Source organism: Streptomyces sp. NPDC002680 (assembly GCF_042889145.1).
Lineage (GTDB): Bacteria > Actinomycetota > Actinomycetes > Streptomycetales > Streptomycetaceae > Streptomyces > Streptomyces adonidis.
This window is the reverse complement of record NZ_JBIAQP010000010.1, coordinates 331675-388963: the sequence shown is the minus strand read 5'-3', so window position 1 is coordinate 388963 and position 57289 is coordinate 331675. Positions and strand designations below refer to the sequence as shown.

52 protein-coding genes (2 of these 52 running past the window's edge) are annotated in these 57289 nt (G+C 69.0%); 24 read left to right on the top strand and 28 right to left on the bottom strand.

Translation table 11 applies throughout. The annotated features are described in order from the left end of the window. The 3 genes in view from ACFYXF_RS27390 to ACFYXF_RS27380 are tightly spaced (at most 12 nt apart) and all read right to left on the bottom strand, a layout consistent with a single transcriptional unit that may run on beyond the window. Window positions 1–58, bottom strand: partial view of a xanthine dehydrogenase family protein molybdopterin-binding subunit gene (locus ACFYXF_RS27390; RefSeq protein ID WP_389353242.1) — the beginning only. It extends 2135 nt beyond the left edge of the window; 58 of the gene's 2193 nt are visible here — the first part of the coding sequence; its start codon is at window positions 56–58; the stop codon falls past the left edge of the window. After that, a complete protein-coding gene (locus ACFYXF_RS27385; protein WP_389353241.1) occupies window positions 55–1035 on the bottom strand; it encodes an FAD binding domain-containing protein in 981 nt (326 codons plus the stop codon). The genes ACFYXF_RS27390 and ACFYXF_RS27385 overlap by 4 nt, the downstream gene beginning before the upstream one ends. A gap of 12 nt (window positions 1036–1047) precedes the next feature. Beyond that, on the bottom strand, window positions 1048–1698 hold the full coding sequence (locus ACFYXF_RS27380; protein WP_389353239.1) for a (2Fe-2S)-binding protein: 651 nt from the start codon (window positions 1696–1698) through the stop codon (window positions 1048–1050). Between the two features lie 372 nt (window positions 1699–2070). Here ACFYXF_RS27380 and ACFYXF_RS27375 point away from each other — a divergent pair, with 372 nt between their 5' ends. Further along, window positions 2071–3117 carry an NAD(P)-dependent alcohol dehydrogenase gene (locus tag ACFYXF_RS27375; RefSeq protein WP_389353237.1) on the top strand — a complete coding sequence of 349 codons (1047 nt, stop codon included), beginning with the start codon at window positions 2071–2073 and terminating at the stop codon, window positions 3115–3117. A gap of 94 nt (window positions 3118–3211) precedes the next feature. Further along, window positions 3212–4129, top strand: coding sequence for an alpha/beta hydrolase family protein (locus tag ACFYXF_RS27370; protein ID WP_389353236.1), 918 nt, complete (start codon window positions 3212–3214; stop codon window positions 4127–4129). Between the two features lie 53 nt (window positions 4130–4182). On the opposite strand, the gene ACFYXF_RS27365 is transcribed toward ACFYXF_RS27370, so the two are convergent. Then, on the bottom strand, window positions 4183–5097 hold the full coding sequence (locus ACFYXF_RS27365) for an aminotransferase class I/II-fold pyridoxal phosphate-dependent enzyme (RefSeq protein WP_389353234.1): 915 nt from the start codon (window positions 5095–5097) through the stop codon (window positions 4183–4185). Window positions 5098–5135: 38 nt separating this feature from the next. On the opposite strand from ACFYXF_RS27365, the gene ACFYXF_RS27360 reads away from it, so the two are divergent. Then, on the top strand, window positions 5136–5330 hold the full coding sequence (locus ACFYXF_RS27360; RefSeq protein WP_389353232.1) for a hypothetical protein: 195 nt from the start codon (window positions 5136–5138) through the stop codon (window positions 5328–5330). Here ACFYXF_RS27360 and ACFYXF_RS27355 read toward each other — a convergent pair. From ACFYXF_RS27355 to ACFYXF_RS27345, 3 genes are all read right to left on the bottom strand, one after another. After that, window positions 5304–6401 (bottom strand): Gfo/Idh/MocA family protein, encoded by a 1098-nt coding sequence (locus ACFYXF_RS27355; protein ID WP_389353230.1) that lies wholly within the window; start codon window positions 6399–6401, stop codon window positions 5304–5306. The genes ACFYXF_RS27360 and ACFYXF_RS27355 overlap by 27 nt on opposite strands. Beyond that, a complete protein-coding gene (locus ACFYXF_RS27350) occupies window positions 6386–7084 on the bottom strand; it encodes a ThuA domain-containing protein (protein WP_389353228.1) in 699 nt (232 codons plus the stop codon). The genes ACFYXF_RS27355 and ACFYXF_RS27350 overlap by 16 nt, the downstream gene beginning before the upstream one ends. 181 nt (window positions 7085–7265) lie before the next feature. Continuing rightward, window positions 7266–8489 carry an ROK family protein gene (locus tag ACFYXF_RS27345; RefSeq protein WP_389353226.1) on the bottom strand — a complete coding sequence of 408 codons (1224 nt, stop codon included), beginning with the start codon at window positions 8487–8489 and terminating at the stop codon, window positions 7266–7268. Between the two features lie 398 nt (window positions 8490–8887). Between ACFYXF_RS27345 and ACFYXF_RS27340 the strand changes: the two genes are divergently transcribed. The 7 genes from ACFYXF_RS27340 (at window position 8888) to ACFYXF_RS27310 (ending at window position 16643) form a co-directional block, all read left to right on the top strand. Then, window positions 8888–10027 carry a Gfo/Idh/MocA family protein gene (locus tag ACFYXF_RS27340; protein WP_389353224.1) on the top strand — a complete coding sequence of 380 codons (1140 nt, stop codon included), beginning with the start codon at window positions 8888–8890 and terminating at the stop codon, window positions 10025–10027. Further along, window positions 10024–10992 carry a sugar phosphate isomerase/epimerase family protein gene (locus ACFYXF_RS27335; protein ID WP_389353222.1) on the top strand — a complete coding sequence of 323 codons (969 nt, stop codon included), beginning with the start codon at window positions 10024–10026 and terminating at the stop codon, window positions 10990–10992. Before ACFYXF_RS27340 ends, ACFYXF_RS27335 begins: the two co-directional genes overlap by 4 nt. Further along, window positions 10989–12353 carry an ABC transporter substrate-binding protein gene (locus ACFYXF_RS27330; RefSeq protein WP_389353220.1) on the top strand — a complete coding sequence of 455 codons (1365 nt, stop codon included), beginning with the start codon at window positions 10989–10991 and terminating at the stop codon, window positions 12351–12353. Before ACFYXF_RS27335 ends, ACFYXF_RS27330 begins: the two co-directional genes overlap by 4 nt. A 77-nt stretch (window positions 12354–12430) precedes the next feature. Beyond that, the gene (locus ACFYXF_RS27325; protein ID WP_389353218.1) at window positions 12431–13402 is read left to right on the top strand and encodes a carbohydrate ABC transporter permease; all 972 of its coding nucleotides are present in this window, start codon (window positions 12431–12433) and stop codon (window positions 13400–13402) included. Further along, window positions 13399–14331, top strand: a complete 933-nt coding sequence (locus ACFYXF_RS27320) for a carbohydrate ABC transporter permease (protein ID WP_389353215.1) — start codon at window positions 13399–13401, stop codon at window positions 14329–14331. Before ACFYXF_RS27325 ends, ACFYXF_RS27320 begins: the two co-directional genes overlap by 4 nt. A gap of 107 nt (window positions 14332–14438) precedes the next feature. Further along, complete coding sequence (locus tag ACFYXF_RS27315) at window positions 14439–15596, top strand: Gfo/Idh/MocA family protein (RefSeq protein ID WP_389353213.1); 1158 nt, start codon at window positions 14439–14441, stop codon at window positions 15594–15596. Between the two features lie 39 nt (window positions 15597–15635). Continuing rightward, entirely contained in the window at window positions 15636–16643 is a 1008-nt protein-coding gene (locus ACFYXF_RS27310) for a sugar phosphate isomerase/epimerase family protein (protein ID WP_389353211.1), read from the top strand. Window positions 16644–17182: 539 nt separating this feature from the next. Here the strand turns inward: ACFYXF_RS27310 and ACFYXF_RS27305 are convergent. From ACFYXF_RS27305 to ACFYXF_RS27280, 6 genes are all read right to left on the bottom strand, one after another. Then, on the bottom strand, window positions 17183–18052 hold the full coding sequence (locus ACFYXF_RS27305) for a helix-turn-helix transcriptional regulator (RefSeq protein ID WP_389353209.1): 870 nt from the start codon (window positions 18050–18052) through the stop codon (window positions 17183–17185). Between the two features lie 104 nt (window positions 18053–18156). Then, window positions 18157–18495 (bottom strand): hypothetical protein, encoded by a 339-nt coding sequence (locus tag ACFYXF_RS27300; protein WP_389353206.1) that lies wholly within the window; start codon window positions 18493–18495, stop codon window positions 18157–18159. A gap of 59 nt (window positions 18496–18554) precedes the next feature. Further along, a complete protein-coding gene (locus ACFYXF_RS27295; RefSeq protein ID WP_389353204.1) occupies window positions 18555–19256 on the bottom strand; it encodes a type 1 glutamine amidotransferase domain-containing protein in 702 nt (233 codons plus the stop codon). A 33-nt stretch (window positions 19257–19289) separates the two neighbouring features. Beyond that, window positions 19290–19679, bottom strand: coding sequence for a nuclear transport factor 2 family protein (locus ACFYXF_RS27290; protein WP_389353202.1), 390 nt, complete (start codon window positions 19677–19679; stop codon window positions 19290–19292). Window positions 19680–19725: 46 nt separating this feature from the next. Then, entirely contained in the window at window positions 19726–20325 is a 600-nt protein-coding gene (locus ACFYXF_RS27285; RefSeq protein WP_389353200.1) for a flavodoxin family protein, read from the bottom strand. A 229-nt stretch (window positions 20326–20554) separates the two neighbouring features. Continuing rightward, window positions 20555–21430: a helix-turn-helix domain-containing protein gene (locus ACFYXF_RS27280; protein WP_389353198.1), complete on the bottom strand. Its 876-nt coding sequence runs from the start codon at window positions 21428–21430 to the stop codon at window positions 20555–20557. A gap of 293 nt (window positions 21431–21723) precedes the next feature. Here ACFYXF_RS27280 and ACFYXF_RS27275 point away from each other — a divergent pair, with 293 nt between their 5' ends. The 4 genes from ACFYXF_RS27275 (at window position 21724) to ACFYXF_RS27260 (ending at window position 25768) form a co-directional block, all read left to right on the top strand. After that, the gene (locus ACFYXF_RS27275; RefSeq protein WP_389353196.1) at window positions 21724–22740 is read left to right on the top strand and encodes a zinc-dependent alcohol dehydrogenase family protein; all 1017 of its coding nucleotides are present in this window, start codon (window positions 21724–21726) and stop codon (window positions 22738–22740) included. 91 nt (window positions 22741–22831) lie between these two features. Further along, window positions 22832–23203, top strand: coding sequence for a DUF2255 family protein (locus ACFYXF_RS27270; RefSeq protein WP_389353194.1), 372 nt, complete (start codon window positions 22832–22834; stop codon window positions 23201–23203). A gap of 18 nt (window positions 23204–23221) precedes the next feature. After that, on the top strand, window positions 23222–24808 hold the full coding sequence (locus tag ACFYXF_RS27265; RefSeq protein ID WP_389353192.1) for a Na+/H+ antiporter: 1587 nt from the start codon (window positions 23222–23224) through the stop codon (window positions 24806–24808). A 24-nt stretch (window positions 24809–24832) separates the two neighbouring features. Next, window positions 24833–25768: an NADP-dependent oxidoreductase gene (locus tag ACFYXF_RS27260; protein WP_389353190.1), complete on the top strand. Its 936-nt coding sequence runs from the start codon at window positions 24833–24835 to the stop codon at window positions 25766–25768. Window positions 25769–25998: 230 nt separating this feature from the next. Here ACFYXF_RS27260 and ACFYXF_RS27255 read toward each other — a convergent pair whose 3' ends face one another. The 4 genes from ACFYXF_RS27255 to ACFYXF_RS27240 form a co-directional block, all read right to left on the bottom strand. Further along, window positions 25999–27063 carry a LacI family DNA-binding transcriptional regulator gene (locus ACFYXF_RS27255; protein WP_389353187.1) on the bottom strand — a complete coding sequence of 355 codons (1065 nt, stop codon included), beginning with the start codon at window positions 27061–27063 and terminating at the stop codon, window positions 25999–26001. 184 nt (window positions 27064–27247) lie between these two features. Then, window positions 27248–29011, bottom strand: coding sequence for a cellulase family glycosylhydrolase (locus ACFYXF_RS27250; protein ID WP_389353186.1), 1764 nt, complete (start codon window positions 29009–29011; stop codon window positions 27248–27250). A gap of 50 nt (window positions 29012–29061) precedes the next feature. Further along, complete coding sequence (locus ACFYXF_RS27245) at window positions 29062–30576, bottom strand: glycoside hydrolase family 43 protein (protein WP_389353184.1); 1515 nt, start codon at window positions 30574–30576, stop codon at window positions 29062–29064. 54 nt (window positions 30577–30630) lie between these two features. Continuing rightward, the gene (locus ACFYXF_RS27240; protein ID WP_389353183.1) at window positions 30631–33480 is read right to left on the bottom strand and encodes a glycoside hydrolase family 3 C-terminal domain-containing protein; all 2850 of its coding nucleotides are present in this window, start codon (window positions 33478–33480) and stop codon (window positions 30631–30633) included. A gap of 369 nt (window positions 33481–33849) precedes the next feature. Here ACFYXF_RS27240 and ACFYXF_RS27235 point away from each other — a divergent pair, with 369 nt between their 5' ends. The 3 genes from ACFYXF_RS27235 to ACFYXF_RS27225 are packed head-to-tail and all read left to right on the top strand — an operon-like array spanning window position 33850 to window position 37537. Beyond that, complete coding sequence (locus tag ACFYXF_RS27235) at window positions 33850–35532, top strand: ABC transporter substrate-binding protein (RefSeq protein ID WP_389353181.1); 1683 nt, start codon at window positions 33850–33852, stop codon at window positions 35530–35532. Window positions 35533–35591: 59 nt separating this feature from the next. Continuing rightward, on the top strand, window positions 35592–36587 hold the full coding sequence (locus ACFYXF_RS27230; protein ID WP_389353180.1) for an ABC transporter permease: 996 nt from the start codon (window positions 35592–35594) through the stop codon (window positions 36585–36587). Continuing rightward, window positions 36584–37537, top strand: a complete 954-nt coding sequence (locus ACFYXF_RS27225) for a carbohydrate ABC transporter permease (protein ID WP_389353178.1) — start codon at window positions 36584–36586, stop codon at window positions 37535–37537. The genes ACFYXF_RS27230 and ACFYXF_RS27225 overlap by 4 nt, the downstream gene beginning before the upstream one ends. Before the next feature lie 239 nt (window positions 37538–37776). On the opposite strand, the gene ACFYXF_RS27220 is transcribed toward ACFYXF_RS27225, so the two are convergent. After that, complete coding sequence (locus ACFYXF_RS27220) at window positions 37777–39831, bottom strand: RICIN domain-containing protein (RefSeq protein ID WP_389353176.1); 2055 nt, start codon at window positions 39829–39831, stop codon at window positions 37777–37779. Between the two features lie 230 nt (window positions 39832–40061). After that, the gene (locus ACFYXF_RS27215; protein WP_389353173.1) at window positions 40062–41126 is read right to left on the bottom strand and encodes a LacI family DNA-binding transcriptional regulator; all 1065 of its coding nucleotides are present in this window, start codon (window positions 41124–41126) and stop codon (window positions 40062–40064) included. A gap of 376 nt (window positions 41127–41502) precedes the next feature. On the opposite strand from ACFYXF_RS27215, the gene ACFYXF_RS27210 reads away from it, so the two are divergent. From ACFYXF_RS27210 to ACFYXF_RS27190, 5 genes are all read left to right on the top strand, one after another. After that, window positions 41503–42813: an extracellular solute-binding protein gene (locus tag ACFYXF_RS27210; protein WP_389353172.1), complete on the top strand. Its 1311-nt coding sequence runs from the start codon at window positions 41503–41505 to the stop codon at window positions 42811–42813. A gap of 20 nt (window positions 42814–42833) precedes the next feature. Further along, complete coding sequence (locus tag ACFYXF_RS27205) at window positions 42834–43811, top strand: carbohydrate ABC transporter permease (RefSeq protein WP_389353170.1); 978 nt, start codon at window positions 42834–42836, stop codon at window positions 43809–43811. Then, window positions 43808–44689, top strand: a complete 882-nt coding sequence (locus tag ACFYXF_RS27200; RefSeq protein WP_389353168.1) for a carbohydrate ABC transporter permease — start codon at window positions 43808–43810, stop codon at window positions 44687–44689. The genes ACFYXF_RS27205 and ACFYXF_RS27200 overlap by 4 nt, the downstream gene beginning before the upstream one ends. 46 nt (window positions 44690–44735) lie before the next feature. After that, a complete protein-coding gene (locus tag ACFYXF_RS27195; RefSeq protein ID WP_389353166.1) occupies window positions 44736–46751 on the top strand; it encodes a beta-galactosidase in 2016 nt (671 codons plus the stop codon). A gap of 235 nt (window positions 46752–46986) precedes the next feature. Next, on the top strand, window positions 46987–47472 hold the full coding sequence (locus ACFYXF_RS27190) for a zinc-binding dehydrogenase (RefSeq protein ID WP_389353164.1): 486 nt from the start codon (window positions 46987–46989) through the stop codon (window positions 47470–47472). 116 nt (window positions 47473–47588) lie between these two features. Here ACFYXF_RS27190 and ACFYXF_RS27185 read toward each other — a convergent pair whose 3' ends face one another. Next, window positions 47589–48110 carry a winged helix-turn-helix transcriptional regulator gene (locus tag ACFYXF_RS27185; RefSeq protein WP_389353163.1) on the bottom strand — a complete coding sequence of 174 codons (522 nt, stop codon included), beginning with the start codon at window positions 48108–48110 and terminating at the stop codon, window positions 47589–47591. 148 nt (window positions 48111–48258) lie between these two features. On the opposite strand from ACFYXF_RS27185, the gene ACFYXF_RS27180 reads away from it, so the two are divergent. Then, window positions 48259–49305, top strand: coding sequence for an LLM class flavin-dependent oxidoreductase (locus tag ACFYXF_RS27180; protein ID WP_389353161.1), 1047 nt, complete (start codon window positions 48259–48261; stop codon window positions 49303–49305). 76 nt (window positions 49306–49381) lie between these two features. Here the strand turns inward: ACFYXF_RS27180 and ACFYXF_RS27175 are convergent, their stop codons facing one another. From ACFYXF_RS27175 to ACFYXF_RS27140, 8 genes are all read right to left on the bottom strand, one after another. After that, window positions 49382–49624, bottom strand: a complete 243-nt coding sequence (locus tag ACFYXF_RS27175) for an antibiotic biosynthesis monooxygenase family protein (RefSeq protein ID WP_389353159.1) — start codon at window positions 49622–49624, stop codon at window positions 49382–49384. 334 nt (window positions 49625–49958) lie between these two features. After that, window positions 49959–50252 carry a hypothetical protein gene (locus ACFYXF_RS27170; protein WP_389353158.1) on the bottom strand — a complete coding sequence of 98 codons (294 nt, stop codon included), beginning with the start codon at window positions 50250–50252 and terminating at the stop codon, window positions 49959–49961. A gap of 82 nt (window positions 50253–50334) precedes the next feature. Next, window positions 50335–50799, bottom strand: a complete 465-nt coding sequence (locus ACFYXF_RS27165) for a hypothetical protein (protein WP_389353156.1) — start codon at window positions 50797–50799, stop codon at window positions 50335–50337. A gap of 31 nt (window positions 50800–50830) precedes the next feature. Beyond that, the gene (locus ACFYXF_RS27160; protein WP_389353155.1) at window positions 50831–51250 is read right to left on the bottom strand and encodes a hypothetical protein; all 420 of its coding nucleotides are present in this window, start codon (window positions 51248–51250) and stop codon (window positions 50831–50833) included. Window positions 51251–51772: 522 nt separating this feature from the next. Next, window positions 51773–52975 carry an aldo/keto reductase gene (locus tag ACFYXF_RS27155; protein WP_389353153.1) on the bottom strand — a complete coding sequence of 401 codons (1203 nt, stop codon included), beginning with the start codon at window positions 52973–52975 and terminating at the stop codon, window positions 51773–51775. A 237-nt stretch (window positions 52976–53212) separates the two neighbouring features. Then, on the bottom strand, window positions 53213–54811 hold the full coding sequence (locus ACFYXF_RS27150; RefSeq protein ID WP_389353152.1) for a Na+/H+ antiporter: 1599 nt from the start codon (window positions 54809–54811) through the stop codon (window positions 53213–53215). Between the two features lie 91 nt (window positions 54812–54902). Then, window positions 54903–55328: a DUF2255 family protein gene (locus ACFYXF_RS27145; protein ID WP_389353150.1), complete on the bottom strand. Its 426-nt coding sequence runs from the start codon at window positions 55326–55328 to the stop codon at window positions 54903–54905. Next, complete coding sequence (locus ACFYXF_RS27140; protein ID WP_389353148.1) at window positions 55325–56758, bottom strand: MFS transporter; 1434 nt, start codon at window positions 56756–56758, stop codon at window positions 55325–55327. Before ACFYXF_RS27140 ends, ACFYXF_RS27145 begins: the two co-directional genes overlap by 4 nt. A gap of 211 nt (window positions 56759–56969) precedes the next feature. Between ACFYXF_RS27140 and ACFYXF_RS27135 the strand changes: the two genes are divergently transcribed. Beyond that, a protein-coding gene (locus ACFYXF_RS27135; protein ID WP_389353147.1) for a helix-turn-helix transcriptional regulator crosses the window boundary here: on the top strand, window positions 56970–57289 show its 5' portion. The gene runs 571 nt beyond the window's last position; the window shows 320 of its 891 coding nt (coding positions 1–320); it begins with the start codon at window positions 56970–56972; its stop codon lies beyond the right edge, outside the window.

Genomic DNA, 57289 nt, shown 5'->3' with positions numbered 1-57289 from the left:
GCCGACCGTCCACGCGGGACAGCGGCGCGCCCACGGCTGCCTGTGGCTGGGGGCTCACTTGGTTCCTCCTACGATGCGCAGCTGGCGTTCTACGGTCCGCTTCAGCAGCTCGACCTTGAAGCCGTTCTGCTGGAGGGGGCGGGCGCCGGCCGCCGCCTTCGCGGCGGCGGACGTCCACAGGGACTCCGAGGGACGCTCACCGACGAGGTGCTGCTCGACGACGGGCAGCTTCCACGGCACGGTCCCCACGCCACCCGCGGCTACCTTGGCCTCCTGGATGACCCCGCCGCGTATGTGCAGCGCGACGGCCGCCGAGGTCAGGGCGAACTCGTAGGACTGCCGGTCGCGCACCTTCAGGTAGCCGGACTTGAGCGGGCGCGGAAGCGCCGGGATCTCCACGGCCGTGATCAACTCGCCTTGTCTGAGGGCCTGTTCACGGTTCGGGGTCGTGCCGGGCCGGAGCAGGAAGTCGGCGAACGGCAGGACGCGCGCGCCGTCCGGCCCGAGGAGATGCACCGTTGCCTCCAGAGCGGCGAAGGCCACGGCGACGTCGGAGGGGTGGGTGGCCACGCAGGCGTCGGACGTGCCGAGGATCGCGTGCATCCGGTTGAAGCCCTCCCGGGCCGCACAACCGGAGCCGGGCTCACGCTTGTTGCAGGCGGCGGTCACATCCCGGAAGTAGGTGCACCGGGTGCGCTGCATGATGTTGCCGCCGATGGTGGCCATGTTGCGCAGCTGGGCGGACGCGCTCAGTTCCAGGGCCTGGGAGACGACGGGATACAGGGTGCGCACCTTGGCATGCGCGGCGGCCTCGCTCATGCTCACCAGCGCTCCGATGCGCAGGCCCCCGCGCCCGGTGACGGTGACCTCGTGCAGGGGCAGGCCGGAGATGTCGACCAGGGTGTCAGGGCGTTCGACGGTCTCGCGCATCAGGTCGACGAGCGTGGTGCCCCCGGCGATGTAACGCCCGCCCGTACGACCGGCGTTGAGGGCTTCCCGGGTGGTGGAGACACGGGTGTAGGAGAAGGGATGCACGTGGGCCGCTCCTTACTTCCGGGCGGCGGTCTGCTCGACCGCGCGCACGATCTTGACGTAGCAGCCGCAGCGGCAGATGTTGCCGCTCATCCACTCCTGGATCTCCTCCGCCGAACCGGTGTGGCCCTCCTGGATGCAGCCGACGCCGGAGAGGATCTGCCCCGGCGTGCAGTAGCCGCACTGGAAGGCGTCCTCATCGATGAACGCCTGCTGGAGCGGGTGGAGTCGGTCTCCCCTGGCCAGGCCCTCGATGGTGGTGACCTCTGCCCCTTCCAGCCGAACCGCCAGCGTCAGGCAGGAGTTGACCCGCTGTCCGTCGACCAGCACCGTGCACGCGCCACAAGCCCCCGCGTTACAGCCCTTCTTGGACCCGGTCAGGTCGAGGTGCTCACGCAGCAGATCCAGCAAGGACGTCCGGTTGTCCACCGTCACGGTCCGGCGCATGCCGTTGACCGTCAACGACACCTGGCTGGAGGGAGACGCCCCGGCGGCAGCCGCCTCCGCGGAACCGGCAAGGTACGACCCCCCGATCACACCGCCCGCAACGACCGCACCACCTACCGCGGTACTCGTGGCGATGAACGTGCGCCGGCTCGGCGCCGAGGATGACTCGCTGGACCCGGTGGGGGGTGGAGCAGCAGATTCAGAGAGATCAGTGGTCATGGATTTGCCTTCGCGTCACGGGCGGATCGGCCGAACAGAACGGCACGGAAGGAGGCGGGATCGTCGTCGCCGCAGACCTGGGCGACCGCGCTCTCAGTGCTGCGGCCGTCCTCGTGAGGAGTCTGGCACCACAAGTAGTGCGTGTGACGGGGAGAGTTTTGTCCCCCCTTGGTTTTCTCACCGTCCAACTACAGGTAACTGAGCCTGTGTTGCCGGCGCCGTACGCACCCGGGCCTGCCCTCGCCAGAGGTAGGAACAGCGAAGGTAGGCACATTCCCTCCCTGGATGATTGCCCTGCGGAGCCGCATGCTCGTCACCGCACCCGGTCGGAAGGCAGCCGGGCGCGTGAGCACCGCTAGGAGATCCCCCCTCATGACGACCACTGTCGCCGCGTACGCCGCCCCCTCCGCCAAGGCCCCGCTGGAGCGCACCACCATCGAGCGCCGCGAGGTCGGCGAGCACGACGTCCTGATCGACATCAGGTTCGCCGGTATCTGCCACTCCGACATCCACCAGGTCCAGGAGGGCTGGGGTACCGCCATCTTCCCGATGGTCCCCGGTCACGAGATCGCCGGCGTGGTCTCCGAGGTCGGTCAGGGCGTCACCAGGTACGCCGTCGGCGACCGGGTGGGCGTCGGCTGCTTCGTCGACTCCTGCCGGGAGTGCGACCACTGCAAGGCCGGTCTGGAGCAGTACTGCACCGGCACCGGCATGGTCCAGACGTACAACTACATCGGCAAGGACGGCGAGCCGACGTACGGCGGCTACTCCGAGAAGATCGTCGTCGACGAGAACTACGTCGTCCGCGTCCCCGACGGACTGGCGCTGGACGTGGCCGCACCGCTGCTCTGCGCGGGCATCACCCTGTACTCCCCGCTCAAGCACTGGGGCGCCGGTCCCGGCAAGAAGGTCGCGATCCTCGGCATGGGCGGCCTCGGCCACATGGGCGTCAAGATCGCGCACGCGCTCGGCGCCGAGGTCACCGTCCTCTCCCAGTCGCTGCGCAAGCAGGAGGACGGCCTCAAGCTGGGCGCCGACCACTACTACGCCACCAGCGACCCGAAGACCTTCGAGGAACTGGCCGGCACCTTCGACCTGATCGTCTCGACGGTCTCGGCCCCACTGGACTTCAGCGGGTACGTGAACCTGCTGAAGATCGACGGAGCCCTCGTGAACGTCGGCGCCCCCGAGGAGCCGATCTCCGTCAACGTCTTCCCCCTGATCATGGGCCGGCGCTCGATCGCCGGCTCCGCCATCGGCAGCATCGCCGAGACCCAGGAGATGCTGGACTTCTGCGCCGCGCACGGCCTCGGTTCCGAGATCGAGCTGATCCGCGCGGACCAGATCAACGAGGCGTACGAGCGGGTGCTGCGCAGCGATGTGCGATATCGGTTCGTGATCGACACGGCGACGATCTGACGCGGCAGCCGCGGCCGGACACGGGGATCACCCACGAGATGAACTCGCAAACCTCCCATACCGCCCTTAGCATCCCCATCGAGAGGAGCACATCATGACCGAAGTCGATATGGCGGAGCTGGCGTTCAACGGATTCGTCGGGCAGTGGACGGAGGGGACCACGGACGGCCGTCGCGCGCCCCTGTACCGCCGGCCCTCCGAGGTGGGCCTGGCCTACGAGGACGTGACGTTCCCGTCGATGGACGGCGTACCTCTCGAAGGCTGGTTCATCCCGGCCGACTCCGACCGGCTGATCATCCACAACCACTTCTCCCCCGGGAACCGCTACGGCTACCCCGGACATCTGCCGGGCTGGGACCGCTTCGGCGGCTTCGAGGTCAACTTCCTGCCCGCGTACAAGGGGCTGCACGACGCGGGCTACAACGTGCTCACCTACGACCTGCGCAACCACGGCATGAGCGGGTACGGCAACGGCGGGATCTGCACGATCGGCCTCACCGAGTACCGCGATGTCATCGGCTCCCTCCGCTATGTCGCCGCGCGTCCGGACACGGCGGGCATGAAGAAGGCGCTGCTGTCGGTGTGCCTGGGCGGCAACTCCACGGCCGTGGCGTGGGCGAAGCATCCGGAGGAGTTCGCCGAGATCCAGGCGATGGTCCTGCATCAGCCGTTGGAGGGCCGGTCCATCGGCGAGCAGTTCTCCAAGGCCATCGGCTTCGAGGGCGGCTACGACCGGCTCGACCAGGCCGTCCTGGAACGCACCGGCTTCCACCTGGCCGAACAGTCGCCCGCGAAGTACGCCTCCGCCATCACCGTGCCCACCCTGGTCGGGCAGGTGCACGACGACGTGATGACCACCCCGGAAGCCGTGCAGGCGGTCCACGACGCCATCCCGGTCGAGGACAAGAAGATGCACTGGATCCACGGCACCACCCGCCGCTTCGACGGCTACAACTACTTCAGCGAACACCCCGAGGTCGCCGTCGCCTGGTTCGACGAGCACGTCCGCTGACGAAGGAACCTCTTCCAGGACTCCGGCGCCGCACCTGACCACGTACCGAGTGCTCAGGTGTGGCGCCGGTACTGCTTCCACGCGGTGGCAAGTCGGCCGACGCCCTCGGTGAGCTGGTCCTCGGGCAGGTGGTAGGAGACACGGATCCTGTCGGTGACGTAGCCGGGCGCCGACAGGAGGGGTCCGGGCAGGACCGCCGCGCCGGCGCGCAGGGCGTACTGCTTGGCGTCGGCGCCGGGGAGGCGTACCCACAGGGACAGGCCTCCGGTGGGTTCTTGCCACTCCCATTCTGGCAGGTGTCGTTCGAGCTCGCGGGAGAGGACTCTGAGGCAGGCGAATGCTGTCGCTCTGCGTTCCTGGTCTATCTCCGGTGCCTTGTGCAGGAGTTTGGCGGCGATGCACTGGCTGAGCTGGGGGGTGCCGAGGTCGGCGACGCCCTTGGCGCGGCCGTGGGGGCCGACGGCGGAGGGGGGCGCGATGATCCAGCCGACTCTCAGACCGGTCCAGGCCCGTTTACTCATGGAGTCGGCGACGGCCATCTCCGCGGTCTGGCTGAAGGAGGCCAGTGGGGGCGGCAGTTCGTCGATGAAGCCGACTCCGGCATGGCTGCGGTCCTCGATGACAGTGGTGCCCGTCTCCTCGGCGAAGCGGGCGATGTGGCGGCGTTCGAACACCGACGTCACCTCGCCGGTGACGTTGTTGTGGGTGGGGATGACGTAGATCAGTGCGGGCTGGCGTTCGGCGGCGAGATGGAGGAGTCCGTCGATGCCCTCGGGGCCGGCGGGGGCGGCTTCGATGCGGGCGCCGACGGCGCGGAAGGCGTCCAGCGCTCCGAGCGAGGTGGCGGGCTCGGTGATGACCAGGGCTCCGGGCCGCAGATGATGGGCGGCCAGGAGGGAGACAGCCTGCTGGACGCCGGTGGTGACGATCACCCGGTCGGTGTCGACGGGGACGCCTTCGCGGTGCATCTGAGTTTCGACCGCCCTCTCGAAGGTGCTCAGGGGCCATGGAGGGGCCACAAGGACAGAAACAGATCGACAAGCACCACACAGGGCCGACACCGATCAACGCGTCCGACCTGATCCGCGCCGGGCAGCAGCGGGGTGTGCGCGGCCAGGCGGGGCAGCAACCGGCGGGCCACAACGTGCAGTTGCTTCGGCGTGACCGGCTTGCCTCACGCCCGCCGCGCGAGATCCTGTAGCGGCACCGGCTCCGGCCGTTCGACGGAGCTGGTGACCGGCAGGCTCCTGCCGGCGTGTGCCGACTCCAGCAGCTGCTCCATCACGTCCAGCACATGGTGGGCCAGCAGCCCGCTCGCGCGCGGCGGCCGCTGCGGCGTGGCTGTGGCCAGGTCGGCCAGGCCGCAGCCCCGGCCCGTGTCGCGGTACCCGGCGGAGACCGGCAACACCTCCCAGCCGGTGCCGCCGAGCCGACGTATCGCGACGTCGCCGTCGAAGTTGTTCGGGTCGGGCACGACCAGGCTGCCGCGTTCGCCGTGCACCTCGATCCGGGACGCCTTCGAGTCCACCGCGTCGAAGCTCATGACGATGGTGGACAGCACCCCGCCACGATGTTCCAGCACACCGGTGACGTGGGTGTCGACGTCGACAGGTATCACCTCGCCGCGCCTGGGGCCGGAGCCGATGACCCGTTCGCTGCGGGTGCGGGTGGCCGCTCCGGTGACCCGGACGACGGGTCCGAGCATGGTGACCAGGGCCGTGAGGTAGTACGGGCCCATGTCCAGCAGCGGGCCGCCACCGGGCTGGTAGTAGAAGTCCGGGTTCGGGTGCCATGCCTCGTGCCCGGGCGTCACCATGGTGGCGGTGGCGGCGATGGGGGTGCCGATCTCGCCGTCGTCCACGGCCTTGCGTGCGGTCTGTATGCCGGTGCCGAGCACGGTGTCGGGGGCGCAGCCGAGCGCGAGTCCGGCGCGGTCTGCCGCGGCGAGCATGGTGGCCGCGTCCGCGGCGGTGCCGGCCAGCGGCTTCTCCCCGTAGACCGGCTTGCCCGCGGCGATGGCCCGCAGCGCCACCTCCGCGTGCGCCTGCGGCACGGTCAGGTTGAGGACCAGGTCCACATCCGACGCCGCGAGCAGGTCGTCGACGTCCGCCGTCCGTGCCGTCGGCACGCGCTCCAGCACCGCGGCCGCGCGCTGCGGTTCCAGGTCGGCCACGGCCACCAGTTCCAGGCTCTCCAGCACTGTCAGCCGGTCTAGGTAGGCGCTGCTGATCGCGCCGGCACCCACGAGCCCGATCTTCAGCGGCTGGCCCACAGCATCCCCCGCTCGATGATCGTTTTCACACTGCTGTGCTGCAGTACGTCAAGGCTGTGCCCCGGCGTGGCGACGAAGATCCGTCCGCGGCCCCATTCCCGTGTCCAGACGGCCGGGTGGACGACCTCGCGGTGCCACGGATCGAAGTCGCGGCGCTTCTGGGTGGTGGTGGCCAGCACATTGATGTACGAGTCGGCCAGCACCCAGTACTGCTCGGTGACCAGGTCGAAGTCGTCGATGCCTGCGGTGATCGGATGCTTCTTCCCGGCCTCGTTGATCTCGACCGTGTACGGCACGAATTCGTCGGTCGGGCCGTTGTTGTGCGGGAAGGGGTGCTTGCCGGGATGGCAGCCGAACTGGCCCCCGACCAGGTGCAGGTAGTCGTTGGTGTTACGGAAGGAGTCGACGATGCCGCCGTGCCAGCCGGCGAACCCGGTGCCGGCCTCCACCGCTGCGCGCAGTCCGAGGAACTCGTCGGCCTCGATTGTGCTCATGGTGACGCTCTGCAGGACGAGATCGACCCCTGCCATGTACGCGCCGTCGGCATAGACCGCCGTCGACTCCTCGACCCGCACGTCGTACCCGTTGGCCTTCAAGTGGGGGATGAACAGCTCGGTCGCCTCGACCGGCCGATGGCCTTCCCACCCGCCCCGTACTACCAGAGCGGTCTTGTTCGTTGACACGGATGTCCTTTCGTCACTTGCTGAATCCGACGGTCACACCGCTGACGAGCTGTCGGCACGCGACGACGTACACCACCTGCAACGGCAAGCTCGCCAGCACGACCGACGCCAGCACCGCCGGGGGATCTGCGGCAGGGCCGTGTCCGGGTGCGCGGCGTGAACGTACTTCACCGGGACCGGATCAGAGCCAGGCGGCGAGCCCTGCCGGGGAGAGGGCGTGTTCCACCGCGAGGTGGCCGCCGCCCAGCAGGCCGAGGTCGGCGTTGAGGGTCGTGGTCTCGATGCGGATGCGGTGGGTGGCCTGGGCCAGGGCTCGTTCGTAGACGACGCTGCGGACGCCGGCCAGCAGATCTTCCTCGAGGGCGGCGAAGGATCCGCCGATCACGATGAGTTCAGGGTTGTGGAAGCAGACCACGATGGCCAGCACCTCACCGAGTCGTTCGCCGGCCTCGCGCACCGCGCGCAGGGCTCGGGGTTCGCCCTGCTGGGCGAGGCGGATGACGTCGTGTTTGGTCCGTACGGGAAGGCCTTCGGCGGCGAGCCGGGTGGCGATGGCGTTGCCGTTGACGATCGCACGCAGGCAACCGGGGTTGCCGCAGCTGGTGCAGAGCTGGTCTCCGTAATCGGTGCCGCGCAGTCGTACATGGGCGATCTCGCCCGCGATGCCGTTGGCGCCGCGGTGGACCCTGCCGTTGCTGATGATGCCGCAGCCGAGTGCGGAGCCGAACTTGACGAAGAGCATGTCGTCCACCGCATCGGCCCGGGACCGATACTCGCCGAGTGCCATGAGGTTGGCATCGTTGTCGACCAGCACGGGGGCGTCGCACATGGGGGAGAAGACGTCTTGGGGCCGGAAGCTTTCCCAGCCGGGCAGCTTGACGGGCCGGATCGGGACGGCTCTGTCGGTGTCGACCGGGCCCGGTACGCCGATGCAGATCGCCCGGACGTCGGACCACCGGCGGTCGACTCCGGTGAGCAGTTCTTCAAGAGTGGCCAGGATGCCGGCCATGGCGGCTTCGTGCCCTGCCTCGGGCGTGATGTCGACGTAGCCGCTGTCGAGAAGGTGTACGCCCAGGTCGAGGACGCCGACGCGGCAGTGTGCGGCGCCGATGTCGATGGCGGCGACGACTCCGGCGGCCGGGTTGACGCCGAGTTCCACGGCGGGACGGCCGCCGGTGGAGTCGCCGAGGTGTGTGCTCAGGAGTCCGCGCCGGGTCAGCGCGTCCAGTCGTTTGCCGACCGTGGTTCTGGACAGTCCGGTCAGCCGTGCCAGGTCGGTCTTCGACGAGGCGCGGCCGGTGGCGATATGGGTGACCAGTTCGCTGTGCTCGCGCAGCCCGGCATGCGCGGACTCGGCCCCGTTAGCCGCACCAGTTCTGCCGGATCTGGCGAAAGCTTCTGACACTGGCGCTGTCTCCCTTGTCGAAGGTGCGGTCTGAAATGACCTGATGCACAGTAAGCAGCTCGTTGAATCAAGGGCAACTCCCCGTCGGGCCCGTTGGTCAAGCGGTGACGACGGAGTTCCGGGAAGGTTTCGTCGCATCTTGCATAAGTTCTGTCTTGTCTACCTGGCGAGGCCGGGGCAATAGTTGCGGTGCGGCGCCACCCGGCCGAAAACGACCGTCGCCCGGTCTCCCGGATCACCGGCATATCGCCCACCACCTGCGGGTTCCCGTGTCTTCGGCGCTTCGCGCCCATCCCGGGATCACGGAACACAGATCCCATTCGGACACCCGTACATCCGAGATTTCCGAGATTTCCAGATGTCCGAGAGACATCGAGTCGTCTGAGGCAGGAGTCACGATGCATGACCCCGTCCGCGTCGGTGTGATCGGCTGCGGCAACATCTTCAGCCGGTACGCCACCGGTATGTCCCGGTTCCCCGGACTGGAGCTGGTCGCGGTCGCCGACACCGATCCCGTCCGGGCCCAGGCGGCGGCAGCCGAATCGGGCGCTGTCGCCTGCACCGTCGACGGGCTGCTCGGCCGGACGGACGTCGACGTGGTCGTCAACATCACTCCACCCGCCGCGCATGCCGTCGTCAGCGAGCAGGTCCTGGCCGCGGGCAAGCACCTCTATGTGGAGAAGCCTCTGGCCGCCACCTCGGCCGCGGCCCGCGCGGCGCTGGCCGAGGCCGACCGTCGGGGGCTGTTGTTCGGGGCCGCGCCGGACACGTTCCTCGGCTCCGCCGGGCAGACCGCACGGGCCGCGATCGACGGCGGTGTGATCGGCGAGCCCGTCGGTGCCACGGCCTTCGTGACGCATTCGCAGGCGGAGACCTGGCACCCGGACCCCACGTTCCTGTTCCGGCCCGGCGGCGGTCCCGCCCTGGACATGGGCCCCTACTACCTCAGCGCGTTGGTCAACTGCCTCGGTCCGGTGTCCGCGGTGTACGGCACCAGCCGGATCGGCGCTCCGCAGCGCACCGTGACCGCCCCGGGCCGCCTGGTCGACCGGATCGAAGTGAGCGTGCCGACGCACACGGCCGCCACGGTCACCTTCGCGAGCGGCGTGCTGGCCACCGTGATGCTGAGTTTCGACGTGTGGGACCACCACCTGCCCTTCATCGAGATCTACGGCACCGAGGGCACCCTCTCCCTGCCCAACCCCAACAACTACGACGGCCCCGTCCTGCTGCGTCGCCACGGGGACCCGCAGTGGTCCGAACTGCCCCCGGCCGTACCACCGTTGGCCCGGGCAGGCAGCGACGATCAGCTGATGCGCGGCATCGGCGTCGCCGATCTGGCCGCCGCTCTGCGCGAGGCGCGCCCGCACCACGCCACCGCCGGCCTGGCCTTCCACGTCCTGGACGCGCTGGAGGCCATCGCCGTGTCCGCCGACACCGGTGCCCCCGTACAGCTGACCACCACCTGTGAACGCCCCGAGCCGGTCGACGGCACCTACGGGGCCGAGGCCCTGAACACCCTGGAGGTACACCCGTGAGCGACCCGCAGTCCACCCCCCGCTTCGGCGCCGACCTCATCACCTTCTACGACCCGGCGTTCTGGCAGGTCGCGAGCGACCGGGAACTCGCCGCCACCGCCGCCGAGCGCCCGGAATGGTTCTGGACCCGGCTGCTGGACTCGGCCGTGGAAGCCGGACTGTCCACCCTGGAGCTGACCTTCCCGCCCGGCGACTGGCGCACCGCCCTGGCCGCGTTCGGCTCGGCGGACGGTTTCCGCAAGGAACTGGACGTACGCGGGCTGAGCGTGCTGTCCGGGTTCTTCGTCGACATCTCCTCGCAGCCCAGCCTGGAGTCCACCGACTGGGCGGCCCTCACCGAGCAGGCTCTGGAGTACGCGGAGTTCCTCGCGTCGATGGGCTGCTCCACCATGGTCGCGGGCCTGCCCATGCGCACCACCCGCGACGCGGTACCACCCCTGTTCGTCGACCTCGGCTACGCCACGAGGCTCGGCGGCCACCTCAACGAGATCGCCGCTGCCACCCTGCGCGGCAGCGGTGTGCGACTGGCCCTGCACACCGAGGCGCACTCGGTGTTCTGGACCCCCCGGGACATCGACCTGTTCATGATGGCGACCGACCCGCTCTACGTCGCCTTCTGCCCCGACACCGGCCACATCAGGATGTCCGGCAGCGAACCCGCGGGCGTCGCGGAGCGGCACCGCGAACGGATCGTGATCGCCCACTGGAAGGACGCTTCCGGCACCGCCCCCTTCGACATCCCCATCGACGAGCACCTCCACCACGACCACCAGACCTACTTCCGCCGCGTCGGCGCGGGCGCCGTGGACTGGGCCGCCTGGGCCGCGCTGATGGCCCGGACCGGTCTGCGCGACGACGTGCTGCTGGAGGTCGACGCCGTCCCCGATCCGGTCGCCGAACTCACCGCCGCCCGCACCTTCATCCAGCACGACCTCCTTCCCCTCCTGCACGGGAGCACCTCATGAGAAGCACCTCCGCCCGCGCCCTGCCAGCCGTCCTCATCACCTCCTGCCTGCTCGCCACCGCCGCCTGCGCGGACAACACCTCCACCGGGGCCGCCTCCAACGGCACGGGACAGTCGGCGGCTCTGGCGGCCGCGGCCCGCAAGGAAGCCCTTGCCGCGGCCGGCGGCAAGAAGATCGGCGGCAAGGTCACCATGCTCGGCATCAACGGCGGCGCCGAGGGGCAGCTGATCAAGAACGCCCTCAAACCCTTCACCGATGCCACCGGCATCCAGGTCGACTACACCGGCAACGAGGACCTGGCCACGGTCGTGCAGACCCGCGTCCAGGCCGGCAACGCGCCGGACGTCGTGGACGCCGCCGACCTCGGCTCCGTACTCAAATACGCCAAGCAGGGCAAACTGGTCGACCTTGGCAGTCTCATCGGCACCAGCGCTCTGAAGTCGAACTACCCGCAGAGCTTGCTGGACGCCACCACCGTCAACGGCAAGACCTACGGCATCTTCACCGAGATCGACAACTTCATGGTCTGGTACAACCCCAAGACCTACAAGGGCCCCAAGAACCCCTCCAGTTGGGCCCAGTTGGAGGCGTTCACCAAGCAGCAGGCGGCGGCGGGCAAGACCCCCTGGTGCATGGCGCAGAACGCGGGTGCGGGCAGCGGCTGGCCCGGCGCCCAGTGGATCGAGAACTGGTTCCTCAAGCACTACGGCGCCGCCAAGCTCACGGACTGGGCCGAGGGACGGCTGCCGTGGACCTCTCCCGAGGTCACCGCGGCCTGGAAGGCCTTCGGCGCGGTCGCCACCGACGACAAGATGGTCGCCGGCGGCCCCACCTCGGTCCTGTCCGCGTCGGTCGTCAACAACGGCACCGGCCTGGTCTCCTCGCCCCCGACCTGCTCGGTGATGCTGTGGGGCGTGTACGCGGGCGGCGTCACCCTCGGCCAGAAGCCTTCCCTGAAGCCCGGTACCGACCTGGACTTCTTCCCGGTGCCCGCCGGGTCCCCGGCCCACGCCGACGACGAACTGTTCAGCGGACATGTCGCCTACGCCTTCAACAGCAACCCCAGAACGCGTGCGCTGATGAAGTACTGGGCCTCCGCCCCGGCCCAGACGATGCTGGTCGCCAGCGGCCAGTGGACCGAGGCCAACACCAGGATCCCCGCCTCCGCCTACACCAATCCGCTGCTGAAGAAGGCGTCCCAGCAGATGCTGACCGGCAAGAACCTGGTCGCGGGACCCAGCATGTACAGCGACCCGGCCATCGTCGCCGCCTTCGACAAGGGCGTGGTCAGCTACATCCAGAAGCCGGGCTCCCTGAACGGCATCCTCGCCGGAATCCAGCGCACCGCCTCGACCGGCTGAGCCTGCCTCCCTTTCTCCCTGTCCACCCGCGCCCGCACGGCCTGTAACGACCGCTTCGCACAAAGAAGGTGACCGCCATGGGCCTGCTTCCCCGGTTGCTGCAGATCGCCATCGCGGTGATCGCCGTACCCGCGATCATCGCAGTCCTGATCATCAGCGCCGAACGCGCACTCGGCCGCCACCCGCACCGGGCGGTACGTGTTCGCCCATGGGTATGGCTGCTGCCCGCCTGCCTGCTCACCGGCGGCATCCTGGTCTACCCGATGGCCGACACCGTCCTGCTCAGCTTCCACCGCGCCGACGGGACCGGCTGGGCCGGACTGGGCAACTACGCATGGTCCCTCGGCAGCGCCCTGCTGCCGACCCTGCGCAACAACGCCCTGTGGCTCGTCCTGGTCCCCGCCGTCACCCTCACCCTCGGCCTGGCCGTCGCCGTCCTCGGCGACAAGGTCCGCTACGAGCGGATCGTTCGGACCCTGCTGCTGGTGCCAGCCGGGATCTCCTTCGCCGCGGCCGGGGTGATCTGGCGATTGATGTACGAGTACCAGCCTCCCGGCGCCCGGCAGACAGGCACCGTCGACGGCCTGTTCTCCTCCGCGGGCCTCGATCCGGTCGCATGGATCGCCGACCCGTCGGTGGCCACCTACGCGCTGATCTTCGTCGGCTGCTGGATGACCCTGGGCACCACCGCGCTCATCCTCTCCGCGGGCGTGAAGAACATCCCCGGCGAGCTGATCGAGGCCGCTCGGCTGGACGGCGCCGGCGAATGGCGGATCTTCCGCTCCATCACCCTTCCGACGCTGTGGCCCAGCATTCTGGTCGCCCTCACCACCCAGGTCATCTTCTCGCTGAAGGTCTTCGACATCGTCTACGTCATGACCAACGGCCAGTTCGACACCGATGTCGCGGCGAACCGCATCTACTCCGAACTGTTCGTCGCCCAGAACCTCGGCCACGCGAGCGCCCTCGCAGTGATCCTGCTGATCATCTCCTCACCCGTCATCGTCCTCAACATCCGCCAGTTCCGGCAGGAGGCGACCGCCCGATGAGCGTCACCACCCCGCCCGCGCCCCGCGCCACCGAAGCACACCGGCCGACGGACACGGCGCGCCCCGTGCCCCGGCTCCCACTCCGACTCCGGCTCAGGCGCACCCTGTCGCGCTCCCCGATGCATCTGGTCCTGACCGTCATCGGCGTCATCTGGGCCGTACCCGTCGTCGGACTCCTGGTCACCTCCTTCCGCACCACCGGCGCCGTCGCCACCAGCGGCTGGTGGACCGAGTTCGCCCACCCCGCCTTCACTCCCGAGAACTACGGCAACGCCGCCACCTTCATCGACCTCGGCGCCGCCGCGGGCAACAGCCTCGCCATCGCCGTCCCGGCCACCGTCGGCACCGTCACCGTCTCCGCCGTGGCCGCCTACGCCCTGGCCCGGATGTCCTTCCGAGGACGGCTGCCACTCCTGCTGCTGGTCATCGCCCTCCAGGTCACCCCGCCCCAGCTCACCCTCGTCCCCGTGCTGCGGCTGTTCAACGCGATCGGCCTGACGGGCAGCACCCCGGCCGTCTGGCTCTACCAGATCGGCTTCACCATCCCCTTCGGCGTGTTCCTGCTCTACGGCTTCTTCGCCTCCGTACCCGCCGAACTCCTGGAAGCCGCGGCCCTCGACGGCGCGGGGGAGTTCACCATCTTCCGCAGCGTCGTGCTGCCCACCGCCACGCCGGTGCTGTCCGCCCTGGCCATGCTCCAGTTCATCTGGTCCTGGAACGACCTGCTCACCCCGTTGCTCTTCCTCGGCGGCGGCAGCGCGAACGCCCCCTTCACCGTGCAGATCGCCGGACTCCTGCAAGCCACCGGCCAAGGGCAGGAAACCATGGCCGCTGCCGCGCTGGTGTCCGTACTCCTCCCGTTGGCCGTCCTGCTGCTGCTCCAGCGGTACTTCATCCGCGGCATCCTCGGCGGTGCGGTGAAGGGATGACCCGCCACCCGGGCATCGTCGGCAGTCGTTCCACGCGACCGGCCGGCCGAACCTGTGACCGGGATCGGCGGCACGTCGGACACGCCTGAGCAGATTGGAATCCTCCCGTGCAACACCTCGGCGTCGCACTCATCGGCCATTCGTTCATGGGAGCCGTGCACTCCCAGGCCTGGCGCGCGGTCGGCCATGCCTACGACCTTCCGGCGCGACCGGCCAGGACAGTACTCGTCGGACGCCGCGCGCAGGCTGCCGCGCACGCGGCCGAGCGGCTCGGCTGGCAGGACTCCACCGACGACTGGAAGTCGGTGCTGCGACGCGACGACGTGCACATCGTCGACATCTGCACCCCCGGCGACAGCCACGCCGAGATAGCGGTGGCCGCGCTTGAGGCAGGCAAGCACGTACTGTGCGAGAAACCCCAGGCCAACACGGTCGCCGAGGCCGAGACCATGGCGGCAGCCGCACGCCGGGCCCGCGAACAGGGGATCCGGGCGATGGTCGGTTTCACCTACCGACGCGTCCCCGCCCTCGCTCTGGCACGGCAACTCATCGCGGAGGGCCGCCTCGGCGACATCCGGCACGTGCGCGCCGCCTACCTCCAGGACTGGCTGTACGACCCCCGCGCACCGTTCACCTGGCGGCTGCAGCGTGAACGGGCCGGAGCGGGCGCCCTCGGTGACATCGGCTCGCACATCGTCGACCTCAGCCAGTATCTGCTCGGCGACACCATCGACGCAGTCTCCGCGCAGACCGCCACCTTCGTCGGCGTTCGCCCGCTCGCCGACAGCCCCGAGCGGACCGGCCAGGTCACCGTCGACGACGCGGCCGTGTTCACCGCGCGCTTCACCGGCGGAGCGCTGGCCACCTACGAGGCCACTCGGTACGCCACCGGCCGCAAGAACGCCCTCCGTATCGAGGTCAACGGGTCGTGCGGCAGCCTGGCCTTCGACTTCGAGTCGATGAACGAACTCTCCTTCTACGACGCCGCCCAGGACGCCGAGAACACCGCGGGCTTCCGCCGCATCCTCGTGACCGAGCCCGGACACCCGTATCTGGAGGGGTGGTGGCCGCCGGGACACGGGCTGGGCTACGAGCACGCATTCGTGCACCAGGCACGCGATCTGGTGACGGCGATTGCCGAAGGGACCGATCCCGCTCCGGGGTTCGAGGAAGGCCTGCGGGTCCAGAGGGTGATCGCCGCTGTGGAAGCGAGCGCAGCGGACGGCAGTCGCTACACGCGCATAGACCGCCACGGGTCGGTTTGAACCCCGCAACGAAGCCCGCAACGAACGAAGGAACCGCTGATGTCCCGTCCCGTTACCCTCTTCACCGGCCAGTGGGCCGACCTGCCCTTCGAGGAGGTGTGTGAACTTGCTGCCGGATGGGGGTACGACGGCCTGGAGATTGCCTGCTCCGGCGACCACCTCGACGTCGCCAGGGCTCTTGCCGACTCCGACTACCTGCCCGCCAAGCGGGCTCTGCTCGACAAGCACGGCCTGAAGGTTTTCGCGATCTCCAACCACCTGGTCGGCCAGGCGGTGTGCGACCACCCCATCGACGAACGCCACCGCGCCATCCTGCCCGCCCGGATCTGGGCCGACGGCGATCCCGAAGGCGTACGGCAGCGGGCTGCGGCCGAACTCAAGGACACCGCCCGGGTCGCCGCCGCGCTCGGTACACACGTCGTCACCGGCTTCACGGGGTCGTCGATCTGGCACACCGTAGCCATGTTCCCGCCGGTGCCTGCTTCGGTGATCGAGCGTGGCTACGAGGACTTCGCGGAACGCTGGAACCCCATCCTCGATGTCTTCGACGCCCAGGGTGTGCGCTTCGCCCACGAAGTGCACCCCGGCGAGATCGCCTACGACTACTGGACCACCCAGCGCGCTCTGGAAGCCGTCGATCACCGCCCCACCTTCGGCATCAACTTCGACCCCAGCCACTTCGTCTGGCAGGACCTGGATTACCTCGGCTTTGCCTGGGACTTCCGAGACCGCATCTACCACGTCGATTTCAAGGATGCGAAGAAGAACCTCAACGGCCGTAACGGGCGCCTGGGATCTCATCTGGCTTGGGCCGACCCCCGGCGGGGCTGGGACTTCGTCTCACTGGGACACGGCGACATCGACTTCGAAGCGTGCGTACGCGTCCTGAACTCCATCGGCTACACCGGTCCCCTCTCGGTCGAGTGGGAGGACGCCGGCATGGACCGCCTCATCGGCGCCCCGGACGCCCTCGCCCGGGTGCGCGCCCTCACGGCCATCGAGCCGCCCGCCGCCTCCTTCGACGCAGCCTTCATCACAGGCCGCTGAGCAGGGCGTGGATCAAATTACGGGCACGGTTCGCCCAAGCGCGGGTGTGTCCAACTCATTGACCCCCAGGGGCCATTGAGGGGCCACAAGGACAGGAACACAAGCGTTGATCGGCAAGGGCGAGTCCCACTCGCTCCACTGTGCAGGCTTCTGACCTGCGGAAGCGTCTCATCAGGGGTGCGGATTCAGAACTTTGGGCCACCGGACTGAATCCGCTGCTGGTTGGCTCGCCATCAGGGCAAGTCGCTGTAGGGCTTCGATCATGGTCGCTCGGACGGCCCGCGGATGGGTCGGCGCAGCGGGGCGGCGCGTGCGTACGCGGTGATCGAAGAGTCGGTCATGCCTTCTGTTCTCCTACACGTCCGCGGGCAGCGACCTGAGCCGTAGGGCTCCTCGGTGCGCGTCCGGGATTCGAGCCATCGCTCCTCATCCTGTGGCGGAGGCGCCGCCGGGTTAAGGACCACTTGCCGACGAATTGGTTCCCGTGTGGAGGGAGGAGGGCGTGCGGTGGACAATCCCGACGTGCCCGGACCGTGCGGTCAGGCGGAACTGCCGCTGGTCGAGTGGCTGGGGTCCGCTGCCCAGGACGCCAGCATGCGCAGGCTGTCGTGGGTGGGCGTGCCGGATTCGGCGGTCCAGACGATGATCTGCAGGTCGGGGTCGGCAGCCCAGGTCACGGCGTTCCAGTCGAGATGCAGATCGCCCACGACGGGGTGGCGCAGGTGCTTGGTCCCGGTGTCGCGGACGGCGACGTTGTGGGCTGCCCACCACTGGTTGAATTCACTGTCCCGGACCGAGAGTTCGCCGACCAGAGCGGCCAGTTGCGCGTCCCCGGGGTTGTTCGCGTTGTGCATCCGCATCTGGGCGATGGCCAGCCGGGTGACACCCTCCCAGTCCGCGTACAGCTCGCGCATCGCGGGATCGGTGATGAGCAGCCTGATGTAGTAGCGCTGCTTCTCGGGGATCTTGCCGAAGTCGGTGATCAGGGCCGCGCCCATGGCGTTCCAGGCGACGATCTCGGTGCGCGGACCGATCACGAAGGCGGGAGTGTGCGCCATGTCGTCGAGCATGCGCTGCAACTGCGGCTGCGCCTTTATGCGCGGCTGCCTGCGGGGAGGGCGGAAGTCGTCCTTGACCGCGAGCTCGTACAGGTAGGCACGCTGATCGTCGTCCAGGTGCAGCACCCGGGCCAGGGAGTCCAGCACGGACGGCGAGGGCTGGATACGGCCCTGTTCGAGGCGGGCGTAGTAGTCGGTGCTGATGGCCGCCAGTACGGCGATCTCCTCACGGCGCAGGCCCGCGACACGACGCGAGCCGCCGTCGGGCAGACCGACGGCGGCCGGGTCGAGCTCGGCGCGGCGCGCTTTGAGGAATTCCCCAAGATCGTGACGGTGAGGATCGCGGTTCATGCCATCACCCTGACATCGGAGACGAGTGTTGTCAGGGGGAGAGATTTGTCCCTGGAAGCCTCACCGTCAAGAGGACGCGCGACCTGCGGTCGTCGCCCAAGGGTTCAGCGGACGCGGCTCCACTTTCCGTGGAGCTGGACGAACTCGCTGCCGATGACGGAGCTGGCCATGCAGGTGCCCTCCGTGTAGTCCTCGATGTGGGTGACGTGGTCACCGGCGTCGGGCTCGGTCCAGCGCACGACGTACAGGCCGTCGCGGAGCTGGGTGGTGGTGTACTCCATCGTCTGCTTCCGGCCCTTGATGGCACCTCCCGTCACCTCGAAGCTGACCTGGGTCGCCGAATCGAAGGTGATCTCCACCGTGAAGTGGCCGAGCGGGGTGTCCGGGCCGAGGTCCGCCAGCCAGGTCTGGCCCACGCTGGGGAGAGTCGCGTTGCTGTCCATCCGTACTACCTCTTTCTTCGAACGTTGAGCGGTGTGGTGCGGGGTGGTGCGGAGTGTGGTCAGCCGAGGGCCTTGACCACTTCCCGGGCGAGCGGGACGGCCGATGCGGGGTTCTGGCCGGTGATGAGGGTGCGGTCCACTTCGAGGTGGGGGGCGAAGTTGTCCTCACCCTTGTGGTAGTCCGCGCCCACGTCCGCGACGAGACGGTCCTGGAGCAGCCACTTCGCCCGGTCGGCGAGACCGTTCTGGATCTCCTCGGAGTTGGACAGGCCGGTCAGGCGGTAGCCGGCGAACGGGGACTTTCCGTCGGCGTCCACCGTGGACAGCAGTGCGGCCGGGCCGTGGCAGACCAGGGTCACGAGCTTGCCGGAGGCGAGCCAGTCGCTCAGCAGCCTGCCGGCCGCGGGGTCGTCGGACAGGTCCTCCATCGGGCCCCAGCCGCCGGGGACGAACACCGCGTCGTAGTCGTCGATGTTCACGTCCTCGATGCGGATCGGGTTCGCCAGTTCGGTGGCCTCGCGCAGGGCGGTCTTCATCTGCTCGGCGCCCTCAGGTCCGCCGTTGAAGTCCGGCGTCAGGCTGAGCGCGTCGGCGGTGGGCGGTACGCCGCCCGGGGTGGCCGCGGCGATCTCGTAGCCGGCCTCCTTGAAGACGCCGTACGGACCGATGGCCTCCTCGGCCCAGAAGCCGGACGGCTGCTCGAACCCGTCGGCCAGGGTCCAGTGGTCGGCGGCGGTGATGAGGAAGAGGATCTTCGCCATGGGGGGGGTGCTCCCTGGGATGAGTGCGGGCGGTCAGTTGTTCGCGGCCTGCTGGACGACGTGGCTGTCGGCGGCCTGGATCAGGTGGGTGAGCTTGCCGTCGCCGACCGTCCACAGGTGGATGAAACGCGCCTCCGACTCCAGTCCGGACTTGGACACGGCGTGGTAGTGACCGCGTACGAAGACGTGCTCACCGGCGTCGTAGAACTCCTCGGCCACCGCACCGAAGGACGTGAAGCGGGGCGCGAGCCGGCCGAAGAAGTCACCACCGACGCTGGCCCAGGTCTTGTAGACGCCGCCGTAGGGGAAACCGGGCGTGATGTCCCAGACGATGTCGGGGTCGATGACCTCGGCGACCACGTCCGGGGCCATGCCGGAGTCGTAGAGCCGACGGACGAGGGCGAGGTTCGGGGAGTCGGACATGATGCTGCTCCTTTTGCGGGTCGGGCTGCGGAAGAGTTCTCGGGGTTCAGGCGGCGAGGGCGGCGCGGCCGGCGCGGAAGAACGCGGTCTGCCGGGCGACTCGGGCGCCGAGGCCCTCGGCGGTGGCGATGTCCGACTTGTGGACCGCCTCCGGGCCAGCATCGACCGGGGTCTGCGCGCCCGCACCGACGAAGTAGCCCAAACGGTTGACGTCGTCCTCGCTGCCCTCGGTGGAGGCCCAGCCCGGCTGAACGCCGAGGCTGACCCAGTGCATGCCGTGCTGGGCGGCCATGGTGAAGAAGTAGCCCAGGGTCGAGGACTTGTCGCCGTTCTTGGCACCGGAGTTGGTGAAACCGGCGGCGATCTTGTCGGCCCAGGTCTGGGTGTACCAGCGCTTGCTGCTGGCCTCGGCGAAGGTGTGGAAGGCGGCGGAGGCGGTGCCCATGTAGGTGGGGGCACCGAAGATGATCGCGTCGGCGGCGTCCAGCTGCGCCCACTGCTCGTCGGTGATCGTGTCCACGGGGATGGAGATCACCTCGGCACCGGCTGCCGCGGCACCGCGCGCCACTGCCTCGGCGATGACAGCGGTGTGGCCGTAGCCGGAGTGGAACGCGACGGCGACCGTGGGGCGAGAGGTGGAGGACATGAGGGTATTGCTCCTCGAAAAGGATTGCGTGAATCGTTCTCCGGAAGCATGGCACGGAATTCGACGGCGAAGGTAGGAAGGATTTGTCCCTGGTCGGGATTCGTTCCTGGTAGCGATTCCCCGATCACGAGGAGGAAAGCGCAGAGGGTGTGCCGGAAATCGCAGCAGCCCATTTACGCCGGGCTCTGCCGCCATTTCCCTGTACTGGCAGGAAAGGAGACCGCGCCCGTCAGCTGGCGGTGTCGGACACGGAGTCGTCCTGCCTGGTCGCCGTCCAGGAGGAGAGAAAGCGCAGCCCCTCGTAGGCGCGCGAGTCGGGTTCGGCGCTCCAGACGATCAGCTGCTGATCGGGATCGGCCACGCAGGTGAGGGCGTCCCAGGCAAGGGCGAGCTCACCGGCGACCGGGTGGTTGAACACCTTGGTGCCTCCGGCGCGGGGGGCCAGATGGCGGCCTCCCCACCACTGACGGAACTGGTCGTCCTGGACCGACAGCTCACCGACGAGGGCGGTCAGTCTCCGGTCGTCGCAGCAGGCCGCGGCCTGCTGCCGCAACACGGCCACAACGTTGCGGGCGGAGTCCTCCCAGTCGGCGTACAGCGTTCTCATGGCCGGGTCGGTGAAGAGCCGGCGGACGTAGTTGCGGTGCGGCTTGGGGATTTTCGCGAAATCGGTACCGAACAAGGCGGCGGCCATCGGGTTCCACGCCAGGATGTCCAGGTGCCGGCCCAGGATCATGCCGGGGGCCACACTCAGCTCGTTCAGCACGGTACGCAACCGGGGGTGCGCCCTCTGCGGAGCGCGCCGCCGCGCGCCACCGGCCTCCCGTCCGGCCAGCTCGAACAGCTGGTCCCGCTGCTCGTCGCTCAGGTGCAGGACGCGAACGAGCTCGGACAGCAGGGACGCGGAGGGGGCCGTACGGCCCTGCTCCAGGCGGGTGTAGTAGTTGGTGCTGATGGCGGCCAGTACGGCCACCTCGTCCCGGCGCAGACCGGCCACGCGCCGGTGCCTGTCGGTTTCGGGCAGGCCGACCGTACGGGGGCTGAGCTCGGCCCGGCGGGCCTTCAGGAATTGGCCCAGCTCCTTACGGTGCGCACTGCTGGTCATACTGCCCAGTGTGCGCTGCCCGCCACTCGGCTGGGTAGGAAGGTTTTATCCCTGGTTACTTCTGCCCCGAGGTGGAATTCTCCTGTGCACAGGTCTTGCGGGCGGTGGCAGAGTCAGAGACCGGGAATTGCATTTCTCAGGCCGTCGACGCTAGCAGCAGCACAGCTACGCACGAAGAGAATCACGATGGAACTCCTGAAGCGTCCGCCGACCGGCAAGGACCACCCGCCGGCGCGAAGACCCCACCCGCGCCCGAGCCACCCCCACACAAGAAACGCATCAGGAGAAAAGACATGCGCGCAACGCTGATCCACGCCCCCGGCGACATCCGGGTGGAGGACGTCCCCGAGCCCAGGATCGTCAAGCCGACGGACGCGATCATCCGCACCGTCGCCACCTGTGTGTGCGGCTCGGACCTGTGGCCGTACCGCGGCCTGGAGCCCGTCGGCGACCCGCACCCGATGGGCCACGAGTACGTCGGCGTCGTCGAGGAGACCGGCAGCGAGGTCACGCACGTCAAGCCCGGCCAGTTCGTCGTCGGCTCCTTCGCCACCTCCGACAACACCTGCGCCAACTGCGCGAAGGGCTGGCAGTCCTCCTGCCTGAACCGCGAGTTCATGAGCACCTGCCAGGCCGAGTACGTGCGCATCCCCAACGCCCACGGCACCCTGGTCGCCACGGACGAGCACCCCTCCGCCGATCTCGTACCCGGCCTGCTCGCCGTCTCCGACGTGATGGGCACCGGCTGGTGGGCCGCCCTGGCCGCCGAGGTCAAGCCGGGCTCGACGGCCGTCGTGGTCGGTGACGGAGCCGTCGGCCTGTGCGGGGTCATCGCCGCGAAGGAACTCGGCGCGGAGCGGATCATCGCCATGTCCCGGCACGACTCCCGGCAGAAGCTCGCCCTGGAGTTCGGCGCCACCGACATCGTCAGCGAGCGCGGCGACGAAGGCATCGCCCGCATCAAGGAGCTGACCGGCGGCATCGGCGCCGACTCCGTCCTGGAGTGCGTCGGCACCGCCGAGTCCATGAGCCAGGCCCTGCACTCCGCGCGACCGGGCGGCAACGTCGGCTTCGTCGGCGTCCCCCACGAGGTCGCCGTCGACGGCCAGGAACTGTTCTTCTCCCAGGTCGGCCTGCGCGGCGGCCCCGCCCCCGTACGCCGCTACCTGCCCGACCTGATCGACCGCGTCCTGACCGGCCGCATCAACCCCGGCAAGGTCTTCGACCTCGCCCTGCCCCTGGACCAGGTCGCCGAGGGCTACAAGGCGATGGACGAGCGCCGCGCCATCAAGACCCTGCTGACGCCCTGACCCCGTTCACCTCGTGGGCGTGAGCCGCGCCGACCGCGCTCACGCCCACGAGGGCACACCCCCGCCGCACGGTCGTAGAGGAGGCACACCCATGACGACCTGGACGAACGACGAGCTGACCCGGATCGAGCACGCCGAGGAACTGCGGATGGCCCCCTCGCGCAGCGACGGAACGCCGCGCACGCCCGTGCCGATCTGGGTCGTCCGCGACGGCGACGACCTCTACGTCCGCTCCTTCCGCGGCAGCGCCGGCGCCTGGTACCGCGCGGCCCGGGCCGGCCACGAGGGCCACATCCGCTCCGGCGGCGTCGACAAGGACGTCACCCTCGTCGAGGTCACCGACCCCGACGTCAACGACCGCGTCGACTCCGCCTACCGCACCAAGTACGGCCGCTACGGCGCGAGTTACGTGAATCCCATGGTGGCGTCGCGGGACACGACCCTGAAGCTCGTACCCCGCTGAATCCCAGGAGGGAACCCCTTGCTCGGCCTCGAACTCGTCGTGGTCCTGGGCGTGGCCGTGCTGGTCGGCAACGCCGTGGGACAGCGCCTCGGCATCGCCCCGCCCGTCGTCCTGCTCGTGACGGGCGTGCTCCTGGGATTCGTCCCGGCCGTACGGAACGCGCAACTGCCCCCGGAAGTCGTGCTGTTGCTCTTCCTCCCGGTGCTGCTGTACTGGGAGAGCCTGACCACCTCCCTCCGGGAGATCCGCACCAACCTCCGCGGCATCCTGCAACTGAGCACCGTACTCGTCATCCTCACCGCGTGGGCCGTCGCGGCTGCCGGGCACGCCCTCGGCCTGCCGTGGGGACCGGCGTGGGTGCTCGGCGCGGCCATGGCGCCGACCGACGCGACGGCGGTCGGTGTCCTCGCCCGCGCCCTGCCGCGCCGCCAGGTCACCATCCTGCGCGCGGAGAGCCTGGTCAACGACGGCACGGCCCTGGTCATCTACGGTCTCGCCGTCGGCATCACGGTCGGCGAGGAACACCTGAGCATCCCGCACGTCGGCGGCTTGTTCCTGCTCGCCTACGGCGGCGGGGCCGCGGTCGGGGTGGCGGTCGCATGGGTGAACATGAACCTGCGGCGCCGCCTGACCGATCCCCTGCTGGGCAACCTGGTCATGATCCTGGCGCCCTTCACCGCCTACCTGCTCGCCGAACTCATCGAGGCCTCCGGCGTCCTCGCTGTGGTCGTCAGCGGCCTGATCATGTCCCAGGTCGCCCCGCGCATCATCCAGGCCGAACACCGCACGCAGGCACTGGCGTTCTGGCCGCTGGCCACCTTCATCATCAACGGGGCGCTGTTCGTCCTGGTCGGGGTGGAACTGCAGTACGCCGTCCGCGACCTGGGCCGTGCCGATCTCCGGGACGCGCTGATCGCGGTCGGTGTCATCTGCGTGGTGCTCGTCGCCGTACGCTTCGCGTTCCTGTACGCCTCCACCTACCTGGTCCGCGCGATCGACCGCCGTCCCCAGCAGCGCACGCTCCGCGTCGGTCACCGGACCCGGGTGGTCAGCGGGCTGGCCGGGTTCCGGGGCGCGGTCTCGCTCGCGATGGTGCTCTCGGTCCCGCAGACCCTCGACTCGGGCGAGGCGTTCCCCGACCGCAGCTTCATCGTCTTCGTCACCTCCGGAGTCATCCTCGTGACGCTGGTCGTGCAGGGACTCCTGCTGCCGGTGGCGGTGCGCTGGGCAAAGCTGCCGCCCGACACCTCGGTCGACGAAGAACACGACCTCGCGGAGACCGCCGCCATCGAGGAGGCGATCAAGGCAATGCCGCAGCTCGCCACCGGTCTGCGGTCCGAGCCGAAGATCGTCGAGTGGCTGCGCCAGGAGTACGAGGCCCACCTTGCGTCCGTCCGGGCCAGGAGCGCGGGCGCCCACGACGACCCCGCGGTGCTCCAGCACCAGGACTACCTCGCGCTGCGCCTGGCCCTCATCGCCAACAAACGCGCCACCGTCGTCCGGCTGCGCGACGAGCGCCGGATCGACGACACCGTACTGCGCCGCCTGCAGGCCGCCCTCGACAGCGAGGAGATCCGCCTGTCGGGAGGCGCGGCGGTCGAATGAGTGACCTCTGAGGAAGGACGTTCCATGAAGGCGATAGGACTGACCGCGTTCGGCGGGCCCGAAGTACTGCGGGTCCTGGACCTCCCGGTCCCCGAGGCGGGACCGGGCGAGATCCGCATCCGGGTGCACGCGGCGACGGTCAACCCCGTCGACACACTGGTGCGCCGCGGAATCGCCTTCGTCTCCGACGCCGAGCCGCCCTACGTTCCCGGGATGGACGCGGCCGGCGTGGTCGAGCAGATCGGCGAGGGAACCGACACCGGTCTCGCCGTCGGCGACCGCGTCATGGCCGTCGTGGTCGTCTCCGGGACGCACGGCGCGTACGCCGAACACGTGGTCGTTCCCGCCGAGTCGGTGGTCCGCGCACCGGCGGGCACCACCGACGTCGAGGCCGCCACGCTGCCGATGAACGGGCTCACCGCCCGGATGGCGCTGGACCTGCTGGAACTTCCCGCAGGCGCCACTGTGGCGGTCACCGGAGCGGCAGGCGCGGTCGGCGGCTACGCCGTCCAGCTGGCAAAGGCCGACGGGTTCCGGGTGATCGCCGACGCGGCACCGAAGGACGAACTGCTGGTGAAGGAACTCGGGGCGGACGTCGTACTGCCACGCGGCGCCGAGTACCCGGACCTGGTACGCGTGGAGATACCCGAGGGTGTCGACGGACTCGTCGACACCGCGGGCATCGCCGCTCAGGCCGTCCGCGCCGTGCGCGACGGCGGCCGGGTGGCCTCGTCGGTCGGCGGCACCCAGGTGCCCGCCGAACGCGGCATCGAGACCAGGTTCACGTTCGTGCCACAGTACGCACGCGAACACGCCAAGCTCGACCGCCTGCGCGAACTGGCGGAGGCGGACCGGCTCACCCCGCGGGTCGCGCGGACGCTGCCGGCCGAACAGGCCGTCGAAGCACACCGGTTGCTGGAGGCGGGCGGCCTCCGGGGACGGGTGATACTCACCTTCTGAGCGGACCACAGCGCTTAAGGTGCTGCTCGCCTGCCACCGACGTCATCCGCAGGACCTCGCGACGGGCCGGGCCGTGGTGACCGCTGTCACCGGCACGTGGATCTCGACGTACCGGACGATCAGGCGGGGCACGTGGACGGCAGGGCGGCTGGTTCGTAGGGGCATGCACTCGTGAACGCCGGAGGGGTGTCGTCCTGAAGGCGTGTGGCCCGTGGGCCACATCAGCGGCCTCAGACCTTCCTCGGCTTCTCCGGGGGTTTCGCCGTGCTGCCGCGCACGGTGAGCGTGGTGGCGATCTCCACGCCGATCTGCGCCGGCCTCTCGCCGCGGCCGAGAGAGAGCGCGAGTTCGGTGGCTGCCGCCGCCATCTCCGTCAGCGGCTGGTGAACGGTCGTCAGCGGTGGGTCCACCCACGCCACGACAGGGAGGTCGTCGAAACCCACGACGCTGAGGTCGTCGGGAATGGTGAGTCCCAGTTCGCGGGCGGCCTGGTAGACACCCAGTGCCTGCAGGTCGTTCGAGGCGAAGACGGCTGTGGGCCGCTCGCTCCGCACCAGCAGTTCACGCGCGGCTTCGCTGCCGCCTTCCCTGGTGAGCGGTGCGTTGATCACGAGGCCGGGATCGGTGGGCAGGCCTGCCGCCTCCAGGGCGGAGGTGTAACCGGCCTGCCGCGCACGGAAGCAGGAGACATCCCGGGGTCCGCCGATCATCGCTACGCGGCGGTGCCCGAGGTCGATCAGGTGCCGGGTCGCCGACTGCCCACCGCGCCAGTTGGTGGCGCCGACGAAGGGCACGTCGTCGGGGGGCTCCTCCGTCGGGTCGAAGACGACGAAGGGGATGCCCTTGACGCTGAGTTGCTCGCGCTCCTCGTCGGACAGTTGGGCGACGGACAGCACGCAGTGCGGTCGGCGGCCCACCATGTCTTCCACGGTCCGTGTGGGTGCGTCATGGAGCCCGAACTCCGAGACCATCACTCCCACCCGGTTCTTGCTGGCCACTCGCTCGACGCCACGGATGATCTCGACCGCCCACAGGCTCTTCAGCTCGCGGAACACCAGCTCCATGGTGGTGTTCCGGCTGCCCGGCGGCTTCTTGTAGCCGTAGCGGTTGATCAGTTCCTCGACGCGGGTGCGGGTGCCGCTGGAGACGCCCGACCTGCCGTTGAGCACCTTCGAAACGGTGGGGATCGAGACTCCTGCCGTCTCCGCGATGTACGCGATGGTGACCGGTCCCCGAGGTTCGTCGGGAACGTCTCCCACGTGCTCCGCCGACGCATCCGCCCCGTTGTCCGCCACGCTCGCCTTCCCTCGCTGCCGCAGCTCTTTGTGTTTTCGTCGTTCCCCGGTTCATTGTGGCACTTCAGGCCGGTGAGCGACCGCCGCGCGTGTTTCTCCCACTTGTTCCGCGGCGCTTCGTGTTTCGTGACTGGCCCGGTCACGGGTAATGGCACCGCGACCGGGCCGACGTGGATCCTCAGGGTCAGGTGCTCGACCCCGTCACCGTGGTGCCGGAGCGGGTGACCTGGTACGTCACGGTGGTGCCGCTCCAGAAGTGGAAGGTGAGGGTGACCGGCGCGCCGTCGGTGAGACTGCCCAGGAAGGCTGGGGTGAGGCCGATCGCCCGGCCAGGGTAGTCCGGGGAGAACGTCGTGTTGAACTGCTGGTAGGAGGTCCAGGTGGCGGTGCCGGCGTTGGACCCGTCCGCGTACCTCGCCTCCATGGTGGCCAGTTCGTCACCCCGGAAGTCCGTGGGGACGACCAGGCCGCTGCTCGTGCCGGACGCGTTCGAGAGCACGGGTGCGTCGTACGTGCGGATGTGGACGGGCCAGGGCAGACCGCAGGAGAAGCGGAACTGGATGGTCGAGTTCGCCCCGTAGCCGCGGTCCCCGGCGAGGCGGGTGAGAGCGGCGGCGGTGAGGGTGACCCGGTCTCCGGAGACGGTGTAGTCACGGCCCTGGGTGAGCTTCCGGTTGCCCTGCCACACCCCGCGGAAGGAGGCTCCGTTCGGGTTCAGAGTGAGCGTCTGCGCGCCGATGGTGCCCGACTTGGGCAGGTACACGGTGTCGCTGGAGGCGGTCCCGGAACGCGTGGTCCAGGCGGACCTGATCCGGTTGATCAGCTCCAGGTCACGCCACTGCAGGGTCTCCCTGTTGAGGTAGTTGAAGGCGTCCCACAGTGCGGTGGTTACCCCGTTGACCCGGGCCTCGTGACCGAGTTGTTCGAAGTACTTGAACGCCTCGCCGCGCTCGACCGTGGCCGGGTGGTTGAAGTCCGGGTAGTTGAGGAGGCCGAACTCCCCCAGGTACACCGGGATGCCCTTGGCGACGAAGATGTCGTGCATGTGCTTGAAGGCCTGCGTCATGTCCTGCTGCGAGACGGTCTCGTAGCGGGTGTAGCCGGCGATGTTGACGCTGAAGGGCCAGAACCCGTAGTAGTGCACGGTCGCGACGAGGTTGTCGTCCTGCAGCGAGGCCATCTCGGCCGAGAGGTTCTCCAGCAGCGACTGGCTGGGCGTGCAGTACACGGTGGGCAGGAGCAGCAGCCTGTCGGTGTTGCCGCCGCCGGAGGCGCGGACGATGTGGTGGAACGAGGTGTTGAGTTCGTTCAGCAGCTGTTGGTCCTGGGCGTCGGTGGCGTTGTTGAACTGCGGTTCGTTGACGCTCTCGAAGAGCAGGAGGCGCGGCTCGTCCCTGAAGGCGTCGGCGATCTGGGTCCAGGTGGCGTTGAACCGGGCCAGCACTCCGTCGTGGTCGGAGGGCATGTCGGCGATCCACGTCCACGAGTCGTGGTGGAGGTTGAGGTCCACGTAGAGGCCGTCCGCGATGGCCCAGTCGACGACCTGCTTGACTCGGTTCATGAAGGCGGGCTCGATGGTGTACGGCGCCGTCGACGACTGGTGACTGCCCCAGGTGACGGGGAGCCGGACACTGCGGAAGCCCTGGGCCTTCACGGTGTCGAGCAGGGCCTTGGTGATCGGCGGGTTGCCCCAGGAGGTCTCGTCCGGGATGGCGTCCAGCGTGTTGCCGAGGTTCCAGCTGGGCTCCATGGCCTTGACAACGGCCATGCGGTCGGAGGGCACCGCGGACGCCTGGGGCGCTTGTGAGGCGGCGAAGGCGGCGCCGCCCCAGGCGAGGTGGGTCGCGGCTATGAGCCCGAGCAACAGGCCGACGAACCGGCGGAGCGGTCTGGGGCTTCGGTGGCCGTTCTCATGCCCACGCCTCGTGAGGCGTTGTGTCCGGTGCATGGTGAGATCCCTTCTGTGCGGGTGGGTTTCGCAGAGCTGAGGACTCCTCGTCAGCAGGAGCCGGGGACGTAGTCGAACCAGTCGAAGTGCACGGCCCCGTCGACGGCGTACAGGCCGACGACCCGGCCGGTGAAGCCTCCGGCGACCTCGGTCGAGAGGTAGCGGCCGTCCAGCGAGGCCACGTCCGTCGTCGTCCCGTCGGGCGCCTCGACGCCGAAGACCAAGGAGTCGGGACCAGTGCGGGAGTCGTGGGGCCCAGGGGCCTTTCCGGTGCGCACGGTGAGCACGAAGGGACCTGCGGGCAGCGGTAGTTCCGCTGACATGGAGCGCAGCGACCCGACGCGGGCGATCACCCGGACCGTGCGCTCGGACGTGGCTTCGATGGCGTAGTGGTGCCGGTCGTCCAGGCGGACGGCCAGGCCGCCGGTGCCTTCGGAGCAGTCGGCGGAGGTCCGCGCCTCGAAGCCGAGGTGCTGCTGGCGCCGCCCGAGGAAGATGACACCGGGCTCGTCCAGGGAGGTCCCGCGGGCGCGCAGGGTGAGATGGCTGGGGCGCTCCTTGGTGGAGTAGTGCTCGGCCGGGCGGTCGTGCAGCGAGATCCAGGAGGGCCGCAGCTCGTTCGAGTCGAAGTCGTCGCGCTCGGCCGGTGCCGTGGTCGGTACCAACGGCCAGGGCATCTGCGGGAGTTCGGGGTCGACCTCACCGACGACGGGCCAGCCGTCGATCCAGGAGACGGAGGCAAGGAAGGTCTCCCGGCCCAGGATGTGCCACCCGGGGGTGCCGCCCTGGGGACGGACGCCCAGCAGCACCATCCACCAGGAGCCATCAGCGGCCTGGACGAGGTCGGCGTGGCCGGTGTTCTGGATCGGCCGGTTGGTGCTGCGGTGGGTCAGGATCGGGTTGGCCGGGCAGGGCTCGAAGGGGCCGTTGGGAGAGGTGCCGCGGGCGATGGAGACGCCGTGGCCGCGCTCGGTGCCGCCCTCGGCGATCATCAGGTACCAGTGGTCGCCGATCCGGTACAGGTGCGGGGCCTCCGGGGCGGCGGCACCCGGGGTCCCGGACCACACCGGCTGCGGCTCACCGAAGGTCTCGCCCGTGCTCGGGTCGATACGGACCTGGGCGACCCCGGAGATGGTGCACCAGCAGTTGCCTTCCTCGTCCCAGGCCAGGTCGGGGTCGATGCCGGGGACTCCGGGCAGGCGGACCGGGTCGGTCCAGGGGCCGGCGGGATCGGTCGCGCTGACCACCAGATTGCCCTCACCGGGGGCGACATTGGTGACGATCAGCCAGAACCGTCCGTCGTGATGGCGCAGGGTGGGTGCGTAGAGACCGCCGGAGGAGGGGGTTTCCCTGGGCAGGCGAAGCTGGCCGGGCCGGTCCAGGGCATTGCCTATCTGGGTCCAGTGCACCAGGTCCCGACTGTGGAAGAGGGGAATGCCGGGGAAGTACTCGAAGCTCGAACAGGCGAGGTAGTAGTCCTCGCCGACACGGCAGACGCTGGGGTCGGGGTGGAAACCCGGGATCACCGGGTTGGTGGCGGATGTCGTCGCCTTCTCGTCGTACACCTCGTCAGGTCCCTTCGGTTCTTGGTCTGTGGTTCGGTGGATCCGGACGGCGGTTCAGGGTGCGAAGGTCAGCGTGCGCAGCCGCTGTTCGCCGGTGAGGACGATCCGCAGGTCGTGAACGCCCTCCAGTTGCTCGGCCAGCGGGGCGGTGACGGTGGTCCAGGCGTAGCGGTCACCCGTGACGGGCACATCGAGGGACGCCAGCCTGCGGTCTCCCGTGTGGAGTTCGAGCACGGCGGCGGCGCCCTCCCCGGTCCGGGACACCTCGACCGCGAGCCGGCCCGCGCCGCTCAGGTCCACCTGGCGGAAGAGCAGCGTCGCGGTCTCATCGGCCGGGGTCACCGCGTCGCCGTCCTCCCGGGTGGCGTCGACCAGGGCGAGGTCCTCGTAGTCGTCGAAGTCGACCGCGCACAGGGGGCTTTCGAGCGCGCGGCGTGACCGTGGGGCGGGGCCGGTGACGGTCAGCTGCGTGGTCAGGGCGGGAGCCGCCGCCGAGTGGGCGAGCACCAGTTCGTAGCGGCCGGGGTCCACGGTGAAGGCACCGGTGACCACGTCCCAGTGGGACAGCGTCTCGGCGACCGGCAGCCGGAACTCCAGCTCCGCTGTCTGGCCCGGTGCCAGGCGCGCCTTGCGGAAGCCGACGAGTTTCAGCCGGGGAGCGTGGTAGCGGGCGTCCAGGGCTCGGGCGTAGAGCTGCACGGTCTCCGTGCCCGCGCGCGGCCCGGCGTTGCACAGCGAGACCCGGACCCGGATCTCGCCGTCCTGACCCAACCCTTTCTGGTCCAGGGCGAGTTGGGTGTAGTCGAAGCGGGTGTAGGAGAGGCCGTGGCCGAAGGCGTAGAGCGGGGCGGCCTGGTGGTACTGGTACGTCCAGCCGGCCTTGATGATGTCGTAGTCCAGGCGGCCGGGCAGCTCGTCGTCGCCCCGGTACCAGGTCTGCGGGAGGCGGCCGGCCGGGTCGGCCTCGCCGTACAGCACGCGGGCCAGGGCCCGGCCGGTCTCCTGGCCGGCGTGCGAGATCCACAGCACCGCGGGCACATGCTCGTCGGCCCAGTCCAGCGCGTAGGGGTAACTGGACATGACGACCAGCACGGTGTCGTCATGGACCGCGACGACCTCGCGCAGCAGCCGGTCCTGCTGGGGCGGCAGTCGCAGACCGGCCCGGTCCGTGGTCTCCTTGCCGTTGATGTGCGGGTCGTTACCGACCACCACGACGACCGTGTCGGCGCTCCGCGCGGCCGCGACGGCCTCGGCGACACCGTCGCGCACCACGGTCCGGGTGAACCGGACGGCCTGCTCCGGGGTCTCGGCGGTCATGGTGAGGAGACCGGTGTCCGGATCCGCCTGGGCGTAACGGCTGTTGCAGATGTTGAAGAGCAACTCCGCTCCGTCCCCGGCGGGTTCGATGCGGAAGGTTTCGTGGACCTCCCATTCACCGGGCTGGTCCCGGTCGGCGGCGACCTGCTGGTCGTCGTCGCGCAGCGAGGCGTAACGGCCGGTGGCGGCGGAGCGCAGGGTGAGCACTCCGAGGTCCCAGTCGAAGAGGTCCCACTGGGCGGCGGGGTCGGCGTCCTGGGCATCCGTCACAACCAGCCGTCCCTCCGGGCCCACGGCGGTGAGGGCGCGGCCGTCGGCGGTGCGCAGCACGATCCGGTCGATACCCTCGATGCCCTCGACGCCCAGGCCGTCGGCGACGGTGACCCGGTACGGGTGGCTGCCGCTGTACCAGTCCTCGAACAGGGTGCGGGCGAGCGGCCCGACCACGGCCACGCGTCGGTCGGTGGCGAGCGGCAGCACGCCGGTGTTCTTGAGCAGAACGATCGACTCGGTGGCCGCGCGCAGCGCGAGCGCCTGGTGTTTTGGGGAGTTGACGACATCCCAGCCGATACCCGCGTACGGGTCCTGCTCGGGGTCGAACTCGCCGAGCCGGAAACGTATCGACAACTGACGGCTCACGGCGCGGTCCACGTCTGCCATCGACAGCAGGCCGCGCTCCAGGGCGGCGCTGATCCGGCCGAAGGTGGTGGCGCTGTCCTCGAAGTGGTCGGTGAAGCTGTCGATGCCGGCCTTCAGCGCGGCGGCGTGCGACTCGGCGTGGTCGTCGAAGTAGTGCTCCGGGTCGACCAGGTTCGAGGGGGCATCGGCGTCGCTGACGACGAAGAGTTCGTGGCCGGTGGGCTTCGCCCACTCCCGCAGCTGCTGCTCAAGGAGCGGACTGACGTGGCAGGGACGGCCGTTGACCAGGTTGTAGGCCGCCATCACGCCGGTGGCCGCGCCGGTGGCAACGGCCGGCCGGAAGGCGGCGAGGTCGTACTCGTGCAGGACCCGGGGGCGCAGGCCGGAGGAGGTGGTGCAGCGGTCGTCCTCGTTGTTGTAGGCGAGGAAGTGCTTGAGGACCGGTGCGGTGCGCAGGTGGTCCGGGTCGTCGCCGGACATACCGCGGCAGAAGGCGGCGCCGAGCCGCGAGGTGACCAGGGCGTCCTCGGAGTAGCCCTCCTCGTTGCGGCCCCAGCGCGGGTCGCGCAGCAGGTTCACCACGGGGGCCCAGCCCTGGAGGCTGTTGCGACCGGTGCCGATGACCGGGGGACGGTGGTGGTGGAAGGCGCGCTGCTCGACGGAGACCGCCTCGGCGACCTCGCGGACCAGGTCCTCGTCCCAGGTCGCGCCCAGCCCGACGGCCTGCGGGAACGTGGTGGCCTCGCCGAGCCAGGCGACGCCGTGCAGGGTCTCGGTGCCGGTGCGGAACTCGGCGACACCCAGGCGGGGAACGGCGGGCGCGTACTGGTGCAGCATCGCGACGCGTTCCTCCGGCGTGAGCCGGTGGAGCAGGTCTTCGACGCGTTCGGCCAGCGGGAGCCCCGGGTCGCGGAAGGGCAGCGTGGCGGAGACGGCAGCGGTACTCACAGGTGAGGTCCCTTGCGGAGTGCGACGACGGGGGTGGACGGCACCGTACGGCCGGGTCGCAGGGCCTCGATGCCGCGTGTTGAAGCGCTTCGACGCTGGCATGGGCTTGACGAGACGTCAAGAGAAAGTTTCCAAGAAACTTCTGTTTCTAAATGAGCGTTTCGGTTTCCTGCACGACCCTTGCCCGGCGCCCCAGGACGCGCTTAATCTCTCGGCGATGTCGAAGCGCTTCGACAGGCGGGCAACGATCCATGCCGCGTTTCAACGTCCTCGAAGCCGCTCACGCCTCCCGCACCGAGGTCGGGCGGCCACCGCGCAGCCCTCGCACGACGTTCGTCACAGAACCTCAGAGCCGAAGGACCGCCCACCATGAACATCGCAACAAATCGCAGAGCCTTCGTGAACGGCGCCATCGCCGTCGCCGGGGCCGCCGCCCTGTCCCCCTTGCTGTCCGCGTGCGGAAACGGCTCCTCCGGCTCGAAGGGGGGAACCAACTCCAGGTCGGGGCTGGCCGCCGCGCTTCCCAAGTACCAGGCCAGCACCTCGGTGAAGCCCGACATCCCGTCGGTCACCGGACCCGACGGAGCGTTCACCAGCCCGGGTTTCCTGTCCTACCCGGCCCACCCCGTGACCACGGTGCGGGGAACCCCCGGCAAAGGCGGCAGCTACACCGCCGTGACACCGATCTGGGGGACCCTGCCCTCTCCGGACAACTCCTACTACCGGGCCATGAACAAGGCCCTCGGCATCGACCTGACCATGAAGCCGGCCAACGGCAACGACTACGCGACCGTCGTCCCGACGATGACCGCGTCCAAGAAGCTGCCGGACTGGGTCCAGCTGCCGTCCTGGTGGAACGCCACCTTCAATGTCAGCGCGCTGGCGGGCACCCAACTGGCGGACCTCACCCCGTACTTGTCCGGCGACAAGATCAAGAAGTATCCGAACCTGGCCGCGATCCCCACCGGCGCCTGGCGGGCCGCCGCCTGGCAGGACAGGATCTACGGCATCCCTTCCTTCGCCGGCGGCATGGCCGTGGCGGGGGCCGTCTTCTTCCGCGCGGACGTCCTGGGGGCGCGGGGCATCACAGCGGACCAGGTCAGATCCGCCGACGACCTGTGGAACCTGGGCAAGGAGCTGACCGACGCCAAGCGCGGCGTGTGGGCCTTCGACGACGTGTGGACCTACCTGTACCAGGCGTGGGGAGTCCCCAACAAGTTCACCATCGAGAAGGGCAAGCTCGTCCACAAGTACGACAAGCCCGAGTTCCTGGAGGCCCTGAACTGGCACTACCGGCTTGCCAAGGCCGGTTACGTCCACCCGGACGCGCGGGCGGGCGACACCAACAACGGCCTCTCCCGGTTCTACGCCGGCAAGGCCCTGATCGAAGGCGGCGGCACCGGCGCGTGGAATCTCGCGGACCACCAGTCCGGCGTCGCCGCGAACAAGAACTACCGCCGTGCGGCCTTCGACGTCATCTCCGCCGACGGCAGGTCCAAGCCCCAGACCTTCCTCGGCCCTTCCACCAGCATCATGAGCTACCTCAACGCCAAGCTCAAGGGCGACCAGATCGAGGAGCTGCTGGCCGTCGCCAACTACCTTGCCGCGCCTTTCGGTTCGGCCGAGTACACGCAGGTCGTCTACGGCGTGGAGGGTGTCCACTACACGATGGTGAACGGCATTCCCTCCTACACCGAGGAGGGCAAGAAGACCGCACAGCAGCAGACGTTCAACTTCCTGGCCTCCGCCCCGCAGGTCGTCAGCAACCCGGGCGCCAACGCGGTGACCGAGGACTACACGGCCTGGTCGGCCCGGACCGTGAAGTACGTCTACAAACCGGTGTTCTGGAACATGAACATCACCGTGCCCAAGCGCTTCGCCACTGCCGACACCGCGCAGGCCGTCGAGGACGCGATCAAGGACTGCTACCACGGCATCAAGAAGGTCTCGGACGTCCAGGCCGCCATCGCGTCCTGGAAGTCCAGCGGCGGCGACCGGCTCACCGACTGGTACCGGACCGCCGTACTGGAGAAGAGCGGCAGCGGCCAGTAGCAGACGACGGCGTGCGGACCGGCCGCGTGACAGCGGCCGCCGCACAGCGAGGAGGAGCGGTGGCCGCAACGATCACCACCAAGGACAAGAAGGAACCCACGCCGGCAGCGGTCGAGGGCGGCGAGGAGTCGGTTCCCCCGGCGAACCGCATGAGTCTGCGGCTGCAACTGCGCCGGGACAAGTCACTGATCATCATGACCCTGCCGGCGGTCGCGCTGCTGCTGGTCTTCAACTACGCCCCGCTCTTCGGCCTCATCACCGCCTTCGAGTACTACGACCCGCTGGTCGGGGTGGTGCACAGCGACTGGGCCGGCCTCGACCAGTTCCGGCAGCTCTTCGACGACCCGCTGTTCTGGCAGGCGCTGCGCAACACCCTCTGGCTCAGCTTCGTCCAGCTGATCCTCTTCTTCCCCGTGCCGATCGGGCTGGCGCTGCTGCTGAACACGGTGCTCAGCGAACGGCTGCGGAACTTCATCCAGTCCGTGGTCTACCTGCCCCACTTCTTCTCCTGGGTGCTGGCCATCACCCTCTTCCAGGAGATGCTCGGCGGCGCCGGAGTGCTCAACCACTTCCTCGCCCAGCACGACCTGGGCCCCTGGAACATCATGACCGACCCGGACACCTTCGCACTGCTGGTCACCTCCCAGGCCGTGTGGAAGGAAGCCGGCTGGGGCGTCATCGTCTTCCTCGCCGCCCTCGCCGCCATCGACCAGAACCTCTACGAGGCCGCCGCCGTCGACGGCGCGGGCCGCTGGCGCCGGATGTGGCACATCACCCTCTCCGGCATGCGGGGCGTCATCGTGCTGATGCTCGTACTGCGCCTGGGGAACGCCCTGTCCGTCGGCTTCGAGCAGTTCCTGATCCAGCGCAACGCCGTCGGCCACGACACCGCCGACGTGCTGGACACCTTCTCCTTCTACTACGGCATCGCCACCAACAACTACAGCTACGGTGCCGCGGCCGGACTGTTCAAGAGCGTGATCTCCCTGCTCCTGATCTGGGGCGCCAACAGGATCGCGCACGCCTTCGGTGAGGACGGGTTGTATCGCAGATGAGCCAGACACTGACTCCCACGCAGACCACCTCGGCCCTCCGGCCCGACCGCCACCGCGGCCGTGCCGTGTGGGAGGAGGAGCCGACCGTCGCCGGTCAGACTCTCAAGGGAGGCGTCCTCGTCCTGGTCCTCGCCGCCGTCCTGGTGCCGCTCTACATCGTCGTACTCACCAGCTTCTCCACCCCCGGCGCCATCAACCGCGCCGGCGGACTGGTGCTCTGGCCCGACGGTCTCACCCTCGGCGCCTACCGGCAGATGTTCACCGACGGCCCGGTCACCCGCGCCGTCCTCGTCAGCCTCTTCATCACCGTCATCGGCACAGTGCTGTCCATGGTGGTCTCGGTGCTGTGCGCCTACGGCCTCTCCCGGTCCCGCTCGCTCGGCCACCGCAGCATCCTGATGGTGCTGATCGTCACCATGTTCGTCAGCGGCGGGCTGATCCCCACCTACCTGGTCGTCACCGGCCTCGGCGGCTACGGCCAGTACTGGGCGCTGATCCTGCCCAGCGCCGTCTCCGTCTTCAACATCCTGGTCCTGCGCTCCTTCTACTCCGGCACCGCCGCGGATCTGATCGACGCGGCCCGGATGGACGGATGCAGCGAATGGCGCATCCTGTGGTCGGTGGTGCTCCCCACCTCCCGCGCGGTCACCGCGGTCGTGGCCCTCTTCTACGCCGTCGGCTACTGGAACGCCTTCTTCAACGTGATGCTCTACATGCCCACCGACAGCGCCAAGTGGCCACTGCAGTACGTGCTCCTGCAATACGTCAACTACGGCCTGACCATGCCCGGATCGGTCAACAACGGCTACGGCGGCACCCACATGCAGACGGCACCGCAGTCACTCCAGATGGCCGTGGTGGTGCTGACGCTGGTCCCGATCCTGCTGGTGTATCCCTTCATGCAGAAGCACTTCAAGACCGGTGTACTCACCGGGGCGATCAAGGGCTGACCCGTGGGAAGCAGAGGGGTGACCACCGGCGGGGGTGACACGGACCCAGGCGGCCAACGCACAGGCGTCGTTCCGAGCACGGTGAGCTACGTTCCCAACGGCAGGCACTCCGTCGCCGGGCCCCTCTGAGCAGCCGCAGTCCGAGTCCGCACCAAGGCCTCCTGACACTCGGTACGCATCGCGATCCCGAGTGCCAGGAGGCCCTTCTTGAAACGGACGAGGCTTTACGCGACGACCACTCAGTTGATGCGGACGATCTTCCAGAGCTGGTCGTCGACGTTCAGGTCGTTCCACTGGATGACGGATGCGCCATCGGCGGTGGAGGACTGGGCAACGCCGACGACGAGGCCGCTGCTGACGTTATTGAGCTTGTAGTAGCCGTTGCCCGCGTCGGTGAGGGTCCACCTCTGTGAACCGGCGGTGGAGGGCGTGTTCTGGACGACGGCGGCTCCGGCAGCGGTGGAGCCGATGTCGAGGTTGAGGTTGCTGCTGACGCCCTTGATGGTCCAGGCACCGCCACCCGCGGACTGGAAGGTGAACAGCTGGCAGAAGCAGGCCGAGTTCTGCCACTGGTCAGCGGCCGTCCCGGCGGAAGTGGAGTCCCTCGGGATGTCGAGGTACTTGCCGCTGTTCCTGTTGACGAGGACGTACTGTCCGGTGCCCAGCGGGGGCAGCGCGGTCTGCGTGAAGTTCCAGCGCTGGCAGGAACAGCCGGTGCCGCTCCACTGGCCGGCGGTGGCACCGGTGGCGGTGGAAGCGCTGGGTATCTCGAGGTACTTGCCGGTGACGCGGTTGGTGATCGTGTAGCCGCCGGACTGGTGCGGGGCGACGGCCCACTCGTGGTCAAGAGTGCCGTTGTCGTCCCACTGCAGGACCTTGGCACCGTTGGCGGTGGACTGGTTCTCCACGCCCAGGACCTTGCCACTGGCCACGTTGAAGATCTTGAAGTAGCCGGACGGCTGCTGGACGAAGCGCCACTGCTGGTCGTCGGCGTTGGTCGTGTTCTGCTGGGTCGCGCCAGTGCCGTTGCTGGTGGAGCCACCCGCGATGGTGAGCCTGAGACCGCTGTTCGCGTTGGAGACGGTGTAGGTGGCGCCGTTCGAGATACCGCCGCCAAGGTCGACGACGCTGTACGTGACCGGGTTGACGCCGGTGCTGCGCCCGCGTCCCCCACTGAGCACCATCAGGCTGTGGCCGTCGGCGAGCGGGAGCATGCCCCGGCTGTAGCCGCCGGCGACGTTGGAACGCATCCGGGTCCAGGCGTTCGCGGCCCCGTTCTCCGTGTTGACGAACAGGTCGTCCTGGCTCTCGCCGCTCAGGACGAGGGTGCCGTTCGGGCCACCGGTGGGCAGCCAGGTGATGAAGGGTGCTCCGCTGGGGATGACGCCGTCGGTCGACCGCAACACCCGGCCCGTGACGGCGCCGAAGCCCTCCGGGTCGGCGGAGATCTTGTAGTAGACGGAGCACCGGCCCTCGGGGGCGTTGCAGTACTCGTAGCTCATCACGTAGTTGCCGTTGGGCAGCCGGGTGACCACCGGCATGCCCGGGCGGTCCGCGTAGGTGGGCATCGACACGTCGTCCACGACCGGGCCCCAGTTGCGCAGGTCCGTGGAGACCTGGTGGACGATCTCCTGGCCGTGGGCGGTGTCGCGCTGGTCGGAGTAGTAGACGATGAGTCTGTCACCGGACAGCAGGAAGTAGGGCTCCCAGACGGGGGTGTAGCCGTTGGTGGAGAACGCCGGGCCGCCGGTGGCGATATTGGTGACGAAGGTCCAGCTCTGACCTCGGTCGGTACTGGCGTACAGGTCGATCCTGCTGCCTCCCCACCGGTCGTACGGCACCGAGTCACCTGCGGCGAGGATGGTTCCGGCGGGGAAGCCGCCCATGGCGCGGGGCAGTTCGAACAGCTCGGGCTCCCAGCGCATGCCCCAGCCGTTCTGGGTGTCGGCGACCTCGGAGATCTTCGTCCAGGAGGTGCCGTTGTCGGTGGAGCGGTAGATCGGGAAGACGGGCATGTCCTCGCGGTACTGCTCGAAGGTGGCGAGCAGGGTGCCGTTGGCCGAGCCGTTGTTCTGCAGACGCATCGCTCGCGGATAGAACGTGCCGGGCGAGAGGGCGTTCGAGGGCGGGGTGTACAGCGTCTGCGACGGACGGGACTCGGCCGCCGCAGGGCCCACGGCGAGCAGGGTGAGCGTCCCCACCGCGACGATCAGGGCCAGCAGCAACGTCAGGAGGGACAGGGAACGGGAACGCGGAACGGCGCCGGGTCTGACGCCTGTTCGGACAGGGAACATGTGCGGCTCTCAGAGGATAGGGAGAGGAATGTGTTCTGGTGCCCGCCGTGCCCCGGATCGGTCCGGAAGGCACGGCGGAGTCGAGGAACTGCGGCAGTCGGCATGACTGTGTTGGCCGGCGCCGCGGTGACGAACGCGTCCGGCAGACGTGACGGTGAGAGGGTCGTCGGGCGACGGAAGTCCGTGTTCGGGGCGTGCGGGCTGCGTCGGCTACGACCGGGGGTAGAGGGTCAGGTGGTGCGACGTACCGTCTGGTCCTGGTGGGACGGCGGGGGTGCGGTCGAGCCGCGGACGACGAGGTCGACCGGTGGGTCGCAGGGCGCAGGCAGCTCGGTCTCCGGCTTCTCGATGGCGTGCACGAGCAGCCTGATTCCTTCCTGTGCCGCGGCGTCGAAGGGCTGACGCACGGTGGTCAGGGGAGGAGTGACGTAGGCGAAGACGGGGTTGCCGTCGAAACCCACGACGCTGATGTCCTCCGGCACCCGTCGGCCGGCTTCGCGCAGGGCGTGGATCAGGCCGATGGCCATCTCGTCGCCCGCCGCGAACACCGCCGTCACCGAGCTGTCCGCAGCCAGCGTGCGGCCTGCCGCGTAACCGGATTCGGGTGACCAGTCCCCCTGGATCACCGGCGGCTCCTGCACTCCTCGTGCCGCCAGCGCCGCCCGCCAGCCGTCGGTGCGGTCCGTGGTCGCGTACCAGCGGCCGGGGCCGGCGACGTGGTGAACGGTCGTGTGCCCCAGGTCCAGCAGATGATCCGTGGCAGCCCGTGCCAGGGCGTGAGCGCCGACGCCCACGGTCAGGGTGCGGGCGGAGGGAAAGGACGGCGGAGCGCCCAGGAACAGGACCGGCACGTCGATGCGGACGGAGACCTCTCCCTCGACGACGGGCTCGGAGACGACGATGCCGTCAACTCCCTGCTCCAGGAGGGACATCACCGCGCCGGCGATGCCGTCGGGGTCCCCGTCCGGCGTATTGACCACCCGCAACGCGTACCCGGCGCCACGCACCGCCTTCTCGATGCCCACGAGGAGCATGGCGGTTCCGTACCCGGCTGTGCCCAGGGCGACGACGCCGATGGAGCGATTCCGCCCCGAAGCCAGCGCCCTGGCCGCGTGGTTCAGCCGGTATCCGAGTTTCTCGGCGGCACCGAGGACGCGTTGGCGGACCTCGTCGGAGACGTACGGCTCGTTGTTGAGGACCCGCGACACCGTCTTGCGTGAAACGCCGGCCACACGGGCCACGTCCGCGCTGACCGGTGCGGGCGAAGCCGCACCGCGCCCCACCGCTGGTGTCATGAGAGCTCCCGTCGGCCGTATTCCTGCTGCCCGCTGTATCGCCGTCTGCTGCCTGCATCAGGCGAGGTCAACCGTATGACCGCGCGGTCACTGACCGCGCGGTCATATCTAGGCAGCCGGACGGTCACGCGTCAAGAGTCCGCGCAGCACTTCCTCCGTTCACGGACCGGATTTCTTCGTGAGGGACGGTTCGCCCGCCAGGTTCTCCGCAGGGTCTTGACAGCGGATCCCTGGAAAGTTCACTCTTCGACGCGTCAGCCGATTGGATCTGTCCGATCGCGTTCGTTTCTGGTCGTATCGTCGACCGCTTCTTCCCGCCACGCCCCCTTGAGCCGATGCGCCATGCCCGGGTTGCGGCAGCCCTTCAGGAGCCGAAATGCGCCATTCATCCCTTGGTCAGCCCTTGCCTGGTACCAGCCGCCGCGCCGTGCTGCGCGGACTCGGCGGGGCCGCCCTGCTCGGCGCGGGCATTCCGCTGCTGTCCGCATGCGGCGGCAGCGGCGCCGCAGCTGACCCCAAGACCGTCACCCTCGGCTCCAACGCGTCGGACGCCGTGCCGAAGAAGGCGTTCGCCGACATCTACGCGTCGTTCAGGAAGCAGTCCGGGATCACGGTCGACGTGAACACCAAGGACCACAACACCTTCCAGGAGCAGATCAACACCTACCTCCAGGGCACCCCGGACGACGTGTTCAACTGGTTCGCGGGGTACCGCATGCAGTTCTTCGCGGGCAAGGGCCTGGCCGAACCGATCGACGAGGTGTGGGCGAAGATCGGGGACAACTTCCCCGACGCGATGAAGAAGCTCAGCAAGGGCGCGGACGGCAAGTACTACTTCGTGCCGATGACCACGTACCCGTGGGCGGTCTTCTACCGCAAGAGCGTCTTCGCGCAGCACGGCTACGAAGTTCCCACCACCTGGGACCAGTTGGTCTCCCTGTGCAAGCGGATGCAGAAGGACGGCCTCGTCCCGATCGCCTTCGGCGACAAGGATGCCTGGCCCGCGATGGGCACCTTCGACCAGATCAACTTCCGCACCAACGGATACGACTTCCACGTCGAGCTGATGGCAGGGAAGGTCTCCTGGACCGACGCCAAGGTCAAGTCCGCCTTCGACCACTGGGCCGAGCTCCTTCCCTACCACCAGGAGGGCTCCCTGGGCCGTACCTGGCAGGACGCCGCCCAGACGCTGGTGTCGAAGAAGGCCGGCATGTACCTCCTCGGCACCTTCGTGGCGCAGCAGTTCACCGACAAGGCCGACCTCGACGACCTCGACTTCTTCGCCTTCCCGGAGATCGATCCGGCCTACGGCCAGGACACCGTCGAGGCACCCACCGACGGCTTCATGGTCAGCAAGAGCCCGAAGAACCACGACGGCGTGGTCAAACTGCTGGAGTTCCTGGGCACTCCGGAGGCCGAGGAGATCTACCTCAAGGCCGACCCGAGCGTGGTGGCCGCTTCCGGCAAGGCCGACACCTCCGCCTACTCGGCACTGCAGCAGAAGGCATTCGAGATGATCGGCGAAGCCAAGAGCCTCACCCAGTTCATGGACCGCGACAGCCGCCCGGACTTCACCTCGACGGTGATGCAGCCGGCGCTCCAGAAGTTCGTCCGTGACCCCAAGGGGATCGACGGTCTGCTGACCTCGATCGAGCGCCAGAAGAAGACGATCTTCGCGTCCTCGTAGTCGGGGGTTCTCCCAGCACCATGAGCATCGACGCCATGAAGTCCCGTGAGGTGGCCGCCGCGCCACCTCCGGGCACCGCACCTTCCAAGAAGCGGGCTCCGCAGGGCCACCGCCGTCTGCTGACCCGCCGCGACCGGCTCACCCTCGGCCTGATGGCCGGGGTGCCGACGATCCTGCACGTGACCCTCGTCTGGGTCACCGCGCTCGCCTCCGTCACCCTGGCCTTCACCACCTGGGACGGCATCGGCTTCGACTCGATCAAGTGGGTGGGGCTGGACAACTTCCGTGAGCTGTTCAGCAACAACCCGCAGTTCTGGCCCGCCGTCCAGCACAACGTCATCTGGTTCGTCGTGCTCATCCTGATCCCGACCCCGCTCGGGCTCTTCCTCGCGGTCCAGCTCGACAAGAAGATCCGGTTCAGCCGCGTCTACCAGACCGCGTTTTTCCTGCCCGTCGTGGTGTCGCTGGCGGTCACCGGATTCGTCTGGCAACTGGTCTACAACCCGGACACGGGCCTGATCAACAGCATCATCGGCGCCAACAGGCCCGGCCACTACATCGACTGGATCGGCGACCCGGACCTCAACCTGTGGGCGATCCTGGTCGCCGCATGCTGGCGGCACACCGGCTACATGATGATCCTCTACCTGGCCGGCCTGAAGGGCGTCGACCCGTCCCTGCGGGAAGCCTCCGCGCTCGACGGCGCCAACGAGTGGCAGACCTTCAAGAACGTCGTCTTCCCCACCCTGCGCCCCACCAACACGGTCGTCCTCGTCGTCACGATCATCGAGGCGCTGCGCGCCTTCGACCTGGTCTTCGTCTTCAACAAGGGCGCCCAGGGCACCGAGTTGCTCTCGATCCTGGTCACCAACAACATCATCGGCGAGTCCAGCCGCATCGGATACGGCTCCGCGATCGCCGTCGTCCTGCTCGTGATCTCCCTCGTCGTGATCATCCCGTATCTGATCTCGACCTTCCGGAAGGAGCGGCGCGCATGAGCACCATCGCTGTGAGGGAGCGCACCCCGCTCCGTCCCGCCCGGATCCTGCTGCACACGTTTCTCGTCCTCACGTCCCTGGCCTGGCTCGCGCCCCTGCTGTGGGCGCTGTTCGCGGCCCTGCGCCCGTACGCGGAGACCAGCACCAAGGGGTACGTCTCCTGGCCCGACAAGCTGAGCTTCGCCAACTTCACGAACGCCTTCGAGCAGTCCGACATGACGCACTACTTCGGGAACACGCTGATCATCGCGGTCCCGGCGGTGCTGATCACCCTGTTCCTGTCCTCCTGCGTGGCCTTCTACGTCAGCCGCTTCGACTTCCGCGTCAACCTCTCCCTGCTGCTCGTCTTCACGGCGGGCAACCTGCTCCCGCAGCAGGTCATCATCACCCCGCTGTACCGCCTCTACCTCCTCATCGACCTGCCCGGAATCACCATCTCCGGCAAGCTGTACGACTCCGCGCTCGGCCTCGTCCTCATCCACGTGGCGTTCCAGTCCGGCTTCTGCGCCTTCGTGCTCGCCAACTACATGCGCTCGCTGCCGCACGAGCTGACCGAGGCCGCCCTGGTCGACGGCGCCTCCGTCTGGCGCCTGTACTGGCAGATCGTGCTGCCGCTGTGCAAGCCCGCGATGGCCGCCCTGGCGACCCTGCTCTCCATCTGGATCTACAACGACTTCTTCTGGGCGATCGTGCTGATCTCCACCGGTGAGAACATGCCGATCACCTCGGCCCTCAACAACCTCTCCGGCCAGTACTTCACCGACCCCAACTTGGTCGCCGCCGGCGCCCTGCTCACCGCGATCCCCACGCTGATCGTGTACTTCGTGCTCCAACGGCAGTTCGTCAGCGGCCTGACCCTGGGCGCCAACAAGGGCTGAACAGCCTCCGTCGCGCCACCCGTCCCGACCTCTCGGAGCCCCACCCATGAGTACCGCACGCCGTCTTCGCATTCCCGGTATCGCCTACGGGGGCGATTACAACCCCGAGCAGTGGCCCGAGGAGGTCTGGGCCGAGGACATGCGCCTGATGCGCGAGGCCGGGGTCACCATGGTCAGCGTCGGGATCTTCTCCTGGGCGCTGCTGGAGCCGTCCGAGGGCGTGTATGACTTCTCCCGTACGGACCGGATCCTCGACTTGCTCCACGCGAACGGTATCGACGCGGACCTGGCCACCCCCACCGCCGCCCCGCCCGCCTGGTTCTTCAAGACGTACCCGGAGGCGCTGCCGGTCGACCGGGACGGGCGCCAACTGTCGTACGGCAGCCGGCAGACGTTCTGCCCGAGCAGCCCCGCCTACCGCCGAGCGGCGCTGCGGATCGCCGAAGCCCTCGCCGAGCGCTACGCCGATCACCCGGCCGTCGCCATGTGGCACATCCACAACGAGTACGGCTGCCACAACGACGCCTGCTACTGCGCCACCAGCGCCGCCGCCTTCCGCACCTGGTTGCGCGCCCGTTACGACAACAATCTGGACGCCCTCAACCACGCCTGGGGCACCACGTTCTGGAGCCAGTGGTACTACGACTGGGACCAGATCCTGCCGCCCCGCACCACCGCGGCTCCCCCGAACCCCACCCACCAGCTCGACTGGCGTCGCTTCTGTTCCGACGAACTGCTCTCCCTGTGCACCGCCGAACGCGAGGTACTGCTCCGGGCCGCCCCAGACCTTCCCGCGACGACCAACCTCATGGTCCTGCGCACCTTCGACGCGCTCGACTACTGGCGCTGGGCACCCGAGCTGGACATCCTCTCCAACGACCATTACCTCCTCTCCGACGACCCGGAGGCCGAGGTCGACATCGCCCTCCACGGCGACCTGATGCGCTCGCTCGCGGGCGGCCCCTGGTTCCTCATGGAGCACTCGACCGGCGCCGTCAACTGGCAGACCGTCAATCGCGCCAAGCAACCCGGGGAGATGCGCCGCAACGCGCTCGCGCACGTGGCCCATGGCGCCGACGGCATCGCGTTCTTCCAGTGGCGGGCGGCCAAGGCCGGCGCCGAGCAATGGCACTCGGCGATGCTCCCGCACGCCGGCACCGACAGCCAGATCTGGCGCGACATCATCCAACTCGGCGCGGAACTGGCGGCGTTGGCCGAAGTACGGGACTCCACCAGCACGGCGCAGGTGGCAATCGTGTGGGACTGGGACGCCCGCTGGGCACTGGAACTGCCCTCCCAGCCCAGCAGCGAACTGCGCTACCAGGACCTGGTCCGGGACTGGTACACCCCCCTGTGGCGGGCCGGGGTCGCCGTCGACTTCGTACACCCCGACGACCCCGAACTCGACCGCTACAAACTCGTCCTGGCACCCTCGCTGTACCTGGTCACGGAGGCAGCCGCAGCGAACCTCACCCAGTTCACCGAACGCGGAGGCACCCTGGCCGTCGGCTTCCACAGCGGCATGGTCGACGCCAACTGCCATGTGTACCTGGACGGTTACCCCGGCGCGTTCCGCGACGTCCTCGGCGTGGTCACCGACGAGCTCTTCCCTCTACTGCCGGGAGAGACGACCGGCCTGACCGGCGACGTGGCGCCGGGCGCCACGGCCGACCTGTGGTCGGAACGCATACGGCTCACCGGCGCACAGGCCGTCACCTCCCACGCCGACGGCCCCCTGGCAGGCCACCCCGCCGTCACCCGCCACCAGCACGGCACCGGCACCGCCTGGTATCTCGCCACCCACCCCGACCAGGACACACTCGCAGCCCTGCTCGACCGCATCCGCCAGGAGGCCGGCGTCAGGCCGGAGCAGGACGTACCCGCCGGGATCGAGGTCGTCCGGCGCCGGGGCGCGGAGGCCGACTACCTGTTCCTCATCGACCACACAGGAAAGGGCGCCGAAGCGCCTGCCGAAGGTGTCGAACTCCTCACCGGCACACCGGTCACCGGCACCGTCACCGTCCCACCGGGAGGCGTCGCCGTGGTCCGCGAACCCCGCTGATCACTACAGTCAGCGGCGGACCCTCGCTCCGGACCTGGAGTGGACGGAGACGGCCGGCTCCCTCCTCGCCGGGACCCACCGCACCCCCGAGGGACGGGACCGCCCACGAGGACACTCACGTCGTGGGCGAGAACGTGGTCGTCCTCGCCCGGTACACCGCCGGCAACAAGACCACAGGAGCCGAACGACGTCCGGGACGCCGTGAGCGTCTGAGCGGTCCCAATGTCAGTGGCGGGTGGGGCGCGCCAGCGCGGTCGGCGGCTACGCTGTCCAGCCGGCCAAGGCGGACGGGTTCCGGGTGATCGCCGACGCGGCACCGAAGGACGAACTGCTGGTGAAGGAACTCGGGGCCGACGTGGTCCTGCCTCGGGGTACCGAGTTCCCGGAGCTGGTACGAGGGGAGATTTCCGACGGCGTGGACGGACTAGTCGACACCGCGGGCATCGCCGGCCTCGCCATCCGCGCGGTCCGGGACGGCGGCCGGGTGGCGTCGTCGGTCGGCGGTACACAGGTGCCCGCCGAACGCGGCATCGAGATCCGTTACACGTTCGTGCCGCAGTACGCACCCGAACACGCCAAGCTCGACCGTCTCCGCCGGCTGGCGGAGACGGGCAGCATCACCGCGCGGGTCGCCCGGACCCTGCCGGCCGAACAGGCCACCGAGGCACACCGGCTGCTTGAGGTAGGCGGCCTCCGGGGACGAGTAGTGCTCACTTTCTGAGAGCGTCAGCCGCGTACACACGACCGACCTGCGCACGCTCGGTCCGCCAAAGCGACGGTGGGCGCTCCGAGTTGTGTCCGCCCGCCCCGCCGGGCTCTCTTCCGGGCGGACACCATTCAGTTCTCCTGTGGCGACGCTTGGGCCGCGCCCCTCCCGCGATGGCGGTAGCGCGCTCGCATCGCCTCGCCCGCGGCGGGGCCGGCCGCGAAGACGTAGGCGTCGCTGTCGTCGAGGCGGCGGCCGGTCGACGCGTCGACGACGACGGGGTCGATCTCCTCGCCCGTCGCCGCCTCGACGACGACCATCCTGCGCTCCTCCGGTGCGAGGCGGGAATTGCCCCACGCGGTCAGCGCCATGATGACCGGCCACAGGGAACGCCCCAGTTCGGTGAGTACGTACTCGTGACGCACCGGGTTGGTCTGGTAAGGGCGGCGTTCCAACAGACCGTCGTCGACCAGGGCCTTGAGCCGGGTGGTCAGCATGCTGGAGGAGACGCCCAGGTTCTCCTTGAACTGGTCGAAGCGTGTGTAGCCGTCGAAGGCGTCCTGCAGGATCAGCAGGGTCCACCACTCGCAGACGTGCTGCGCCGCCGCGCACAGCGGGCTCTCCCGGTCCTCCAGGTTGATCCGGCCGGCCAAGGTGAACCCCTCCCACTAGTTAGTGCTAAAGTCAAAGTGACTTGATTCTATTTTAGCACTAACTGGGTCGCGGTGTTTGACGTGCCCGTGGCTCGATCACGCAGCGCACCGGCCTCTGTGCCCGACCTGACGAGAAGAGACGACGACCATGGTGAAGCTCTCGATCCTGGAACAGGCCTCGATCCCGCGCGGCACGACTGCGTTCGACGCATTCGACGAGGCGCTGGCCACCACCAAGCACGCCGAGGAGCACGGCTTCCACCGGATGTGGTTCGCCGAACACCACCTGCCCACCGTGGCCTCGCACGCGCCCGAGATCCTCATGGGCGTCGTGGCGCGGGAGACCCAACGCATCCGCATCGGCTCCGGAGCGATCCTCCTCAACCACTACAGCCCGCTGAAGGTCGCCGAGTTGTTCCTGCAACTGGAGGTTGTGGCACCGGGGCGCTTCGACCTGGGGCTCGGGCGGGCGACCACCGGCCCGCTCGCCGACATGGCCCTCAGGCGGGACCGGGACACCGGACATCTCGACGACTTCGACCAGCAGGTGCAGGAGGTGCTGGCCTTCCTGCACCGCACGTTCCCCGGAGACCACCCCTTCCGACAGATCCAGCTCATGCCGTCCGTGACCGCCCGCCCCGACCCGTGGATCCTCGGCTCCTCCGGGAGCAGTGCCGGACTCGCCGCCGGACTCGGCATCGGCTATGCCTTCGCCGGGTTCCTCAACCCGGGAGGCGCGGTGCCCGCACTGCAGGCGTACCGCAAGGCGTTCACCCCGACCCACTACGGCGCGGAGACTCCCCAAGTGATGCTCAGCGTCAGCGTGTTCGCCGCCGACACCGACGAAGAGGCCCACCGCATGACGTGGCCGATGCGAGCTGTCTTCGCCTACGCGGGCCGCGCCGGACGCGTACCCGAGATCGTGTCCGTCGACGAAGCCTCCCGCATGCTCACCACGGCGCAGAGGGACGAACCGTCGCGGATCGTGAACGGCCGGTGGCCCCGCCAGGTCGCCGGCAGCCCGGAAACCGTACGGGACCAGCTCCTCCAGATGATCGAACAGACCGGCGCGACCGAAATCATGCTCCAGAGCATCAGCCCCGACCAGGAAGCCCGCCGCTACTCGCACGCACTCGTCGCCGAGGCACTCGGAATCAAGCCCGACGTGCAGACGGCCCCGGTCAGCGCCGCCTAGGGCGGCAGCGCCCACCACGAGCCGGAGTGCTCGGTCGCCCACAGGCCCGGCGGCAGCCGCCGGTCGAGGCCCTCCCTCAGTCTCGGCTGAAGGCGTAGGAGCGCTCCACCCGCGCGACTTCCACGCTGTACGAGGAGTACCAGCGTTCACGTCCGAGCCGCTGCGCTTCGAGATGTTCGGGGTCGGCCTTCCAGGCCGTTATCGATGCCTCGTCCGCGTAGTAGATGACGACGAGGTCCTGGCCGTCCTCGCCCGTCAGCGACTCGCGGCCGAGATAGCCGGGCTGCACTTCACCGAGTTCGGCCATACGCTCACTCATCCACTCATCGCTGCGTAGCCCTCGGCATCCGCCGTCGGCCGGGTGGTGATGATTGCCGCGTAGTACGGCGGTTCAGGTCGGGTTGCCCCTACGACGGCGTGTTGACGGTGACGATGCCACCGTCACGGAACGGCACCCGGCCGCTGAACGGGCCCGCGCTGCTCGTGCCCTCGCGGTACGCCGATGGCCACTACGAGTCCAGCGAACTGTCGACGGCCTCTTGGCGCGTGTCCTTGGCCGATGAGCTCGAAGCGCAGCGATAGGCGGACCAGACCCAGGGGTGTTCAAGCCCGATGATTGTGCCCATGGCGCTGACCATGTGCTGCCGGTGAGGTCAGGTCCGGTTCGATGTCCGGCGGCCGAGCTCGGGGAAGGCCTCTTCCCACACTGCACGGATGTGCCTGCTGATCATCGTTCGCAGGTCGGGCCACTGGGCGAGTAGGAGGTCGCGATCGAGGAAGGCGACGAGGTCGGTGCGCTGCCCCTCGGTCAGAACGATGCGGTAGAGACCCATCCGCTGCCGAGGCCGGTCGAGGTCGTAGGAGCGCAGCCCCGACCACGCGACATGCAGGGGCAACTCGACGCGGCCGTGTACGGGACCGGCAAGTTCTCTGAGCGAGCTCGGCAATCGCCCTGTGTATCTGGCACGCAGGACATCAGTTGCAGCTGATGAAGTACTGAACTGCGGGTCCATGGAGGGATTGTTCCACTCACGACGACGTGCCGGGATCCTGCGAGCTGTCTGCGGGACCGCGACGGTCTGCCAGGATCCGTCTGATGTCCGCAGCCAACGTCGCGGGTGTCGAGACCCTGCCGGCCCGGACGGACAGAGCACCCGGAGTGTCGGGCGGATCAGCCTCCACCAGGTAACCCACCTCCGTCAGGATGCCGAACAAGGCCGCGTGGACATGACGTCGAGCGGCTTCGTGCGCGCGGTCCGCCGCGCCCATGGGCCAGCCCCGTAGCTGCTCGTCGGCGGCGGCGCGGCGCAGGCTACGGGAGGTGAACCACTCCACGCCGACCGACTCACCGCGATCCGTCACCAGCACACCGTGGGCGCGATAGCGGTCGTCGTTGTCTGCTTCGGGGATGCCGACGGCTGCCAGAAGCGTCCGGATCTCCAGCCGCAGAGGACCATGACTCGAAGGTCGGCGCCGATGCTGAGCACTTGTCACAGGACATGCTCCTTGGTTGGGAAATGAGTGGTCATTCGACGAGAGTGATGACGCCGTCAGGGATCCAGCCCTCGAGATATCCGCGTAGAAATGGGCCGAGTTCGCGCGGAAGGACGTCAAAATCCTCGTCCTCGACCTTCGATAGTGGATGCCAGACGAAAGAGAATTCCGTGACGGAGTGGACACGGGCGCGAAGGCTGATCGTTCTCATTTTGCTGGGGCGGGTGACGAAGACGCACGTCGATTCATCCACGATGCCTCGCTGCGGCTGCGGGTTGAACCTTCCGATGACCGGGGTGCGGGCGAGGAACCAGTGGGAGAAGAGCGGGTCCAGAACGTGAATGACGGAAAACCGTGAGGGTCGGATGCGGATGACCCGAGAAGCGACCGGGCGCCAACACGACTCGCCTCGAACTCTGCACAGCAGCACACGTTCCTGGCGGTCAATCACAGCCAACACTGTGCGGCGAGATTTCTTTCGGAATGCGCTCCTCATGCCGTGAGCGTCCGTCGGAACCGATGCTCGCGCCTCCGCTGAGGCGGAAAGGAATGAAGCCGAGAAATATCGGAAGAATCGCTGAAGTGGGGCCCGGTGGCCATGTGTCCATCGACTGACGCTGTGACAGTCACCGAAGTAGGCAGAGGACAGGCCCTGACCTGCAGTGATGAGCTGAGCGTTTCCGAATCGACGGGCCTGCGTTCCGGAGCCATTTCCTGGCCCCCCGCTGACCTGCGGCGATGGAGTTTTCTACAAGCCCCACGAAGGCGGGGTCTGTAGGAACATGCGTCGGAAAATCGGGTTGAACCCTGCGATTCCAGACACGTGATTCCGGTGGGTTGTGTCGCGCACGGCCTAGGCCACGCACCTGCGCAAGTGTAGCGGGTGAGGGGTGGGGGCTGCTGCCGCCCCGGCCCGGCCGTCGGCACGGGCGCGGGGCGGCACGTTGATGTTCTGTCCGGTTGTTTGGCGGAGTCAGCGGGGCGGTGCTTCGACGCCCGTCATCGCGAGGGCCTCCGGCGGGAGTCGGTCGCCGTGGATGGTGATGGCGGCGACGGCGGTGTTCAGTTCCTGGAGTTCGGCGGGGGTGAACCTGACCTCCTCCGCGCCGATGTTCTCCAGGAGGTGGGACAGGCGGGTGGTGCTGGGGATCGGTACGATCCACGGCTTCTGGGCGAGCAGCCAGGCGAGGTCGATCTGGGCGGGGGTGGCGCCCTTGCGTACGGCCCACTCCTGGAGCAGCTGGACCAGGGGCATGTTGGCGGCCAGGTTGTCCCGGCTGTTGCGGGGGAACGCGGTCCGGCGGTCGTCCGCCGTGAAGCGGAAGTACGGGCTCATCGCGCCGGTGGTGAAGCCCATGCCCAGGGGTGCCCAGCACACGAAGCCGATGCCGAGTTCCTCGCACAGGGGCAGGACGTTCTGCTCGGGGCCGCGCCAGAGGGTGGAGTACTCGTTCTGGATCGCGGTGAGCGGCAGGATCGCGTGGGCCCGGCGGACGGTCCCCAGACCCGGCTCGGACAGGCCCCAGTGCAGGACCTTGCCCTGGGCGACGAGGTCCTTGACCGTGTCCGCGACGTCCTCGATCGGGACGGTGGGGTCGACCCGGTGCTGGTAGAGCAGGTCGATGTGGTCCGTCTTCAGGCGCTTGAGCATGGCGTCGACGGCTTGGCGGATGTGGTCGGGGCGGCTGTTGAGGCCGTTGCGGGCCCCGGTGACCGGGTCGATGTCCCAGCCGAACTTGGACGCGATCACCACGTCGTCGCGCACGGGCCGGAGAGCGTCCCCGACGATCCGCTCCGACTCCCACGGCCCGTACGCCTCGGCCGTGTCGAAGAACGTCACCCCCTGGTCGACGGCTGTCCGGATCAGGGCGACCATGTCCTTGCGGCTGGTGACGGGACCGTACAGGTTGCCCGGCATGGTCTGGGTGCCGAGGCCGATGCTGGAGACCTTCAGGGAGCCGAGCCTGCGGCGACCGGTCTGTGTGACGGACGCGGTCACGGGGTTACGAGGGCCGGCCGGGCCCCTGGCCCCCGTGGCGGACGATGCCGCGTATGCCTGGGACGCGGCCCCCGTCGCGGCTACCAGTGAGGTCGCCGCGAGTGCGGCCGCGCTCAGGAAGCCGCGACGGCCGCGGTCGGCCGGGTTGCCGTTGGGCGTGCTGTCCTCTTCGTGCATGCGTGACATCCCTTGTGGTCGTCTGCTGGGAGCGCCCCACGTCCGTGGCTGCGGATGATGCCCACGCTCGTCCGGCGATGGGCGTCCTGCGGTTCGGATGCCGCCGGGCGGTGAGACCGAGTCAATCAGCGGGGCCGTGGGGGTGGGAGGGCGTGCTGTGCCGGGTAACGGCACTACCCCCCAAGCCCTCGGTTCCCCAAGCGCCCAAGTCCTCAAGTCCTCGTGGGGGCTTGGGAGTTATTCGGCTGCCGGGCGTCGGGACAGCCGTACCTCTTCGAGGTCGAGGCGGCGCTGGACCTGGCGCAGCACCGTGTCGTCGATCTCGTGGTCGTCGCGGAGGCGGAGCAGGGTGGCGCGTTTGTGGGCGAGGAGGGCCAGGCGCAGGGCGGTGTAGTGCCGGGCATGGCGCAGGACCGCCGCTTCGTCGGAGGCGGTCGCGGTCTCGGCGTCGCCCGCGCGGACGACGAGCAGGTGGGTCTCGTACTCCTGGCGCATGCGCTCGGTGACCGCCGGGTCCGTGTCCAGGTCGGCGGCGAGCGTGGGGAGGGCCTTGAGTGCCTCCTCGGTGGCGGTGGTCTCGGCGAGGAGGCGTTCCTCGTCCATCGAGGTGTCGTGGGGCAGGCGGGCCCAGCGGACCACGGCCGGGAGCAGCAGTCCCTGTACGACGAGAGTGGTGACGATGACTCCGGACGTGACGAAGACGATGGTGTCGCGGTCGGGGAAGGGTGCGCCGGAGTCGAGCGTCGTCGGCACCGACAGAGCCACGGCCAGGGAGACCGCGCCCCGGAAGCCCGCGATCGAAGTGACCACGCGGGCGCGGTAGTTCATCCTGCGCAGGCGCTGCTGCGGACGGCGGTCCAGCAGGCGGATCAGGTACGGGACGGTGAAGTTGAAGGCGAAGCGCGCGGCCACGACGACCGCGGAGACGGCCGCGACGGCGATCAGGGCGTTGGTGAGGTCGTCGCCGTGGAGTTCGCGTACGGCTGTCTGGGCCTGGAGGCCGACGAGGACGAACAGGGAGCCGTTGAGCACGAAGGTGGCCAGCGACCAGGCCTCTTCCGCCTGGCGGCGCATCTCGGCGCCGGCCATGCGCGGTCCGGCCTGGCTCATGATCAGCCCGGCGGAGACGGCCGCGAGGACACCGGAGGCGTGGATCAGTTCGGCGAGGAGGTAGGCGGTGAAGGGGGTGAGGATCATGACCACGTTGCCGAGGAGCGGGTTGCCGAAGACCCGCCGCGCTCTGATCACCAGCCAGGCGATCACGGCTCCGGCCGCCGCTCCGCCGACGTAGGACAGGGCGAACAGGCCGGTGACGTGCGGGACGGTGAGGTGCTCCTCGCCGACCGTGATGCCGACGGCCAGCCCGAAGACGACGAGTGCGGTGCCGTCGTTGATGAGGCTCTCGGCGCGCAGCAGGGTGACGTTGCGGCGGGGCAGTGCCTTGGCGAGGACGCCGACGGCGGTCGCGTCGGTGGGGGCCACGGCAGCACCCAGCACCCAGGCGGGTCCCCAGGCCAGGCCCAGTTGGTGTGCCACGGCCGCCACGGCTCCGGCGGTGGCGATGACCAGTACGGTGCTCATCAGGACGATGCCGCGCAGATCCCGCCGGATCCCCCGCAGGGACGTGGTCAGGCTCTCCCAGTACAGCAGCACCGGCAGGAAGATCAGCAGCACCGCTTCCGGCGGCAGCTCCACCTCGCGCAGCGCGGGCACGAAGCCGAGCAGCGCGCCGAGGACGAGCAGCACGATGGGCGGGGCGACGCGGTAGCGGTCACCGGCGGCGTTGCCCAGGAGCACCGCCAGACCGATGACGACGACGAGTTCGAGACCGATCACGGCATGGCTCCCAGCCTGGTCAGGACACGGACGGCCGACCGCGCGGCCTCGGGGGGACGGTGGACGGGGGCGCGGCGCTCGGCCGCGATGGTCAGCGCGGCAGGAGCCGCATGGTCGTCGAGCCCGCGGTGGAACTCGTGATGCGCTGGATGGTGTTGGCGGAGTAGCGGCCGTACTTGGTGCGGTAGGCGGCGTCCACCGCTTCGTTGATCCCCCCGTCCCAGTCCCCGTCCCCGTCCGCGTTTACGTCCTCGAACGTCACGTCCTTCTCCACCCCGCCCGCCTCGACACGGCCCTCGTGCCGGGCCCGGGTGCCGCGGTACCAGTCGGAGCCGGGGCCGTTGACGGAACGGACGTAGATGTCGTCGTCCACGCGCACCGCCCAGATGGTGCGCCCGCTGCCCAGCTCGCCGTCGCGGCGCAGGGACGCGATCTCCAGTTCCTCCGCGTGTCCGACGCGGTCGAGTTCCTGGCTCGTCCAGGCAGGTGTCGCAGGTGTCGCAGGTGTCGAGGTCATGAGGTCTTCTCCTTGAGGAGTACGGAGGCCAGCGCGGCCAGGATCACGAGCAGCGCGGCGATCAGGAGGCTGGTGCGCAGCCCGTGCAGGAAGTGCGCGTGGTTGGAGACGAGGGCGCCGAAGACGGCCACGGACAGTGCGCCGCCGAGCTGGCGGGATGCGTTCAGTACACCGCTCGCGGTGCCGGCGCGCCGGGCGGGGACACGGTCGAGGAGCAGCGAGGTCACCGCCGGTACGGCGAGGCCGCCGCCGGTCCCGACCGGGATCATCAGCAGGACCAGCAGCCAGGCGGGCGCCGACGCCGGCGGAACGCACAGCGCGGCCAGGCCTGCGGCCATCAGGAGCTGGCCGGTGATGATCGGCATCCGCGCCCCGAACCTCGCGGCGAGCCGGGCGGCCGTCGGGCTGACGACCGCGGTCAGCAGTGTCATCGGCAGGAACGCCAGCCCGGTGGCCATCGGCGACAGGCCCCGGTCCTGCTGGAGGTAGAGGCCGAGCAGGAAGATCATGCCGTAGAAGCCGACGTTGAGCGCGAATCCGATGGTCGCCGAGAGCGCCATCGTCCGGGCGCGCAGGAGAGCGAGCGGCACCATCGGGTTCCGGCCGCGTGCCTGGGCCGCCACGAAGACCGTCCCCGCCACCACGGCCACCGCCAGTGCGAGCAGCACACGCGGCGCGCCCATGCCCACGTCGCCGGCCTCGATCGCCGCGTACGTCAGTCCGCCCATCGCCGCCACCGCCGCGATCTGCCCGGTCCAGTCGAACGGGGCGTCGCCCTGGCGGGGCGAGCGGGCGGTCCGGGTGAGCAGGAACAGCGCCAGCACGCCCACCGGCAGATTGACGAAGAAGATCATCCGCCAGTTGAACTCGCTCAGTACGCCGCCCAGTACCGGACCTGCCGCAGCACCCACCGAGCCGCCCATCGCCCACACCGAGATCGCCCGGGCGCGCCGGGCCGGGTCGGGGAACGCCTCGCGGATCAGCGCCAGCGAGGCCGGCACGATCACCGCGGCGCCCGCGCCCTGCACCAGCCGGGCCGCGACCAGCACACCCAGGTTCGGTGCGAAGCCGCAGGCGGCGGAGGCGAGGGTGAACACGACGAGCCCCGCTCCGAACGCCTGCCGCGCGCCGATCCGGTCGGTCACCGACCCGGCCGACAGCAGCAGCGCGGCGAACATCAGCGTGTAGCCGTCCACCACCCACTGCAGGCCCGTCATCCCGCCGCCGAAACCGCGCCCGATCTCGGGCAGCGCGACGTTGACGATCAGGGCGTCGAGCGTCATCACGAAGAAGCCGAGCAGCGCGGCCGCCAGCGCCCATCGGGCACCGTTCGCCGTGCCGGGCCGCCCGGCAGCGGTCCCGGCCTGCCCGGTGGCGGGGGCGGTATCGGCCGACGCCGACGGCTTCTCCGATGCGACAGGACTGGACACGGGCGGTTCTCCTGAGAACGAGGCGAAACGGATTCTCTGCGCGGAACGAGTTCTTCCACCGCCGTCCAGCCTGCGTGCCGGAGGCGCCGCGTGGCAGGCCGAGCTGTGCCGGGGAGCGCTGTTCGGGGGTGTGACAGGTCCCCCCAGGGCCAGGCCGGGCCCCCACGCCCAGCCCATGGATCCGTCCTGCCCGCACTGACACACTGGCCGCATGGCACGTGAGCAGCGCAACGGCGGCGACGGCACCGAACTGGGGCGTTTCCTGCGCGCCCACCGCTCCCGGGTCACACCCGAGCAGGCCGGTCTCAAGGCCGGCCCCGGCCTGCGGCGCACGCCCGGGCTGCGCCGTGAGGAGCTGGCCACCCTCGCGGGAGTGAGCATCGATTACTACACGCGCCTGGAACGCGGCAAGGAGTCCCACCCCAGCCCGACCGTCGTCGACGCGCTCGCCCGTGTCCTGCTGCTGGACGAACACGCGCACGAACACCTGCGCGACCTCGCCGTGTGTGCCGCACGCCCCGCCGCCTCCGA

Excerpts from the sequence above, each read along its gene's own strand:
- ACFYXF_RS27380 (WP_389353239.1), bottom strand. The coding sequence starts at position 1,698 with ATGACCACTGATCTCTCTGAATCTGCTGCTCCACCCCCCACCGGGTCC.
- ACFYXF_RS27375 (WP_389353237.1), top strand. The coding sequence starts at position 2,071 with ATGACGACCACTGTCGCCGCGTACGCCGCCCCCTCCGCCAAGGCCCCG.
- ACFYXF_RS27370 (WP_389353236.1), top strand. The coding sequence starts at position 3,212 with ATGACCGAAGTCGATATGGCGGAGCTGGCGTTCAACGGATTCGTCGGG.
- ACFYXF_RS27365 (WP_389353234.1), bottom strand. The coding sequence starts at position 5,097 with ATGCACCGCGAAGGCGTCCCCGTCGACACCGACCGGGTGATCGTCACC.
- ACFYXF_RS27360 (WP_389353232.1), top strand. The coding sequence starts at position 5,136 with ATGGAGGGGCCACAAGGACAGAAACAGATCGACAAGCACCACACAGGG.
- ACFYXF_RS27340 (WP_389353224.1), top strand. The coding sequence starts at position 8,888 with ATGCATGACCCCGTCCGCGTCGGTGTGATCGGCTGCGGCAACATCTTC.
- ACFYXF_RS27330 (WP_389353220.1), top strand. The coding sequence starts at position 10,989 with ATGAGAAGCACCTCCGCCCGCGCCCTGCCAGCCGTCCTCATCACCTCC.
- ACFYXF_RS27325 (WP_389353218.1), top strand. The coding sequence starts at position 12,431 with ATGGGCCTGCTTCCCCGGTTGCTGCAGATCGCCATCGCGGTGATCGCC.
- ACFYXF_RS27320 (WP_389353215.1), top strand. The coding sequence starts at position 13,399 with ATGAGCGTCACCACCCCGCCCGCGCCCCGCGCCACCGAAGCACACCGG.
- ACFYXF_RS27310 (WP_389353211.1), top strand. The coding sequence starts at position 15,636 with ATGTCCCGTCCCGTTACCCTCTTCACCGGCCAGTGGGCCGACCTGCCC.
- ACFYXF_RS27305 (WP_389353209.1), bottom strand. The coding sequence starts at position 18,052 with ATGAACCGCGATCCTCACCGTCACGATCTTGGGGAATTCCTCAAAGCG.
- ACFYXF_RS27300 (WP_389353206.1), bottom strand. The coding sequence starts at position 18,495 with ATGGACAGCAACGCGACTCTCCCCAGCGTGGGCCAGACCTGGCTGGCG.
- ACFYXF_RS27295 (WP_389353204.1), bottom strand. The coding sequence starts at position 19,256 with ATGGCGAAGATCCTCTTCCTCATCACCGCCGCCGACCACTGGACCCTG.
- ACFYXF_RS27290 (WP_389353202.1), bottom strand. The coding sequence starts at position 19,679 with ATGTCCGACTCCCCGAACCTCGCCCTCGTCCGTCGGCTCTACGACTCC.
- ACFYXF_RS27285 (WP_389353200.1), bottom strand. The coding sequence starts at position 20,325 with ATGTCCTCCACCTCTCGCCCCACGGTCGCCGTCGCGTTCCACTCCGGC.
- ACFYXF_RS27280 (WP_389353198.1), bottom strand. The coding sequence starts at position 21,430 with ATGACCAGCAGTGCGCACCGTAAGGAGCTGGGCCAATTCCTGAAGGCC.
- ACFYXF_RS27275 (WP_389353196.1), top strand. The coding sequence starts at position 21,724 with ATGCGCGCAACGCTGATCCACGCCCCCGGCGACATCCGGGTGGAGGAC.
- ACFYXF_RS27270 (WP_389353194.1), top strand. The coding sequence starts at position 22,832 with ATGACGACCTGGACGAACGACGAGCTGACCCGGATCGAGCACGCCGAG.
- ACFYXF_RS27260 (WP_389353190.1), top strand. The coding sequence starts at position 24,833 with ATGAAGGCGATAGGACTGACCGCGTTCGGCGGGCCCGAAGTACTGCGG.
- ACFYXF_RS27250 (WP_389353186.1), bottom strand. The coding sequence starts at position 29,011 with ATGCACCGGACACAACGCCTCACGAGGCGTGGGCATGAGAACGGCCAC.
- ACFYXF_RS27235 (WP_389353181.1), top strand. The coding sequence starts at position 33,850 with ATGAACATCGCAACAAATCGCAGAGCCTTCGTGAACGGCGCCATCGCC.
- ACFYXF_RS27225 (WP_389353178.1), top strand. The coding sequence starts at position 36,584 with ATGAGCCAGACACTGACTCCCACGCAGACCACCTCGGCCCTCCGGCCC.
- ACFYXF_RS27220 (WP_389353176.1), bottom strand. The coding sequence starts at position 39,831 with ATGTTCCCTGTCCGAACAGGCGTCAGACCCGGCGCCGTTCCGCGTTCC.
- ACFYXF_RS27215 (WP_389353173.1), bottom strand. The coding sequence starts at position 41,126 with ATGACACCAGCGGTGGGGCGCGGTGCGGCTTCGCCCGCACCGGTCAGC.
- ACFYXF_RS27210 (WP_389353172.1), top strand. The coding sequence starts at position 41,503 with ATGCGCCATTCATCCCTTGGTCAGCCCTTGCCTGGTACCAGCCGCCGC.
- ACFYXF_RS27205 (WP_389353170.1), top strand. The coding sequence starts at position 42,834 with ATGAGCATCGACGCCATGAAGTCCCGTGAGGTGGCCGCCGCGCCACCT.
- ACFYXF_RS27200 (WP_389353168.1), top strand. The coding sequence starts at position 43,808 with ATGAGCACCATCGCTGTGAGGGAGCGCACCCCGCTCCGTCCCGCCCGG.
- ACFYXF_RS27195 (WP_389353166.1), top strand. The coding sequence starts at position 44,736 with ATGAGTACCGCACGCCGTCTTCGCATTCCCGGTATCGCCTACGGGGGC.
- ACFYXF_RS27180 (WP_389353161.1), top strand. The coding sequence starts at position 48,259 with ATGGTGAAGCTCTCGATCCTGGAACAGGCCTCGATCCCGCGCGGCACG.
- ACFYXF_RS27175 (WP_389353159.1), bottom strand. The coding sequence starts at position 49,624 with ATGAGTGAGCGTATGGCCGAACTCGGTGAAGTGCAGCCCGGCTATCTC.
- ACFYXF_RS27155 (WP_389353153.1), bottom strand. The coding sequence starts at position 52,975 with ATGCACGAAGAGGACAGCACGCCCAACGGCAACCCGGCCGACCGCGGC.
- ACFYXF_RS27145 (WP_389353150.1), bottom strand. The coding sequence starts at position 55,328 with ATGACCTCGACACCTGCGACACCTGCGACACCTGCCTGGACGAGCCAG.